Annotated in this window: 43 protein-coding genes, 1 other RNA gene and 1 pseudogene; 19 read left to right on the top strand and 26 right to left on the bottom strand. The window is 69.8% G+C overall.

Annotated elements, in window-relative coordinates; all coding sequences use genetic code 11:
- The 3 genes from ACOJVU_RS01570 to ACOJVU_RS01560 form a co-directional block, all read right to left on the bottom strand.
- Positions 1-835, bottom strand: an 835-nt coding sequence (locus ACOJVU_RS01570; protein ID WP_421528158.1) for an MmpS family transport accessory protein, incomplete at its 3' end; no start/stop codon positions are given.
- A gap of 181 nt (positions 836-1,016) precedes the next feature.
- The gene (locus ACOJVU_RS01565) at positions 1,017-1,436 is read right to left on the bottom strand and encodes a cytochrome c oxidase subunit 4 (protein WP_421528157.1); all 420 of its coding nucleotides are present in this window, start codon (positions 1,434-1,436) and stop codon (positions 1,017-1,019) included.
- Positions 1,437-1,449: 13 nt separating this feature from the next.
- Positions 1,450-2,430, bottom strand: coding sequence for a cytochrome c oxidase subunit II (locus ACOJVU_RS01560; protein ID WP_421528163.1), 981 nt, complete (start codon positions 2,428-2,430; stop codon positions 1,450-1,452).
- 292 nt (positions 2,431-2,722) lie between these two features.
- On the opposite strand from ACOJVU_RS01560, the gene asnB reads away from it, so the two are divergent.
- Positions 2,723-4,678, top strand: coding sequence for an asparagine synthase (glutamine-hydrolyzing) (gene asnB / locus ACOJVU_RS01555; RefSeq protein ID WP_421528156.1), 1,956 nt, complete (start codon positions 2,723-2,725; stop codon positions 4,676-4,678).
- Between the two features lie 90 nt (positions 4,679-4,768).
- Here the strand turns inward: asnB and ACOJVU_RS01550 are convergent, their stop codons facing one another.
- Complete coding sequence (locus tag ACOJVU_RS01550; protein WP_421528155.1) at positions 4,769-5,743, bottom strand: carbohydrate kinase family protein; 975 nt, start codon at positions 5,741-5,743, stop codon at positions 4,769-4,771.
- Between the two features lie 194 nt (positions 5,744-5,937).
- On the opposite strand from ACOJVU_RS01550, the gene ACOJVU_RS01545 reads away from it, so the two are divergent.
- On the top strand, positions 5,938-6,627 hold the full coding sequence (locus ACOJVU_RS01545) for a hypothetical protein (RefSeq protein ID WP_421528154.1): 690 nt from the start codon (positions 5,938-5,940) through the stop codon (positions 6,625-6,627).
- 47 nt (positions 6,628-6,674) lie between these two features.
- Here the strand turns inward: ACOJVU_RS01545 and ACOJVU_RS01540 are convergent, their stop codons facing one another.
- Positions 6,675-7,031: a HesB/IscA family protein gene (locus ACOJVU_RS01540; RefSeq protein ID WP_421528153.1), complete on the bottom strand. Its 357-nt coding sequence runs from the start codon at positions 7,029-7,031 to the stop codon at positions 6,675-6,677.
- 105 nt (positions 7,032-7,136) lie between these two features.
- Entirely contained in the window at positions 7,137-8,213 is a 1,077-nt protein-coding gene (locus tag ACOJVU_RS01535; RefSeq protein ID WP_421528152.1) for a glycerate kinase, read from the bottom strand.
- A gap of 246 nt (positions 8,214-8,459) precedes the next feature.
- On the opposite strand from ACOJVU_RS01535, the gene ACOJVU_RS01530 reads away from it, so the two are divergent.
- From ACOJVU_RS01530 to ACOJVU_RS01515, 4 genes are read left to right on the top strand one after another with little or no spacing between them, the layout of a single operon-like run.
- Entirely contained in the window at positions 8,460-9,089 is a 630-nt protein-coding gene (locus tag ACOJVU_RS01530; RefSeq protein ID WP_421528162.1) for a DUF3043 domain-containing protein, read from the top strand.
- Between the two features lie 27 nt (positions 9,090-9,116).
- Positions 9,117-9,665 (top strand): bifunctional adenosylcobinamide kinase/adenosylcobinamide-phosphate guanylyltransferase, encoded by a 549-nt coding sequence (locus tag ACOJVU_RS01525; RefSeq protein ID WP_421528151.1) that lies wholly within the window; start codon positions 9,117-9,119, stop codon positions 9,663-9,665.
- Positions 9,665-10,711 carry a nicotinate-nucleotide--dimethylbenzimidazole phosphoribosyltransferase gene (gene cobT / locus ACOJVU_RS01520; protein ID WP_421528150.1) on the top strand — a complete coding sequence of 349 codons (1,047 nt, stop codon included), beginning with the start codon at positions 9,665-9,667 and terminating at the stop codon, positions 10,709-10,711. Before ACOJVU_RS01525 ends, cobT begins: the two co-directional genes overlap by 1 nt.
- Positions 10,708-11,439, top strand: coding sequence for an adenosylcobinamide-GDP ribazoletransferase (locus tag ACOJVU_RS01515; protein WP_421528149.1), 732 nt, complete (start codon positions 10,708-10,710; stop codon positions 11,437-11,439). Before cobT ends, ACOJVU_RS01515 begins: the two co-directional genes overlap by 4 nt.
- Before the next feature lie 60 nt (positions 11,440-11,499).
- On the opposite strand, the gene ACOJVU_RS01510 is transcribed toward ACOJVU_RS01515, so the two are convergent.
- Together ACOJVU_RS01510 and gcvT are read right to left on the bottom strand one after the other, a co-directional pair.
- On the bottom strand, positions 11,500-12,606 hold the full coding sequence (locus tag ACOJVU_RS01510; protein WP_421528148.1) for a branched-chain amino acid aminotransferase: 1,107 nt from the start codon (positions 12,604-12,606) through the stop codon (positions 11,500-11,502).
- Between the two features lie 60 nt (positions 12,607-12,666).
- Entirely contained in the window at positions 12,667-13,782 is a 1,116-nt protein-coding gene (gcvT, locus tag ACOJVU_RS01505) for a glycine cleavage system aminomethyltransferase GcvT (RefSeq protein WP_421528147.1), read from the bottom strand.
- A 73-nt stretch (positions 13,783-13,855) separates the two neighbouring features.
- On the opposite strand from gcvT, the gene ACOJVU_RS01500 reads away from it, so the two are divergent.
- Entirely contained in the window at positions 13,856-15,403 is a 1,548-nt protein-coding gene (locus ACOJVU_RS01500) for a leucyl aminopeptidase (RefSeq protein ID WP_421528146.1), read from the top strand.
- 219 nt (positions 15,404-15,622) lie between these two features.
- Here the strand turns inward: ACOJVU_RS01500 and ACOJVU_RS01495 are convergent, their stop codons facing one another.
- The gene (locus ACOJVU_RS01495; protein ID WP_421528145.1) at positions 15,623-17,395 is read right to left on the bottom strand and encodes an SDR family oxidoreductase; all 1,773 of its coding nucleotides are present in this window, start codon (positions 17,393-17,395) and stop codon (positions 15,623-15,625) included.
- 258 nt (positions 17,396-17,653) lie between these two features.
- Here ACOJVU_RS01495 and sucB point away from each other — a divergent pair, with 258 nt between their 5' ends.
- The 5 genes from sucB to ACOJVU_RS01470 all read left to right on the top strand — a co-directional run bounded on the left by sucB (position 17,654) and on the right by ACOJVU_RS01470 (position 23,082).
- Positions 17,654-19,453: a 2-oxoglutarate dehydrogenase, E2 component, dihydrolipoamide succinyltransferase gene (gene sucB, locus ACOJVU_RS01490; RefSeq protein ID WP_421528144.1), complete on the top strand. Its 1,800-nt coding sequence runs from the start codon at positions 17,654-17,656 to the stop codon at positions 19,451-19,453.
- 4 nt (positions 19,454-19,457) lie between these two features.
- Positions 19,458-20,381 (top strand): TIGR01777 family oxidoreductase, encoded by a 924-nt coding sequence (locus ACOJVU_RS01485; RefSeq protein WP_421528143.1) that lies wholly within the window; start codon positions 19,458-19,460, stop codon positions 20,379-20,381.
- 262 nt (positions 20,382-20,643) lie between these two features.
- Positions 20,644-21,351 carry a lipoyl(octanoyl) transferase LipB gene (lipB, locus tag ACOJVU_RS01480; RefSeq protein ID WP_421528142.1) on the top strand — a complete coding sequence of 236 codons (708 nt, stop codon included), beginning with the start codon at positions 20,644-20,646 and terminating at the stop codon, positions 21,349-21,351.
- Positions 21,348-22,304: a lipoyl synthase gene (gene lipA / locus ACOJVU_RS01475; RefSeq protein WP_421528141.1), complete on the top strand. Its 957-nt coding sequence runs from the start codon at positions 21,348-21,350 to the stop codon at positions 22,302-22,304. The genes lipB and lipA overlap by 4 nt, the downstream gene beginning before the upstream one ends.
- Positions 22,305-22,329: 25 nt before the next feature.
- A complete protein-coding gene (locus ACOJVU_RS01470) occupies positions 22,330-23,082 on the top strand; it encodes a DUF4191 domain-containing protein (RefSeq protein WP_421528140.1) in 753 nt (250 codons plus the stop codon).
- 26 nt (positions 23,083-23,108) lie between these two features.
- Here the strand turns inward: ACOJVU_RS01470 and ACOJVU_RS01465 are convergent, their stop codons facing one another.
- Positions 23,109-23,531, bottom strand: coding sequence for an RDD family protein (locus tag ACOJVU_RS01465; RefSeq protein WP_421528139.1), 423 nt, complete (start codon positions 23,529-23,531; stop codon positions 23,109-23,111).
- A 210-nt stretch (positions 23,532-23,741) separates the two neighbouring features.
- On the opposite strand from ACOJVU_RS01465, the gene glnA (ACOJVU_RS01460) reads away from it, so the two are divergent.
- Together glnA (ACOJVU_RS01460) and ACOJVU_RS01455 are read left to right on the top strand one after the other, a co-directional pair.
- Positions 23,742-25,178, top strand: a complete 1,437-nt coding sequence (gene glnA / locus ACOJVU_RS01460; RefSeq protein ID WP_421528138.1) for a type I glutamate--ammonia ligase — start codon at positions 23,742-23,744, stop codon at positions 25,176-25,178.
- A 445-nt stretch (positions 25,179-25,623) separates the two neighbouring features.
- Positions 25,624-26,097, top strand: a complete 474-nt coding sequence (locus tag ACOJVU_RS01455; RefSeq protein WP_421528137.1) for a hypothetical protein — start codon at positions 25,624-25,626, stop codon at positions 26,095-26,097.
- A gap of 103 nt (positions 26,098-26,200) precedes the next feature.
- On the opposite strand, the pseudogene ACOJVU_RS01450 reads toward ACOJVU_RS01455, so the two are convergent.
- The 6 genes and pseudogenes from ACOJVU_RS01450 to ACOJVU_RS01425 form a co-directional block, all read right to left on the bottom strand.
- Positions 26,201-27,053: pseudogene (locus tag ACOJVU_RS01450) on the bottom strand (TIGR03619 family F420-dependent LLM class oxidoreductase).
- A complete protein-coding gene (locus ACOJVU_RS01445; RefSeq protein WP_421528136.1) occupies positions 27,050-27,694 on the bottom strand; it encodes a PaaI family thioesterase in 645 nt (214 codons plus the stop codon). The pseudogene ACOJVU_RS01450 and the gene ACOJVU_RS01445 overlap by 4 nt, the downstream one beginning before the upstream one ends.
- Positions 27,691-30,705, bottom strand: coding sequence for a bifunctional [glutamine synthetase] adenylyltransferase/[glutamine synthetase]-adenylyl-L-tyrosine phosphorylase (locus ACOJVU_RS01440; protein WP_421528135.1), 3,015 nt, complete (start codon positions 30,703-30,705; stop codon positions 27,691-27,693). Before ACOJVU_RS01440 ends, ACOJVU_RS01445 begins: the two co-directional genes overlap by 4 nt.
- 39 nt (positions 30,706-30,744) lie before the next feature.
- Positions 30,745-32,085 carry a type I glutamate--ammonia ligase gene (gene glnA / locus ACOJVU_RS01435; protein WP_421528134.1) on the bottom strand — a complete coding sequence of 447 codons (1,341 nt, stop codon included), beginning with the start codon at positions 32,083-32,085 and terminating at the stop codon, positions 30,745-30,747.
- Positions 32,086-32,186: 101 nt separating this feature from the next.
- A complete protein-coding gene (locus ACOJVU_RS01430) occupies positions 32,187-33,737 on the bottom strand; it encodes an alpha/beta hydrolase (protein ID WP_421528161.1) in 1,551 nt (516 codons plus the stop codon).
- 147 nt (positions 33,738-33,884) lie between these two features.
- Positions 33,885-35,447 (bottom strand): alpha/beta hydrolase, encoded by a 1,563-nt coding sequence (locus tag ACOJVU_RS01425; RefSeq protein WP_421528133.1) that lies wholly within the window; start codon positions 35,445-35,447, stop codon positions 33,885-33,887.
- A gap of 233 nt (positions 35,448-35,680) precedes the next feature.
- Here ACOJVU_RS01425 and panB point away from each other — a divergent pair, with 233 nt between their 5' ends.
- Together panB and ACOJVU_RS01415 are read left to right on the top strand one after the other, a co-directional pair.
- Positions 35,681-36,526, top strand: a complete 846-nt coding sequence (gene panB / locus ACOJVU_RS01420) for a 3-methyl-2-oxobutanoate hydroxymethyltransferase (protein ID WP_421528132.1) — start codon at positions 35,681-35,683, stop codon at positions 36,524-36,526.
- A gap of 345 nt (positions 36,527-36,871) precedes the next feature.
- Positions 36,872-38,389 carry a CHAD domain-containing protein gene (locus ACOJVU_RS01415; RefSeq protein WP_421528131.1) on the top strand — a complete coding sequence of 506 codons (1,518 nt, stop codon included), beginning with the start codon at positions 36,872-36,874 and terminating at the stop codon, positions 38,387-38,389.
- Positions 38,390-38,412: 23 nt separating this feature from the next.
- Here the strand turns inward: ACOJVU_RS01415 and rnpB are convergent.
- From rnpB to cobC, 6 genes are all read right to left on the bottom strand, one after another.
- Positions 38,413-38,816: RNase P RNA component class A (gene rnpB, locus ACOJVU_RS01410), an RNA gene on the bottom strand.
- 58 nt (positions 38,817-38,874) lie between these two features.
- Positions 38,875-39,516: a class I SAM-dependent methyltransferase gene (locus ACOJVU_RS01405; RefSeq protein ID WP_421528130.1), complete on the bottom strand. Its 642-nt coding sequence runs from the start codon at positions 39,514-39,516 to the stop codon at positions 38,875-38,877.
- Between the two features lie 281 nt (positions 39,517-39,797).
- A complete protein-coding gene (locus ACOJVU_RS01400; RefSeq protein ID WP_421528129.1) occupies positions 39,798-40,919 on the bottom strand; it encodes a bifunctional RNase H/acid phosphatase in 1,122 nt (373 codons plus the stop codon).
- Positions 40,916-41,653 carry a zinc ribbon domain-containing protein gene (locus ACOJVU_RS01395; protein WP_421528128.1) on the bottom strand — a complete coding sequence of 246 codons (738 nt, stop codon included), beginning with the start codon at positions 41,651-41,653 and terminating at the stop codon, positions 40,916-40,918. Before ACOJVU_RS01395 ends, ACOJVU_RS01400 begins: the two co-directional genes overlap by 4 nt.
- Positions 41,650-42,798, bottom strand: a complete 1,149-nt coding sequence (locus tag ACOJVU_RS01390) for a Nif3-like dinuclear metal center hexameric protein (RefSeq protein ID WP_421528127.1) — start codon at positions 42,796-42,798, stop codon at positions 41,650-41,652. The genes ACOJVU_RS01395 and ACOJVU_RS01390 overlap by 4 nt, the downstream gene beginning before the upstream one ends.
- Complete coding sequence (gene cobC / locus ACOJVU_RS01385) at positions 42,795-43,841, bottom strand: Rv2231c family pyridoxal phosphate-dependent protein CobC (RefSeq protein WP_421528126.1); 1,047 nt, start codon at positions 43,839-43,841, stop codon at positions 42,795-42,797. The genes ACOJVU_RS01390 and cobC overlap by 4 nt, the downstream gene beginning before the upstream one ends.
- An 87-nt stretch (positions 43,842-43,928) precedes the next feature.
- Here cobC and ACOJVU_RS01380 point away from each other — a divergent pair, with 87 nt between their 5' ends.
- Genes ACOJVU_RS01380 through ACOJVU_RS01370 form a run of 3 tightly spaced genes read left to right on the top strand, consistent with a single transcriptional unit; the run spans position 43,929 to position 45,908 of the window.
- Entirely contained in the window at positions 43,929-44,576 is a 648-nt protein-coding gene (locus tag ACOJVU_RS01380) for an HAD-IA family hydrolase (RefSeq protein WP_421528160.1), read from the top strand.
- Positions 44,569-45,066, top strand: coding sequence for a low molecular weight protein-tyrosine-phosphatase (locus ACOJVU_RS01375; RefSeq protein WP_421528125.1), 498 nt, complete (start codon positions 44,569-44,571; stop codon positions 45,064-45,066). Before ACOJVU_RS01380 ends, ACOJVU_RS01375 begins: the two co-directional genes overlap by 8 nt.
- The gene (locus tag ACOJVU_RS01370; protein ID WP_421528124.1) at positions 45,066-45,908 is read left to right on the top strand and encodes an SURF1 family protein; all 843 of its coding nucleotides are present in this window, start codon (positions 45,066-45,068) and stop codon (positions 45,906-45,908) included. The genes ACOJVU_RS01375 and ACOJVU_RS01370 overlap by 1 nt, the downstream gene beginning before the upstream one ends.
- Here ACOJVU_RS01370 and ACOJVU_RS01365 read toward each other — a convergent pair.
- The 4 genes from ACOJVU_RS01365 to ACOJVU_RS01350 are packed head-to-tail and all read right to left on the bottom strand — an operon-like array spanning position 45,890 to position 48,700.
- Positions 45,890-46,828, bottom strand: coding sequence for a cobalamin biosynthesis protein (locus tag ACOJVU_RS01365; protein WP_421528123.1), 939 nt, complete (start codon positions 46,826-46,828; stop codon positions 45,890-45,892). The two genes, ACOJVU_RS01370 and ACOJVU_RS01365, sit on opposite strands and share 19 nt — an antisense overlap.
- A 19-nt stretch (positions 46,829-46,847) precedes the next feature.
- Complete coding sequence (locus ACOJVU_RS01360; protein ID WP_421528122.1) at positions 46,848-47,285, bottom strand: type II toxin-antitoxin system VapC family toxin; 438 nt, start codon at positions 47,283-47,285, stop codon at positions 46,848-46,850.
- Positions 47,282-47,524, bottom strand: coding sequence for a type II toxin-antitoxin system VapB family antitoxin (locus ACOJVU_RS01355; protein ID WP_407689549.1), 243 nt, complete (start codon positions 47,522-47,524; stop codon positions 47,282-47,284). The genes ACOJVU_RS01360 and ACOJVU_RS01355 overlap by 4 nt, the downstream gene beginning before the upstream one ends.
- A gap of 57 nt (positions 47,525-47,581) precedes the next feature.
- Entirely contained in the window at positions 47,582-48,700 is a 1,119-nt protein-coding gene (locus tag ACOJVU_RS01350; protein WP_421528159.1) for an epoxide hydrolase family protein, read from the bottom strand.
- Positions 48,701-48,753: the final 53 nt, after the last annotated feature.

Here is a 48,753-nt window from a genome sequence, read left to right as displayed (position 1 = left end):
GGAACAGGCTGGACGCCTCGACCGAGCCTACGTCGGACTGGGCGATCGGCGTGACGGTCATCGACCAGGGAATGTACACGTTGTGCTGGGTGCGCCGGCGACCGGAGGCGTCGACGTAGGTCACCGAGATGATGTCGCCGGGCGCCTTGGTGCCGGTCACCGAATAGGTGACCTGCCGCGGACCGGTCGGGGTGGTGGTCGTCGGCGGGGGCGCCGCGGCCGTCGAGGTGGCCGACGGCTCCGCCGAGGTGGTCGCCGGCGGGGGCGGCGGCGGGGTCACCGTCACCGTCTGGGTTTCGGTGGCAGTCGGGGGCGGTGGCGGCGGAGGCGGCGGCGGGGGGGGCGGTTTCGTCGTGGTGATCTGGTCCTGCATCGGCGGGTTCGACGGTGTGGTGGTGGCCGGGTTGGCGAGCTTGCTGGTGTCGGTACGCGCGAAGAGCAGCGAAACCGACACCACGAGCGCGATCGCCGCCACGATCGCGGCGACACCGACCACCCACGGCCAGCGCGGAGCACGGTGTTCGTTTTCCGGTTCGGGCGCCTCGTCGTAGTCGTCGTACTCGTAAAGCCGAAGGTCGGCCGGCACGTAGGGGCCGCCGGTGACATGCTCGGACTCGGGCGCCGAATAGGCCCGGGAGTATGCGTCCGTCTGGACGCCCCGGTCAGCGGCCGGCACCTCGGCGTCGTCGACGTGTTGGAGTTCCTCCGCCGGACCGGCTTCGGCGCCGGGTTCAGGGTCGTCGCCGTGTCCGTCAGCGGAATCCGGTTCGGGGCTGAGCTTGCTCACGGAATCGGGGTGTTCAGGTTTCCATCCTGGGGGGTTCGGCCCGCTCATCTTCGCCTGCCCTGTCCAACTGCGTCACAAGCGCGCGGGGCTCCGCGGTCACATCGTTGCGCGCGCACTTCACAAGTTCTCATCCTGCCTGGACAAACCCTACCGAACCGAAAGCGCCAAAAGCGTCCTGGCGAACTGGCCACCGGTCACGTGATCCGATTGTGACCTTCGCGTTCCGAAATCAGTGTTTCTCGGGCCCGACGTAGTACTCGAAGACCAACCCGCCCACCGACGCGAGGATGAAAACCACCCCCGCGGCAAGCAGCCACGGCAGCCACAGCGCGACACCGACCGCCGTCACCGAGGCGGAGAGCGCGACCATGAGCGGCCACCAGCTGTGCGGGCTGAAGAACCCCAATTCGCCTGCGCCGTCGCTGATCTCAGCACCTTCATAGTCCTCGGGCCGGGTGTCGAGCCGGCGCGCCACGAACCGGAAGAAGGTGGCCACGATCAGGGCCATGCCGCCGGTCAACGCCAGCGCGGCCGTGCCCGCCCACTCCACACCACCGGTCGCGTACAACGAAGTCAACACCCCGTAAACCACCGCCACGATGACAAAGAACCCGGCGACGAACTCGAACAGCCTCGCTTCGATATGCATTGAGCGTCCTCACCTACTGGCTTGTGGTCAATTCACCGCGGCGGGTGTCGAACGGATGGGTGGTCACCGCCATGGGGGGCTGGTTTATCGCCTGCAGCGCCTGGGCGTTGGTCTTGCCTTCCATACGTTGGTGCAGGTAGGCCTTGAAGTCGTTCGCCGACACCACCCGGACCTCGAAATTCATCATCGAATGGTAGGTGCCGCACATCTCGGCGCAGTGACCGACGAATGCGCCGGTCTTGTCGATCTGCTCCACCTGGAACACGTTGACGGAGTTGTTCGCTTTCGGGTTGGGCATCACGTCACGCTTGAACAGGAATTCGGGCACCCAGAACGAATGCACCACGTCGGCGGACGCCAGCTGGAACTCGATGCGCTTGCCCTCGGGAAGCACGAGCACCGGGATTTCGGTGGTGGTCCCCAACGTTTCGATCTTGTCGAAGTTGAGGTAGCTGAGGTCCTCACCGTGGAGCCCGTGCGCCGGGCCGACGAGTTCATCGCCATGCTTGTCGACTCCCACCGGCCTGGAGACCATGGCCTTCTTGCGGGCGGGGTCGGCGCCGTCATAGGTGAAGGTGCCGTCCTTGAAGTCGACGCGCTGGTAACCGAACTTCCAGTTCCACTGGAAGGCGGTGACGTCGATCACCACGTCCGGGTCCTTGGCGATGTGCAACACCTTCTCTTGGACCACGACGGTGAAGTAGAACAGCACCGAGATGATCAGAAAGGGCATCACCGTGAGCACCAGCTCCAAGGGCATGTTGTAGCCGAACTGGCGGGGCAACTCGGTGTCGGTCGCCTTCTTGCGGTGGAAGGCCGAAGACCAGAAGATGAGCCCCCACACGATGCCGCCGACGGCCAGGGAGGCGATGACGGCGCCGATCCACAGCTCCCGGTTCAGGTGCGCTTCCGGGGTGATGCCTTCCGGCCAGCCCATCCCCAGCGCCTGCGACCAGCTGCAGCCACTCACGCTGACCGCAAGCGCTCCCAGCATGCCGGCCAGTGCCAGCGGCCGGCGACGCCGGAACAGCCCCCGCACGCTGACGGGAAGACCACCCGAAAGCCCTTGAAACCTGACCTGCGACAAACAGTGCGAACGGACCTGCTCGCGAGGTGTCACGTTGGCGCCTCCAGACTCGGATATCGAATACTACGCAGCGTAGACCACGGCTCTGACGCCGGCGACGAAACCCCGGCTGCACCATTCTCCAGGTCGCCGGATCCGCCGGTGACCTCTCGCGGGCGGGCACCACATCCAGCAGCCAGGTGCGGCATACTGGGGCGCCGTGTGCGGACTGTTGGCTTTTGTCGCGGCCCCGGCGGTTGCTGCGGCCCCCGATGGGGCAGCCCGGGCCGACGCGTCCGTCGCGCGTGCGTCGCACCTGATGCGCCACCGAGGGCCCGACGAGCCGGGCACCTGGACCGATCCGGACGCCGACGGCGCGGTCGTATTCGGTTTCAACCGACTGTCGATCATCGACATCGCCCACTCGCACCAACCGCTGCGCTGGGGGCCGCCCGAACATCCCGGCCGCTACGTGCTGGTGTTCAACGGCGAGATCTACAACTACCTTGAGCTGCGCGACGAACTTGCCGCCCGGCACGGCGCCGCGTTCGCCACCGACGGCGACGGCGAGGCCGTCGTCGCCGGATACCACCACTGGGGCACTGAGGTGCTGGGCCGCCTGCGCGGCATGTTCGCATTCGCCCTGTGGGACACCGAAACTCGTGAATTGTTCTGCGCGCGTGATCCTTTCGGTATCAAGCCGCTGTTCGTCGCCACCGGCGCCGGCGGCACCGCGGTGGCCAGTGAGAAGAAGTGCCTGCTGGATCTGGCCGATCTGCTGCGCTTCGACACCGGGATCGACGAGCGGGCGGTTCAGCATTACACGGTTCTGCAGTACGTGCCGGAGCCCGAGACGCTGCACCGCGGGGTACGCCGGCTGGAATCGGGCTGCTACAGCCGGATCCGTCCCGGCCGGCAGCCCGAGGTCACCCGGTACTTCGTGCCGCGCTTCGCGCCAGTGCCACTGACCCGTGACGCCGAACAAGCCCGCTACGACGAGATCACCGCGGTGCTCGAGGATTCGGTGGCAAAGCACATGCGCGCCGACGTCACCGTGGGTGCTTTTCTGTCCGGGGGCATCGACTCCACCGCCATCGCGGCGCTGGCCATCCGGCACAATCCGCGGCTGATCACGTTCACCACCGGCTTCGAGCGGGAGGGATTCTCCGAGATCGACGTCGCGGTGGCCTCCGCCGAGGCCATCGGCGCCCGCCACATCGCCAAGATCGTCACCCCGCAGGAGTTCGTGGCGGCCCTGCCCGAGATCGTCTGGTACCTCGATGAGCCGGTGGCCGACCCCGCGCTGGTACCGCTGTTCTTCGTCGCGCGCGAAGCCCGCAAACACGTCAAGGTGGTGCTCTCCGGTGAGGGCGCCGACGAGCTGTTCGGCGGGTACACGATCTACCGGGAGCCGCTTTCGTTGCGGCCCTTCGACTATCTGCCGCGGCCGCTGCGCAAGTCGATGGGCAGGGTGTCCAAACCGCTGCCCGAGGGCATGCGCGGCAAGAGCCTGCTGCACCGTGGTTCGTTGACGCTCGAGGAGCGCTACTACGGCAACGCCCGCAGCTTCTCCGACGCGCAGTTGCGCGACGTGCTGCCGGGATTCCGCGAAGACTGGACACACACCGACGTCACCGCCGCGGTGTACGCGGAATCGGCCGGCTTGGATCCGGTGGCCCGCATGCAGCACCTCGACCTGTTCACCTGGCTGCGCGGCGACATCCTGGTCAAGGCCGACAAGATGACGATGGCCAACTCGCTGGAGCTGCGGGTGCCGTTCCTGGACCCGGAGGTCTTCGCCGTGGCGTCGCGGCTGCCCGTGGAGGCGAAGATCACTCGCAAGACCACAAAGTACGCACTGCGTCGCGCGCTGGAGCCCGTCGTGCCGGCGCACGTGCTGCACCGGCCCAAGCTCGGCTTCCCGGTGCCGATCCGGCATTGGCTGCGCGCCGGTGAGCTGATGGAGTGGGCCTACGCGATGGTCGACTCGTCGCAGGCCGGTCACCTGCTCGACGTGCCCGCTGTCCGCCGGATGCTCGACGAGCACCGCAACGGCGTCGTCGATCACAGCCGCCGACTGTGGACTGTACTGATCTTCATGCTGTGGCACGCCATCTTCGTCGATCAGAGCGTGACACCGCAGATCAGCGAACCGGTCTACCCAGTCCAGCTTTGATGGCGAGCAGTCGCAAAAGCCCGCAATTTCAGGCCGAAATCGGGGCTTTTGCTGGGGCACCTCCCGCTTGCGAGGGACTGCTCGCGACCACTAAGCCAGCACCGCGGCGATCTCGGCGGCCGCCTCGTCGCCGTAGGCCCCGGCCAGCCGGGTCCTGGCGACCTCGTGATCCCACGTCCACTCCTGGGTCCCCGTGGACTCCAGCACCAGCACGGCCACCAGCGAGCCCAACTGCGCCGAGCGCTCCAGGCTCAGGTCGGCGCTGCGCCCGGTGAGGAAGCCGGCGCGGAACGCGTCGCCGACGCCGGTGGGGTCGACCTGACTGGTCTCGGGCACCACGTCGACGTGGATGCTGGTGCCGTCGGGCTGCACCACGTCCACCCCCTTGGGGCCCAGCGTGGTGACCCGCAGGCGGATCTGCGCCATGACGTCGGCTTCCGTCCAGCCGGTCTTGGACAGCATCAGGTCCCATTCGTAGTCGTTGGTGAACAGGTACTCGGCGCCGTCGACGAGCTTGCGGATCTCGTCTCCCGACAACCGGGCCAGCTGCTGGGACGGGTCCGCGGCGAACGGGAGCCCCAGTTTGCGGCATTCGTCGGTGTGCACGACCATCGCCTCGGGGTCGTTGGCGCCGATGATCACCAACTCCGGCTCGCCCAGGTCCGAGATCACGTCGACGAGCTTGATGTTGCGGGCCTCCGACATGGCGCCGGGGTAGAACGATGCGATCTGGGCCATGTCGACGTCGGTGGTGCAGGTAAAGCGCGCCGTGTGCGCACTATCTGAGATCAGGACGTGATCACAGTTGACGTTGTGGGCCAGCAGCCATTCGCGGTAGTCGGCGAAGTCGTCACCGGCGGCACCGACGAGGGCCACGTCACCGCCGAGCACCCCGATGGCGAAGGCGATGTTGCCGGCCACGCCGCCGCGGTGGATCACCAAGTCGTCCACCAGGAAGCTGAGCGAGACCTTCTGAAGATGATCGGCCAGCAGCTGTTCGGAGAAGCGGCCGGGGAACCGCATCAGATTGTCGGTCGCTATCGACCCAGTCACCGCGATCGTCACGAAATCTCCATCCTTCATTAATAAGACTGTCTACCTTACTCGCGTGCATTGACCGTCGTTGCGTCCGCGGTCCGGGCGAACCGGTGCGCTAGCCTGCCTACAAACCTCACCAGTCGCCGAGCCCCGACGAGCGGGCGGTCACCCGCCCCCGACCCTTTACCGGGCGCCCCAACTACCACCGTAGGAGATCCACGATGGCCGGTCCGCACCCCCCGAACCACACCGTCGGCCATGACCGTCCAGCGCCGTCCGCAGCGTCGCGGCCGTTCGAGTACCCCAACGATCACGCGGTCGGCGACTCGACGTTCGGTCCTGCGGCGGGGGGTCCTGCGGGACCCCCGCCGCTCAATTATGCAGGTCCGCCACCGGCGCCGGTCGGCTACCCGCAGCGACGGTCCAAGCGACGTTTGCTGGTCAGTGTCCTGGTGGCCGTCGCCCTGGCGGCCACGACGACTGTGGCGATCGTGTACGGGGTCCGTACCAACGGCGCCAACACCGGCGCGACGTTCTCGGAGGGTGCGGCCAAAACGGCCATTCAGGGCTACCTGAACGCGCTGGACCACCGCGATCTCGATGTCGTCGTCCACAACGCTCTGTGCGGCATGTACGACGGGGTGCGCGACAAGCGATCGGACCTGGCGCTGGCCAGGCTCGCCAGCGACGCCTTCCGCAAGCAGTTCTCCCAGGTCGAGGTGACCTCGATCGACAAGATCGTGTACTTATCGCAGTATCAGGCCCAGGTGTTGTTCACGATGCGCGTTTCGCCCACGTTCGGTGGCGCGATGCACGGGCACGGGCAGGTGCAGGGCATAGCGCAATTGCTGTTCCAGCGCGGCCAGATCATGGTGTGCTCGTACGTGTTGCGCACCGGCGGTTCGTACTAGAGCCCGAATGCCGCAGCTGCCGTCAACGTCAACGAGTCAGCTGAAGGTCAGTTGAAGGAGTCCCCGCAGGCGCAAGAACCGGTGGCGTTGGGGTTGTCGATGGTGAAGCCCTGCTTCTCGATCGTGTCGACGAAGTCGATCGAGGCGCCCTCGACGTAGGGCGCGCTCATCCGGTCCACCGTCAGCCTGACGCCGCCGAACTCCACGGTCAGATCGCCGTCCAGCGTCCGATCGTCGAAAAACAGGTTGTAGCGCAGGCCCGCGCAGCCGCCCGGCTGAACCGCGATGCGCAGCGCCAAGTCGTCACGGCCCTCCTGCTCGAGCAGGGACTGCGCCTTGGCGGCAGCGGCCTCGGTCAGGATCACGCCGTGGGTCTTGGCATCCGACTCGTTTTGCACCGTCATTGCTTCTCCTACATGCCTCATCGTTACTGCATGCCCATGCATGCCTCAGTGGGTGAGTGGGTCCGCGTCAGCAGGGCCCGATCGACTCCGAAAAAACCCTCTTGCTCAACGGTACCTCGCCGGACCGCTATTCCCGAGTCGAGCCGCCGCCTGGGAGGCCAGTCCCATCAGCTGGTTGGCGGCGTCGGCCTGCGCGAGTCGCGCCGAACCGGCGTAGTCGGCGATCGACAAGGCCGACATGATGCCCGCCGTGCGCACCGCCGAGTTGTCCAGCCCGACCTGTCCGGCCAGCACGATCACCGGGATGCCCCGCGGGCGGGCCTCGTCGGCGAGGAATCCCACCACCTTGCCGTGCAGTGACTGCTCGTCGAGCCGCCCCTCCCCGGTAAGGATCATCTCCGCGATGTCGAGGTCGTCAGCCAGGTGGGTGTGCTCGGCGATGATCTGGGCGCCCGATTCGCACCGAGCGCCGAGCGCCAGCAGCCCCGCGCCGATGCCGCCGGCGGCGCCCGCTCCGGGCTCGGAGCTCACGTCACGTCCGGCCGCGGCTTCCAGCTCCAGCGCCCACGTCTCGAGGCGCACCTCCAGGGCCGCGACGGCGGCGGTGTCGGCACCCTTCTGCGGCCCGAACACCCGGGCGGCCCCCCAGGGCCCGGTCAGCGGGTATTCGGTGTCCGAGGCGATGATCAGCTCGATGCCGGCCAGTTTCCGGCGGGCGGCGTCCAGCCCGCCGAGCTCGGCGATCATGCCCTGGCCGCCGTCGGTGCACGCGCTGCCACCCAGCCCGACCACGATCCGCCTTGCCCCGTAGCACAGCGCCTCGTCGATGAGCTGGCCCACTCCCCTGCTGTGGGCCGCGAGCGCCGTCTCCGGGGTCGGCGGGCCACCCAGCAGGGCCAGACCACAGGCCTGGGCGCACTCCAGATAGGCCGTCGACGAATAGGCATCCATCACCCAGTCGGCGCCGACAGTCGTGTCCAGCGGCCCGGACACCTTCAGGCACCGTTTCCGCCCCAGCCGGCTGGCCAGGACCTCGACAAAGCCCGGGCCGCCATCGGACTGCGGGGCCACGATGAACCGGTCACCCGGGCGTGACCGGTTCCAGCCGGTCGCGATGGAGGCGGCTGCCTCTACCGCCGACAGGCTGTCGCCGTAGCAGTCGGGTGCCACCAGCACCAGCATGGCCGGTAGCTGGAGACGACCTGGCCTGAGACCGACGGCAGCACCATCCGAGGCCATCGAGCCGTCGTCCATCACAGGCAGCCGTTCAGCACAGGGCTAAGCGTAGGGCCATCCTCGCCGTCGGCGCATCGCCAACCGGAATGCTTTCCGGGGCGATCCCACGCGCCGGCCGCGGCGCGAAGTAACCTGACGGCTGTGAAGCGACTGGGCCGCAGGAAGAACCACGAAGACGACCTCGGGGAAGACGTGCCGGAGCCGGTCTCGGGTGCCGGCGACGGGGCCCTCGGCGAGTCACGCCGGACCGCACCCAAAGGCCGTCCCACCCCCAAGCGCAACAACGCCCGGCGCAGCGCCAAGAAGGGGCCGGTCGCGCCGGCACCCATGACCGCCTCGGAGGCACGGGCCCGACGCAGGTCCCTGGCCAAGCCCAAGCTCAGCCGCGCGGAACGCAGGGCCGACAAGGCCGCCAGCCGCGCCAGGATGACGGACCGCCGCGAACGCATGATGGCCGGCGAAGAGGCCTACCTGCTGCCGCGCGATCAGGGGCCGGTGCGCCGGTATGTCCGCGACGTGGTGGACGCCCGGCGCAACCTGCTCGGATTGTTCATGCCGGCGACACTGTTCTTGCTGTTCGTGATGTTCGCGGTCCCGCAGGTGCAGCTCTACATGTCCCCGGCGATGCTGCTGGTGATGGCGGTGATGTCTGTCGATGCGCTCATCCTGGGCCGCAAGGTGACCAGAATGGTCGATGCGAAATTCCCGAACAATACCGAAAGCCGCTGGAAAATCGGTCTCTACGCCGCCAGTCGGGCGTCCCAGATGCGCAGGATGCGGGCGCCGAAGCCCCAGGTCGAACGCGGCAGCAGTGTCGGCTGAGCCTCGCCTGAAAGCCGCCTGACCCCGGTGCGCACGCTGGTGCTGGGCGGGATCAGGTCCGGCAAGTCACGCTGGGCCGAGAAAGCCATCGCCGGGGAGCTGCCACCTGGTCGGCCCGTCCGTTACCTGGCCCCGGGCAGGGTCGACGAGGCCGACCCGGCCTGGGCGGAGCGGGTGGCCCGGCACCGCGGCCGGCGGCCCACGCACTGGGCGACGGTGGAAACCGAGGAGATCGCGGCCCAGCTGCGGCAGTCGCCGGACACCCCGGCGCTCATCGACGATCTCGGCGCGTGGCTGACCGCCGCGCTGGATCGCAACAACGCGTGGGGAAACGGTTCGCCGGCGCTGCCCGTCCACGAGATGATCGACGACATACTGACCGCTATCGCGGCTTTCGCCGCCCCACTGGTGCTGGTCAGCCCTGAGGTCGGGCTGACCGTGGTGCCGCCCGCCGCGTCCGGCCGCCGGTTCGCCGACGAACTGGGCAGCCTCAACCAGCGCGTCGCCGAGGTGTGCGATCGAGTGGTCCTGGTGGTGGCCGGACAGGCGGTGTCCATCAAGCCCTCGGGAATCTGATGGAATTCCCGCCGATCCCGCCGCCGGATGCCGCTGCCACTGCCGCCGCCCGCGCTCGCCAGGACACCCTGACCAAGCCGCGGGGAGCGCTCGGCCGCCTCGAGGACCTGTCGGTCTGGGTCGCGTCATGTCAGGCGCGGTGCCCTCCGCGGCAGTTCGGACGCGCCCGGGTGGTGGTGTTCGCGGGCGACCACGGCGTCGCCCGCGCCGGAGTGTCGGCGTATCCACCGGAGGTGACCGCCCAGATGGTCGCGAATATCGCATCCGGCGGGGCGGCGATCAACGTGGTGGCCGAGATCGCCGGTGCGACGGTACGGGTCGCGGACCTTGCCGTCGACGCCGACGCCGCCTCCGAGGGGATCGCCGTCCACAAGGTGCGGCACGGCAGCGGCGACATCAGCGTGCAGGACGCGTTGACCCACCAGGAAACCGTCGCCGCGATCGCCGCGGGCCGGCGCATCGCTGACGAAGAAGTCGATGCCGGCGCCGACCTGCTCATCCCCGGCGACATGGGGATCGGCAACACCACCCCCGCGACGGTGTTGGTGGCGGCGTTGACCAACACCGAGCCCGTGGCTGCGATCGGGTTCGGCACCGGGATCGACGACGCCGCGTGGGCGCGCAAGACGGCCGCGGTGCGCGACGCTCTGTTCCGGTCGCGGCTGGTGTTGACCGACCCGGTGGGGCTGCTGCGCTGCTGCGGCGGTGCGGACCTGGCCGCCATGGCGGGTTTTTGCGCGCAAGCGGCCGTGCGGCGCACGCCGGTGCTGCTCGACGGCATGGCCGTGACGGCCGCGGCGCTGATCGCCGAGCACCTGGCCCCGGGCGCCCGGCAGTGGTGGCAGGCCGGTCACCGCTCCCGCGAGCCGGGCCACTCGCTGGCCCTGGGGGCCCTCGCGCTGGAGCCGATCCTGGACCTGGGGATGCGGCTGGGCGAGGGCAGCGGCGCGGCCACGGCGCTGCCGGTGCTGCGGGCCGCGGTGGCCACGCTGGCGTCCATGGCGACCTTCGGCGAGGCCGGCGTCTCCGACCGCGCACGCCCGTGATGCGTTCGCTGGCAACGGCTTTCGCTTTCGGAACCGTGCTGCCCGTGCCCCGCGCCGAGCCGATGGGCCGCGGCGCCATGACCGCGTTTCCGGTGGTCGGCGCCGCCCTGGGGCTTTTGGCCGCGGCTGTCGTGTGGGGCGGCGCGGCGGCGTTCGGAACGGCCAGCCCGTTGCCCGGACTGCTCGCCGTGGCAGCGCTGCTGCTCGCGACCCGCGGCCTGCACCTCGACGGTGTCGCCGACACGGCCGACGGGCTCGGCTGCTACGGGCCACCGGAGCGCGCGCTGGCGGTGATGCGGCAGGGATCCGCCGGGGCGTTCGGCGTGGCTGCCGTCGTGCTCATGATCACGCTGCAGGGGTTCGCGTTCTCAGCCCTGCGGCCGACGGGGATCGTCGTGGCGGTCGTCGCAGGCCGGGTCACCGCGGTCCTGGCCTGTCGCTGCTCGGTGCCGGCGGCCGACGGCAGCGCCCTGGGCGTGCGCGTCGCCGGCAGCCAGCCCGCGCCGGTGGCGGCGGCCTGGGTCGCGGTGTTGCTCGCCGCCTCCGTGCCAGCCGGGGCGCTGCCGTGGCAGGGCCCGGTGGCGGTGCTGGTGGCGCTGGGCTGCGGCGCCGCCCTGGCCGGGCACTGCGTGCGGCGGTTCGACGGCATCACCGGTGACGTGCTGGGCGCCGCGATCGAGTTGACGACGACGGTCGGCGCGCTGACACTGGCGGCCTTCCAGGGGTGAGCAGACCGAACAGCCCCCGAAACCGCCGGTTTCGGGGGCTGTTCGGTCTGCTCGCGTGGGTTACCCGAGCCGAGCCATCCAGCCGTGGGTGTCGGCGAAGGTGCCGCGCTGGATTCCGGTGAGCGTGTCGCGCAGCGCCATCGTCACCTCGCCGGGCTCGCCGTCGGCGATGGTGAACTCGCCATCGCCGTACTTGACCCGCGACACCGGGGTGATGACAGCGGCGGTGCCGCACGCGAACACCTCGGTGATCTCGCCGGCGGCCGCCTTCTTCTGCCACTCGTCGATATCGACCTTGCGTTCCTCAACACTGAATCCCGCATCGATCGCCAACTGCAGCAACGAATCCCGCGTGATACCCGGCAACAGCGAGCCAGACAGCTCCGGGGTGACCAGCCGCGCGGACCCGCCGCTGCCGAAAACGAAGAAGATGTTCATCCCGCCCATCTCCTCCACGAAGCGGCGCTCGACGGCGTCCAGCCACACCACCTGGTCGCAACCGTTGTCGGCGGCTTCGGCCTGTGCCAGCAGCGAGGCGGCATAATTGCCGCCGAACTTGGCCGCGCCGGTGCCCCCCGGGCACGCCCGGACGTACTCCGACGACACCCAGACGCTGACCGGGCTGACGCCTCCCTTGAAATAGGCACCGGCCGGGGAGGCGATCAACAGGTAACGGAACTGCTTTGCCGGCCGCACCCCCAGCCCTGGCTCGGTGGCGATGATGAACGGCCGCAGGTACAGCGCGTCTTCCCCGCCGGCGGCGGGCACCCAGGTCTTGTCGACGCCGATGAGCTGACACAACGAACCCATGAACAACTCGTCGGGCAGCTCCGGCATCGCCATCCGGCGGGCCGACGAGCGCAACCTGGCGGCATTGGCCTCGGCACGGAACGACACGATCGAGTCATCGGCCCACCGATACGCCTTGAGGCCTTCGAACACCTCCTGCGCGTAGTGCAGCACGATGGCCGACGGATCCAGTTCGATCGGCCCGTACGGGGTGACGCGCGCGTCATGCCAGCCCCGGCCGTCGGTGTAGTCGATCGACACCATGTGGTCGGTGTGATATTTCCCGAAACCCGGCTCGGCCAGGATGGATTCGCGTTCCTCGCCGGACGCCGGATGTGGCGAGCATGAAACCGTGAATACAGGGGAGCCGCTCGTCATGGCGCCGATTGTATCTCCGGCTGCGAAGCGGCCTTTCGCCACTGTGAACGCTACCGAGCGCTAATGGGTTTTCGCCGCGACGAAAGGCGGCCGCACGACCTCGCATTCGACGGAGCGGCCACGCACGTCGACGGTCACGCGCCGGCCGTCCTCGATGCCGGCGCCGGTGTCGATCAACGCCAGCCCGATGCCGGCCTGCAGCGTGGGCGAGAACGTTCCGGAGGTGGTGAAACCGACCGGGGTGTCCCCGGCCAGCACCGTGAGCCCCGGACGCAGCACCCCGCGGTTGATCATGCGCAGCCCGCGCAGCAGCCGCCGCGGCCCGGCCGCCTTCTCGGCCAGCAGCGCGTCGCGGCCGAAGAAGGCGGCCTTCTTCCAGCCGACCGCCCAGCCGCACCGGGCCTGCAGCGGCGAGATGTCGAGCGAAAGTTCGTGCCCGTGCAGCGGATAGCCCATCTCGGTGCGTAGGGTGTCGCGGGCGCCCAGGCCGGCGGGCTCCCCGCCGGCGGCACGCACGGAAGCGAGCAGCGCGTCGAACACCACCCCCGCCGAATCCCAGGGCGGCAGCAGTTCGTAGCCGTGCTCGCCGGTGTAGCCGCTGCGGCACACCCGCACCGGCACCCCGGAGTAGGAGCCGTCGGCGTAGGCCATGTACTCCATGTCGGTCGGCAGCCCCAGCTCCCCGAGCACGTCCACCGACTTCGGCCCCTGCACGGCCAGCACCGCGTAGGCGCGGTGCTGGTCGGTGATCGTCAGGCCGGATCCCGAACCGGCCTCGGCCGCCGCCCGCAGCGCCGCGACGACGGCGGCGGTGTTGGCGGCGTTGGGCACCAGGAAGATCTCGTCGTCGGTGACGTAGTAGGCGATCAGGTCGTCGATGACCCCACCGGATTCGGTGCAGCACAAGGTGTATTGGGCCTTCCCCGGGCCGATGCGGCCCAGGTCGTTGGTGAGTGCGGAGTTGACGAACGCCGCAGCGCCCGGCCCGCGAACCAGGGCCTTGCCGAGGTGGCTGACGTCGAACAGTCCCACCGCATCGCGGGTGGCGTTGTGCTCGCTGACAGTGCCGGCGTAGGACACCGGCATCAGCCAGCCGCCGAATTCGCCGAGGCTGGCACCCAGCTCTCGATGGCGGTCTTCCAGCGGTCCGTGCAGCAGCTCTGACCCGTCGCTCACGCCGTCCCACCCTAATCGGCGCCGGTGAGGCTGCCGGGGCGGGCCCCGCCTCACGTGACTAGGGTGATTTCCCGTGACCACCGAACCGGGCTATCAGTCCCCCACCGTCAACGTCGCCACCTCGCTGCCCAAACGCGCCACGGGCTCCACGGTGCTGCTCGTGCCGGTCGTCTCGAGCGGCGAGGACGACAAGCCGGGTGCGGTGCTGGCGTCTGCCGAGCCGTTCCTGCCTGCCGGCGCGGTCGCCGAGATCGAGGCCGGCCTGCGGGCCCTGGACGCCACCGGCGGCAGCGAACAGGTCCACCGGCTGGTGGCGGGTTCGCTGCCGGTGGCCAGCGTGCTGACGGTCGGCCTGGGCAAACCGCGAGCGGAGTGGCCGGCCGAGACCATCAGGCGCGCCGCCGGCGTGGCGGCGCGGTCCCTCGGCAGCGCCGACACCGTGCTCACCACCCTGGGCGAGCTGCCCGGCGAGGGCGTCTGCTCGGCCGCGGTCGAGGGGCTGATCCTGGGCGCCTACCGGTTCACCGAGTTCCGCAGCGCCAAGACGGCGCCCAAAGACAAAGGGCTGCGCAAGATCACCGTGCTCTCCGGTTCGAAGGACGCCAAGAAGCAGAGCGCGCACGGCGCGGCCGTCGCGACCGCGGTCGCCACCGCCCGCGACCTGGTCAACACCCCGCCGAGCCACCTGTTCCCCGCTGAATTCGCCAAGCGGGCCAAGGTTTTGGGCGAATCCGTTGGGCTGGACGTGGAGGTGCTCGACGAAAAAGCCCTCCAGAAAGCAGGTTACGGCGGCATCATCGGTGTCGGCCAGGGCTCGTCGCGCCCGCCGCGGCTGGTGCGGCTGGTCCACCGGGGGTCGCGGCTGGCGAAGAAGCCGCAGCAGGCCAAGCGGGTGGCGCTGGTGGGCAAGGGCGTCACCTTCGACACCGGCGGCATCTCGATCAAGCCGGCGGCGTCGATGCACTACATGACCTCCGACATGGCCGGCGCCGCGGCCGTCGTGGCGACCGTGACCCTGGCCGCGCACCTGCAATTGCCCATCGACGTCATCGCCACGGTGCCGATGGCCGAGAACATGCCCTCGGCCACCGCGCAGCGACCGGGCGACGTGCTGACGCAGTACGGCGGAACGACGGTCGAGGTGCTCAACACCGACGCGGAGGGCCGGCTGATCCTGGCCGACGCGATCGTGCGGGCCTGCGAGGACAAGCCCGACTACTTGATCGAGACGTCCACCCTGACCGGCGCGCAGACCGTGGCGCTGGGCTCGCGCATCCCCGGGGTGATGGGCAGCGACGAGTTCCGCGACCGCGTCGCGGGCATCTCGCAGCGGGTCGGCGAGAACGGCTGGCCGATGCCGCTGCCCGACGAACTCAAAGAAGACCTGAAGTCCGCGGTGGCCGACCTGGCCAACGTCAGCGGCCAGCGTTTCGCCGGCATGCTGGTGGCCGGGGCGTTCCTGCGCGAGTTCGTCGCCGACGGGCTGGCATGGGCGCATATCGACGTGGCCGGTCCGGCCTACAACACCGCCGGCCCGTGGGGGTACAGCTCCAAGGGCGCCACGGGCGTGCCGACCCGCACGCTGTGCGCGGTGCTCGAGGACATCTGCGACCAGGGTTAGCCCATGGGAACTGCCGACCGACCCTGCGTTGCGCCATCCCCGAGTGGTCTGACGGCGAAGGGCGGAATCGCGTCGGTGCGCGGATTCGACTCGGTCGCCGATCGGTGTCCGTGCCGGCTTCCCGGGCGGGATTGAGGCCTCGACATCGATGGCGGCCGGCGACTGTGGTGAGAGGCGCAGTCGGCGAACTGCGCCGACACGGCGAGGCGGCCGCTGGAGCTAGATGACCCGCAGCCGCGCGGTGTTGCGCAGCGCCTGCGGGGCCAACCGGGATATCCCGTACAACGCATAGGCTTCCGGCGCGACCGGGCGGATCGGCTTGTTCTTCCTGGTCGACGACAGGATCGCGGTGGCGACGTTCTCGGGTCCGTAGTGGCGCAGCGAGAACAGCAGGCCGAGCTGGCCGCGCCGGCCGTCGACCTGCTCCGCCTTGCCCTCGGGGGCATCGATGCGGGTCGTCTTGATGATGTTGGTGTTGATGACGCCCGGGCAGATCGTGGTCAGGCCGATGCCGGCGGTGTCGAGTTCGGCCCGCAGGCAATCGGAGAACATGAAGGACGCGGCCTTGGAGCTGCAGTAGGCGCTCAGTGACTGCAGCGGGGCGTAGGCGGCCATCGACGCCACGTTGACGATGTGCCCGCCGGTGCCTCGGTCGACCAACCGCCGCGCGAATGAGCGGCAGCCGTTCACCACGCCGCCGAAGTTGACCTTGAGCACGCGGTCGAATTCCTCGGCGGGGGTGTCCAGGAATCCGCCCGCATGCCCGATGCCCGCATTGTTGACGACGATGTCGGGGACGCCGTGCTCGGCGCAGACCCGCTCGGCGAATGCCTCGACCGCGTCGCCGTCGGACACGTCGAGCACATAGCTGTGCGCGGTCCCGCCACGCGCGGCGATCTGGGCCGCGGTCTCTTTGACGGAGGCCTCGTCGATGTCGCTCACGATCAGCTCGGCGCCGTGGTCGGCAAAGGCGAAAGCGGTCTCCCGGCCGATTCCGCTGCCGGCCCCGCTGACCGCCACCAGGGTGTCGCCGAAATCCCCACGGGAGCGGCCTACCTGGGCTCGCAACAGCCCGCGGCTGGGCTGCCGGCCTTCGGCCAGGTCGGCGAAGTCGTGCACCGCGGCCGCCATCACCTGCGGGTGCGACATCGGGGAGAAGTGGCCGGCTCTGATGTCGCGGCGCCACAACCGGGGCACCCAGCGCCCGGTGTCGTCGTAGCCGTAGGGCCGCACGTACGGGTCTTCGGTGTTGACGATCAGCTGCACCGGCGTGTCGACCACCGGGATCGGCCGCTTGCGGGTGAAGGACCGGAAATAGTTGGCACGGTAGGTCTTCACCGAGCGGGCGGCGTCGGCGGCCAGTTTCTCGGAGTGGTGGATCTTCTCGGCGGGGATCCCGTCGACGATGTGGCGCCGTACCGCCCTGCTCGTCAGCGCCAGCCGCAGCACCAGCGGTGCCAGCACCGGTACGGAGAAAAACGCCATGTAGGTCAGCCGCAGCGCCTGACTGAGCGCACGCGCGAAGGCCCGTGGGCGCCACGGCCGACGCAGGCCCCCGAGGATGTAGGCGACGAGCTGGTCCTGGCTGGGGCCCGAGACCGACGTGAACGAGGCCACCCGGTCGGCCGCACCCGGGCGGCTCAGGTACTCCCACACACCCACCGAGCCCCAGTCGTGCGCCAGGACGTGCACGGGCCGGCCGGGGCACAGCGCAGCGGTCACCGCGGCGAAGTCGTCGGCGAAACGTTCCATGGCGTATGCGGAGGCCGCCCCGGGCGCCGACGAGCCGCCCACCCCCCGGTTGTCGTACCGGATGACGCGAAACCGCTCGGCCAGCAACGGCACGACACCGTCCCACAACACGTGCGAGTCGGGAAAGCCGTGCACCAGGACGACGGTCGGGCCCTCGGGGTTGCCCTCTTCGCAGGCCGCGATGCGCACCCCGTCCGCGCTGTCGACGAAATTCCGGGAAACGCGCTGTGGTGACGCCATCTGACCTCCGCCGCCCCTGATGTGCTCCGACTGCCCCTGACTGGAACCGTGACCAGCAGTGGCCACACCGTAGCAAGCGGGTTGACGGTCACCCCGGCATCGGCGCGCGGCCGCCCTGGATGTGTGCCCGCCGCGGGGCGATGACAAGATGGTGGCCGGATAGTCCCGACGACCTTGTTGCCCCGGCGGTCCGCGACCGTGCGGTGATTCGGACGTCGTCCTGCGCCGACCCACGAGCGATTCGAGGAGTCAGAAGAGATGGCCTTCTCCGTCCAGATGCCGGCACTCGGCGAGAGCGTCACCGAGGGGACGGTCACCCGCTGGCTCAAACAGGAAGGCGACACGGTCCAAGTCGACGAACCCCTCGTCGAGGTGTCCACCGACAAGGTCGACACCGAAATCCCTTCCCCGGCGGCCGGGGTGCTCACGAGGATCGTCGCGCACGAAGACGACACCGTCGAGGTGGGCGGCGAGCTGGCCGTCATCGGCGACGCCTCCGACACCGGCAACTCCGAGTCGGGCGGATCGGGCGCGCCGGCACCCAGCCGGCCGGAGCCCGCAGCGCAACCCGAACCCGAGCCGGCGGCACCTGCGCAGTCACAGGCCCCACCGCGGGCCACACGACCCGTGCAGGCATCCGGCGACGCCACCCCGGTGCTGATGCCCGAGCTCGGCGAATCCGTTGCCGAAGGCATGATCACCCGCTGGCTGAAGAAGGTCGGCGATTCCGTGGAAGTCGACGAGCCGCTGGTGGAGGTGTCCACCGACAAAGTCGACACGGAGATCCCGTCGCCGGTCGCCGGCGTCCTGATCAGCATCACCGCCGAGGAGGACGCCACCGTTCCGGTCGGCGGCGAGCTGGCCCGGATCGGCTCGGAAGCTGGTGCCACTGCCGCCCCCACCACGCCGTCGCGGCCCGAGCCCGCACCCGAACCGGCGCCCCAGCCCAAGACCGAGCCCGCACCCGAACCGGCGCCCCAGCCCAAAGCCGAGCCCAAGCCGGAACCCAAAGCCGAACCCAGGCCGGCACCGGCGCCCACGGCCGAACCGGCACCAGCCCGGCCCACCGGTGAGTCGCAGGGCGAGACGACACCCTACGTCACTCCGCTGGTGCGCAAGCTGGCCCACGAAAACGACATCGACCTGACCGAGGTCACCGGGACCGGGGTGGGAGGCCGGATCCGCAAGCAGGACGTGCTGGCCGCCGCGGAGCGCAAGAAGCAGGCCGCCGAGCCGGCCACGCGAACGACTGCGGCCACCCCGCCCGCCGGCGCGCCCACGGTGGCCGGGGGCTCCGGACAGGCCGCGCCCACCCCGACACCGGCGCTGGCGCACCTACGCGGCACCACGCAGCAGGCCAGCCGCATCCGGCAGCTCACCGCCGCCAAGACGCGGCAATCCCTGCAGGCCACCGCACAGCTCACCCAGACCCACGAGGTCGACATGACCAGGATCGTCGGGCTGCGGGCACGGGCCAAGGCGGCGTTCGCCGAGCGCGAAGGGGTGAACCTGACCTATCTGCCGTTCATCGCCCGCGCGGCGATCGACGCACTGAAGATCCACCCCAACATCAACGCCAGCTACAACGAGGACACCAAGGAGATCACCTACTACGACGCCGAGCACCTCGGCTTCGCCGTCGACACCGAGCAGGGCCTGCTCTCTCCCGTGATCCACAACGCCGGCGACCTGTCCCTGGCCGGCCTGGCCCGGGGGATCGCCGACATCGCTGCGCGCGCCCGCTCGGGCGATCTCAAACCCGACGAGTTGTCCGGCGGCACCTTCACGATCACCAACATCGGCAGCCAGGGCGCGTTGTTCGACACCCCGATCCTGGTGCCGCCTCAGGCGGCGATGCTGGGCACCGGGGCCATCGTCAAGCGCCCCCGGGTGATCGTCGACGAGTTGGGCAACGAGTCGATCGGGGTGCGCTCGGTCTGCTATCTGCCACTGACCTACGACCATCGGCTCATCGACGGAGCCGACGCGGGACGTTTCCTCACCACGATCAAGAACCGGCTCCAAGAGGGAGCGTTCGAGGCCGATCTGGGGCTGTGAGAGCGTGGCCCGGGCTGGTGACAAGTTTGTTGTCGCGATCGCGGGTTCGTCCGGCCTGATCGGCTCCGCGCTGGTGAACGCGCTGCGCGCCGAGGACCATCGGGTGCTACGCATCGTGCGCCGTGCGCCGGCGAATTCCGAAGAGCTGCACTGGAATCCGGAGAGCGGGGAGTTCGATCCCGACGCGCTGAGCGAAGTCGATGCCCTGGTCAACCTCTGCGGGGTGAACATCGACCAGCGGCGCTGGTCGGGTGCGTTCAAGCAAAGCCTGCGGGACAGCCGGATCACTCCGACCGAGGTGCTGGCCAACGCCGCCGCCGACGCCGGCGTCGAAACGCTGATCAATGCCAGCGCGGTGGGCTATTACGGGCACACCGGAGACTGCGTGGTCGACGAGAGCGCCGGGGCAGGAAGCGGATTCCTGGCCCAGCTGTGCCAGGACTGGGAAGCCGCCACGCTGCCGGCCCAGTACGGTGGGGTCCGTGTCGTGCTGGCCCGCACCGGGGTGGTGCTGGGGGCGGCGAGCCGGTCGCTGCGCAGGATGCGTCCGCTGTTCTCGTTAGGCCTGGGCGCCAGGCTGGGCAACGGCCGTCAATACATGTCGTGGATCAGCCTCGAGGACGAGGTGCGCGCCCTGCTGTTCGCTATCACGCATCGCGCACTGTCCGGCCCGGTGAACATGACCGGGCCCGCGCCGGTGACCAACGCCGAGTTCACCACCGCCTTCGGCCGCGCGGTCAACCGTCCCACCCCGCTGGCGCTGCCCGGTGCGGTGGTACGCGCCGCGCTCGGAGAGTTCGCCGACGAGGCGCTGCTCATCGGTCAGCGGGCCATCCCGGACGCACTCGAGCGCGCCGGTTTCCAGTTCCACCACAACACCATTGGCGAGGCGCTGAGCTACGCCACCGCCCGGCCCCACGAGGCATAGCCGCTGACCGGCACTTGGGCATTCATCGACGAGACCGTGGACTGGTGACGAGTGTCGGTGACGAGTGGCTGGTGGCGCCACCCGTGGTGGGTTGTCCGCTGACTACGTGCCGGATCGCCGGTGCTGCGGCGGAACCGGGCGAAGCGGGTCGCCGCCATCAGGACCAGTGCCAACGTCACACCAGTGCGACCAACACCACCGAGCGTCATTCCCGCGTGACACCGCGTCGCCGGGGGCCGGTCGGCCGAGTAGCGTCGGCGAGGTGAGCAACTCCATCCGGTCGGCGCCGACCCCCATCGACGTCCGCAGGCTGGGCACGGTGGACTACCGCACCGCGTGGCAGCTGCAGCGCGACCTGGCCGCAGCCCGGATCGCCGGTGGCCGCGACGCTCTGCTGCTGCTGGAGCACCCGCCGGTGTACACCGCGGGGCGGCGCACCGAGCCGCACGAGCGGCCGGCCGGCGGCGCGGCCGTCGCAGATGTCATCGCCACCGACCGCGGCGGCAAGATCACCTGGCACGGGCCGGGCCAGCTGGTCGGCTACCCCATCGTCGGTCTGGCTGAACCGCTCGACGTCGTCGATTACGTCCGGCGACTCGAGGAATCGCTGATCACAGTATGCGCAGATGTCGGGCTGGAAACCGCCCGCATCCAGGGCCGCTCGGGCGTGTGGGTCCCGGGCGACGCCACACGTCCCGCGCGCAAGGTCGCCGCCATCGGGGTGCGGGTGTCGCGCGCGACCACCCTGCACGGGTTCGCGCTCAACTGCGACTGCGACTTGGGGGCGTTCGGCGCCATCGTGCCGTGCGGCATCAGCGACGCCGGAGTGACCTCATTGTCGGCCGAACTGGGACGCCCGGTGGGCGTCGACGACGTGAGCGCGGCGGTCGCCGCCGCCGTGCGCGACGCCCTGGACGGTGTCCTGCCGGTACGGGACCATCCGGCCGCCCGCGTAACATCGGTCGGGTGACTGTCGCACCCGAAGGCCGCAAACTACTGCGCCTCGAGGTACGCAACGCCGAGACCCCGATCGAGCGTAAGCCGCCGTGGATCAGGGTCCGCGCCCGGATGGGACCCGAGTACACCCAGCTCAAGGCTCTGGTCCGACGGGAGGGTCTGCACACGGTCTGCGAGGAGGCCGGCTGCCCCAACATCTTCGAATGCTGGGAGGATCGCGAAGCCACCTTTCTCATCGGGGGCGACCAGTGCACCCGTCGCTGTGACTTCTGCCAGATCGACACCGGCCGCCCGGCCGAGCTGGACCGCGACGAGCCCCGGCGGGTCGCCGACAGCGTGCAGACGATGGGCCTGCGCTACGCCACCGTCACCGGCGTAGCCCGTGACGACCTGCCCGACGGCGGGGCCTGGCTGTACGCCGCTACGGTGCGCGCCATCAAGGAGCTGAACCCGTCGACCGGCGTCGAGCTGTTGATCCCCGACTTCAACGGGGACCGCGCGCGGCTGGCGGAGGTCTTCGAGTCCCGCCCTGAGGTGCTGGCCCACAACGTCGAGACGGTGCCGCGGATCTTCAAGCGGGTCCGGCCGGCGTTCACCTACCGGCGCAGCCTCGACGTGCTCACCGCCGCGCGCGACTTCGGTCTTGTCACCAAGAGCAACCTCATCCTCGGCCTGGGCGAAACCCCCGACGAGGTGCGCACCGCCCTGGCCGACCTACGTGACGCCGGCTGCGACATCGTCACGATCACCCAGTACCTGCGGCCGTCGGCGCGCCACCACCCCATCGACCGCTGGGTGCTGCCCGAGGAGTTCGCCGAGTTCGCCCGGCACGCCGAGGAATTGGGCTTCTCCGGGGTACTGGCCGGGCCGCTGGTGCGCTCGTCCTACCGGGCCGGATGCCTCTACGAGCAGGCCGCCCGTGGCCGCGTCCCGGCTGCGCCGGACGGTGGGGCCTGCGCACCCTGACCGGCACCGCATATCCTTGGCGACTATGGCTAAATCCCGCACAGCCGCCGAGAACAAAGCCGCCAGAGCACAGGCTCAGGCCGCCCGAAAGGCCGCCGCCAAGGAACGCCGCGCCCAGCTGTGGCAGGCGTTCAGCATTCAGCGCCAGGAGGACAAGCGGCTGCTGCCGTACATGATCGGCACCTTCGTGCTGATCGTGGGCGCCTCGGTGGCGGTCGGCCTGTGGGCCGGCGGGCTCACCATGGTCACCCTGATCCCGCTCGGCGTGCTGCTGGGCGGATTGGTCACGTTCATCGTCTTCAGCCGCAGGGCGCAGAAATCGGTCTACAGCAAAGCCGAGGGCCAGGCCGGCGCCGCGGCATGGGTGCTGGACAACTTGCGCGGCAAGTGGCGAGTGACCCCCGGTGTCGCTGCGACCGGTCACTTCGACGCGGTTCACCGGGTGCTCGGCCGGCCCGGTGTCATCCTGGTCGGCGAGGGATCGGCGGCCCGGGTCAAACCACTTCTGGCCCAGGAGAAGAAGCGGCACGCGCGGCTGATCGGCGACGTACCCATCTACGACGTCGTCGTCGGCAACGGCGACGGTGAGGTGCCCCTGGGCAAACTGGAGCGCCACCTCACCCGCCTGCCGGCCAATATCAGTGTCAAGCAGATGGACACGCTGGAGTCGCGGATGGCCGCGCTCGGATCGCGCGCGGGCGCCGGGGTGATGCCCAAAGGGCCGCTGCCCAACTCCGGCAAGATGCGCGGTGTGCAGCGCACGGTGCGCCGCCGGTAGCTTCGAGGTCCCGAAAGCCCCGATAGTCAGCGCCGCACCACCGCCGTGCCGGTCACTCGGTCGTGGAGACCGCGGCCGTCGAAGTCGGTGAAGAGCGCCGGGATCACCAGGCCGACGAGCAGCCCCCGCACGGCCAGCCGGATGACGCCCACGGGCTGTCGTCCGTCCACCGCCGCCACCCCGAGTCCCAGAGTCAGCTGGCCGGGTGTGGAACCGAAGAGCCGCACCGCCACCACCCCGAGCACGAACCAGATGACCAGCACCGCCGTCGCCAGCCCCCGCTGGGACAGCAGACCGAACGTCCGCGCCAGCTCCGCCAGGCCGTAGGAGATCAGCCAGTCGATCAGCAGCGCGGCCAGGCGGCGTCCCATCGGCGCCAGCGAACCCGCACCGCTGCGGGGCAGGCCGATCGCCTGCCCAGGGTAGGCGGATCGCGCTCCCGGCGTCATCGGGCGCAACCCCGGCGGTGCTCTTCGGCACGCGAGTGCGACAGTACGGGGTGCATGGCCTCACAATAGGACCCTCGGCGCCAACCGCCGACCCGGCCACTCTCGGTGGCGCCACGGTCGCGTAACGTGCGCGCAACACGGGGTTGACCGACGGGCAACATCAGCTTCATAGCGTCAGGCCGCGGATCTCACCAAGTAAAGGAGCATGCTGTGACGGAAACGACGCCCGACGACGTCTTCAAGATCGTCAAAGACGAGGACGTCGAGTTTGTCGACGTCCAGTTCTGTGACCTGCCAGGCATCATGCAGCACTTCACGATTCCGGTGTCGTTCTTCGACCAGAGCGTTTTCGAGGACGGACTGGCCTTCGACGGCTCCTCGATTCGCGGATTCCAGTCGATCCACGAGTCCGATATGCTGCTGCTTCCCGACCCGGTCACCGCACGCATCGACCTGTTCCGCGAAGCCAAGACGCTGAACATGAACTTCTTCGTGCACGACCCGTTCACCCTGGAGCCCTACTCGCGCGACCCGCGCAACATCGCGCGCAAGGCCGAGAGCTATCTGATCAGCACCGGCGTCGCGGACACCGCGTACTTCGGCGCGGAGGCCGAGTTCTACATCTTTGACTCGATCAGCTTCGACTCGCGCACCAACGGCTCGTTCTACGAGATCGACGCGATCTCGGGATGGTGGAACACCGGTTCGCCCAACGAACTCGACGGCAGCCCCAACCGCGGCTACAAGGTGCGCCCCAAGGGCGGGTACTTCCCGGTCGCCCCCGTCGACCACTATGTCGACCTACGCGACAAGATGCTGTCCAACCTGATCAAGGCGGGCTTCAGCCTGGAGAAGGGCCACCACGAGGTGGGCACCGGCGGGCAGGCCGAGATCAACTACAAGTTCAACACGCTGCTGCACGCCGCCGACGACATGATGCTCTACAAGTACATCGTGAAGAACACCGCATGGGCGAACGGCAAGACCGTCACGTTCATGCCCAAGCCCCTGTTCGGTGACAACGGCTCCGGGATGCACACCCACCAGTCGCTGTGGAAGGACGGCGGCCCGCTGATGTACGACGAGACGGGCTACGCCGGCCTGTCGGACACCGCGCGGCACTACATCGGCGGCCTGCTGCACCACGCGCCGTCGCTGCTGGCGTTCACCAACCCCACGGTGAACTCCTACAAGCGCCTGGTTCCCGGGTTCGAGGCGCCGATCAACCTGGTGTACAGCCAGCGCAACCGCTCGGCGTGTGTGCGGATCCCGATCACCGGCACCAACCCCAAGGCCAAGCGCCTGGAATTCCGTTGCCCCGACGCGTCGGGCAACCCGTACCTGGCGTTCTCGGCCATGCTGATGGCGGGCCTGGACGGCATCAAGAACAAGATCGAGCCGCAGGCACCGGTCGACAAGGACCTCTACGAGTTGCCGCCCGAAGAGGCCGCCAACATTCCGCAGGCGCCCACCCAGCTGTCTGCGGTGATCGACCGACTGGAAGAGGACCACGAATACCTCACCGAGGGGGGCGTTTTCACGCCCGACCTGATCGAGACGTGGATCAGCTTCAAGCGCGAGAACGAGATCCTGCCGGTCCAGATACGACCGCACCCCTACGAGTTCGCGCTGTACTACGACGTGTAGGGGACGTGTAAGGGACGTGTAAACCAACGCGAGGACGCCGCCCGCGCCGCGATCACGCCACCGATTGCCGCGCGGGTGGTTTCGTCATTGACCGGCGAACCGCGGTTGGCAGCGTTATCGTCCCTGCATGCCGTCGCATCGCGTCGACCCCGACGCGCAACCCGGCTGGATGTGTTCCGAGGAAAGGGACCCGGCATGAAGACGAGAGTATTGCTGGCCACGGCCGGCGCTGCGGCAGCATTGACCGCCGGTGTCATGTGGACCGCGCCATCGGCGTCGGCCGGCACCCCCTATTGCGATGGGCTTGGCAGCCCCCAGGAAGTTCACGAATGCAACTGCGGATTCGACTTCGACCCGGGTAGTCAGGAACTGCACGATTGCCTGTACGGAGCTCCGGCCCCAACACCCAAACCCTGAGATGACCCCGAAGCGCGTGAGCGGTCTCGTGGGTTCATGCGCCACGTCGCTCGCGGCCGCCCTGTCGCTCTCCCCGGTCGCCGTCGCCGACTCCCCGTCGTGGAACGGCAAGTACGCGGTCACATTCATGGTTGGCCCGAAGTCCGGGACCAGCCTGGCGGCCGGCGATCCCGAGGAGCAGCACACCGACATCTATACGTTCCGCTCGGACTGCACGGGCGCAACATGCACCGCCACGATCGTCGGCGGCCCGCCGCCGAGCAACCCGACGGTTCCGCAGCCGATCCAGTTCACCTGGGATGGGGCATCCTGGACGCAGACCAGCGACTTCCAATGGGACTGCATGATGCCCGACACCACAATCGAATGGAGTCCGGCCCACGCCACGGTGCGCTATACGCCCCAGCCCGACGGGTCGCTGGCCGGCACCATGCACACCGAGATTCTCAGCGGCCCGTGCCAGGGCACCATCGAGATGAACATGACCGCCGAGCGCGTGTGAACCTGCGCTCGGTTGCGCTGTCCCTTCGCGAGACATAAACCCCTGCGAGCCCCACCGGCGTGTCTTCGCAACGGACTATGTGTCGCGAAGCCGGGCGACGCACCTATCCGTCGAGCCCCAGGTCCTCGCGGAAGCGCGCCATGCCGTCGATCTTGTCGGCCAGGCAGGCGTCGGGGCCCGCGTAGAACATCCACGGCATGGTGATGATGCCGGCGTCGGCGGCGCGCTGGTAGTCGGCGGGGGCGAACGCGTCGGTGAGCGGGGTCAGGATCGTGAAATCGTCCATCGTCGAGCCATTTTCGGCACGCATCTCCCGCAGCCGATCGACCGCTGCGATGGCGCGGTCGGTGGTGATCAGGTCGCCGATCCAGCCGTCGTTGCGCGCGGCGCGGCGCAGCGCGGCCTCGCTGAGCCCGCCGGCGTAGACCGGGATCGGCGGCGGCGTGGGCTGCATCTCCAGCCGCGGCGTCGGGTAGAACTCGCCGTCGAACTCCGTCCAGCCCGGCAGCCACAGCGCCCGCATCAGCGCGATCACCTCGTCGGTGCGCTTGCCGCGGGCCTCGAACCGCTCCCCCCATCAGGGCGAACTCCTCCCGGCACCAGCCGACACCGACGCCCAGCTCCACCCGCTTCGACGCCAGCACCGCCGCGGTGCCGATGGCTTTGGCCACCGAGTAGGGATTGCGCATCGCCGGGATGTAGACGGTCGTCACGAAGCGCAGCCGGGTGGTGACTTGGGCCAGAGCGCCGACGAGCACCCAGGGATCCGGCCAATCGGTGAACGGCTGCCAGCGCCGCTGCCCGTCCTTGGTGTAGGGGTAGGGCGGGTCCAGGGTTTCGAGGTTGACGACATGGTCCGGGATCCCCATCCCGTCGTAGCCGAGTTCGTCAGCAGCCCTGGCGATCTCGATGATCTCCCGGATGTTCAGGAAGGCGCTGCTGACATAGAACCTCACGGCGCGTCCCGCGCCCACGCCGGCTCGATGAATATACCCTCGGCCTCCACGGTGACACCTGACGCATCCGAAATCGTGCCGCGCGCAAACACTTTGACGCCCGCTCTGCCGTCGATCCAGGCCTCGCAACGCAGCGGCCCCAGCGGGGTGCCACGCAGGTACTTCACGGTGATCGTTCCGGTGAAGCGCGGCTTGGACAGCCCCTCGCTGGCCGCCTCGCCGAGCATGTGGTCGAGCACCAGGGCGCTCACGCCGCCGTGCACCAGATTCGGCGGGCCCTCGTACGCCGCTCCGAGGACGAACTCGCTCCAGCAGCGGCCGGCGCCCTCGTGGTGGACGACGACCGGCGGGGCGATCGGGTTGCACACACCCACCGCGGCGTTGCCCAGCGGCAGCGCCCGGCCATCGACCCGGTAGCTGACCCCGGCCGGCCGGGTCCGTTGCCGCAACGACTCGGTAATCGCCTCGATCGCGGCTCGCGCCTCGAGGACAACCGCCTCGTCGGCCTCCGTCCGGATGGTCGCGTCGACGAGTCCCCGGACGGCCTCGGCCAACGGCGCGTAGAGAGCTGTCACCCGGTCGGCCTCCGCCGCGTCGAGCACCTCGAATCTGGCGTCCAACGCGCCGGCCTCCTGACTCAACTCCCGAATACCTTGCGCACGACGGCCTTCGCCCGCCGCGTCACCCGAAGATAGTTGTCCAGGAACTCGCCGCCGTCGTCGGTCGGCCAGCCCGCGGCGACGGCGACCGCGTTGAGCTGACGACCGGGCCCCGGCAGCTGGTCGGTGGCCTTGCCACGCACCAGCACCAACGCGTTGCGCGCGCGGGTGGCGGTCAGCCACGCCTGGCGCAGCAGGTCCACGTCGTCGGCCGGTATCAGCCCAGCCGACGCGATCGCGTCCAGCGATTGCAGCGTCGAGGTGTTGTGCAGGGCTTCGATCTCGTGTGCGTGCCGCAGTTGCAGCAGCTGCACCGTCCATTCGACGTCGGCCAGTCCCCCGCGGCCCAGCTTGGTGTGCGTGTTGGGATCGGCGCCCCGCGGCAGCCGCTCGGACGCGACCCGGGCCTTCATGCGGCGGATCTCCTGAACCGCTTCGGTCGACACCCCGTCGGCCGGATAGCGGGTCCTGTCGGCCATCAGCAGGAATCGACGTCCCAGCTCGTCATCGCCGGCGACCGCGTGCGCGCGCAGCAGGGCCTGGATCTCCCAGGGCTGCGCCCACTGTCGGTAGTAAGCGGTGTAGGCGCCCAGGGTGCGCACCAGCGGACCGCTGCGGCCCTCGGGTCGCAGGTTGGCGTCGACTAACAGCGGCGGGTCGACGCTGGGGGTGCCCAGCAACGTCCGCACCTGTTCGGCCACCGACGTCGACCAGCGGATCGCCTGGGCGTCCTCGACGCCGCGGGCCGGCTCGCAGACGAACAACACGTCGGCGTCGGACCCGTAGCCCAGCTCGGCGCCGCCCAGCCTGCCCATCCCGATGACGGCGATCGCCGCCGGCGCTTGTCCTTTTCCGGGGCCGTCGGCGGGCAGGTTCGCCCGGATCATGGTGTCCAGGGCGGCCTGCAGCACGGCCACCCACACCGACGTCAGAGCGCGGCACACCTCGGTGACCTCCAGCATGCCCAGCAGGTCCGCCGAACCGATGCGGGCCAATTCCCTGCGGCGCAGCGTGCGCGCACCGGCGATCGCACGCACCGGGTCGACGTAGCGGCTGGCTGAGGCCACCAGCGAGCGGGCCACTGCGGCGGGGTCGGTGTCGAGCAGTTTGGGGCCGTTGGGTCCGTCGCCGTAGCTCTGGATGACCGTGGGGGCCCGCATCAGCAGATCCGGCACGTATGCGGAGGTCCCCAGCACGTGCATGAGCCGCTTGGCCACTGCCGGCTTGTCCCGCAGCGTCGCCAGGTACCAACTTTCGGTGGCCAGCGCCTCGGACAGGCGCCGGTAGGCCAGCAACCCGCCGTCGGGGTCGGGCGCGTACGACATCCAGTTCAACAATCGCGGCAACAGTACCGACTGCACCCGGCCGCGCCGGCCGCTCTGGTTGACCAGCGCCGACATGTGCTTCAACGCGGTCTGGGGCCCCTCGTAGCCGAGCGCGGCCAGCCGCCGCTCCGCGGACTCCGTGCTCATGCCGTGCGCGATCTCCAGCCCGGGAGGACCGATCGACTCCAGCAGCGGCTGGTAGAAGAGCTTGGCGTGCAGCTGCGACACCCGCAGGTTCTGGCGCTTGAGCTCGTCGCGCAGCACCCCGGCCGCGTCGCGCCGGCCGTCGGGCCGGATATGGGCGGCGCGCGCCAACCAGCGCAGCGCCTCCTCGTCATCGACATCGGGCAGCAGGTGGGTGCGCTTGAGCCGCTGCAGCTGCAACCGGTGCTCGAGCAATCGCAGGAATTCGTAGGAGGCGGTCAGGTTCGCGGTGTCCTCGCGGCCGACGTACCCGCCCGCACCCAGCGCGGCGAGCGCGTCGACGGTGGACGCCACCCGCAGCGACTCGTCGCTGCGACCGTGCACCAGTTGCAGCAGCTGCACGGCGAACTCGACGTCGCGTATCCCGCCGCTGCCGAGTTTGATCTCGCGGGCGCGGACGTCGGCGGGCACCAGCTGCTCCACCCGGCGGCGCATGGCCTGGACTTCGACGACGAAATCGGCGCGCTCGCAGGCGACCCACACCATCGGCATCAGCGCGGTCAGATAGCGCTCGCCGAGTTCGGCATCGCCGACCGCGGCCCGGGCCTTCAGCAACGCCTGGAACTCCCAGGTTTTCGCCCAGCGCTGGTAATAGGCGACGTGCGACTCGACGGTGCGGACCAGCTCGCCGGCGCGGCCCTCGGGCCGCAGTGCGGCGTCCACCTGGAAGAAAGCCGCCGACGCCACCCGCATCATCTCCCCGGCGACGCGGGCACTGACCGGGTCGGCGCACTCGGCGACGAAGATGACGTCGACGTCGCTGACGTAGTTCAGCTCGCGCGCACCGCATTTGCCCATGGCGATGACCGCCAGTCGCGGCGGCGTGCCGTCAGCGCACACGGTCAGCTCGGCCATGCGCAGCGCGGCCGCCAGCGCGGCGTCCGCCAGGTCCGACAGCTGGGCGCCCACCACGGTGAACGGCACCACCGGCTCGTCCTCGACGGTCGCGGCCAGGTCGAGCGCGGCCAGGACGAGCACGTGGTCGCGGTACAGGTTCTGCAGCCGCAGCACGGCCGCGCCCGCAGCCGGACCCGTCGCCGAGTCGTCGGAGAACTTCTCGACGCATCTGACGAACGTCGCGCAGAGCTCCTCGCGGGAGGGCAGTGTGACCTTGCCGCGCAGCAGCTTCCAGGACTGCGGGTTCGCCGCCAGATGATCGCCCAGCGTCAGCGACGAGCCGAGTGCGGCAAACAGCCGCGCGCGTAGCGGGCGTTCCCTCAGCAGCGCGACGCTCAGCTCCTCCCACCCGGTGTCGGGGTTCTCCGCCAGGCGCGCCAGGGCGCGCAGCGCGGCATCGGGGTCCGGCGAGCGCGACAACGCCCAGAGCAGGTCGACCGAGGCCTGGTCGTCACGGTCGCACCAACCCAGCTGCGCCAGCCGCTCACCCGCGCGCGGATCGACCAGCCCGAGCCGGCCCACGCTGGGCAGCTTGGGGCGATGCGTCGCGGGTTTGGTCACGACCACGACCGTAGCGCAACCCGCGCGCTGCTCAGGCGCACTGCGCTACAGAGACAAGTACGTGCTCAGCTCGTAGGGCGTGACCCGGCTGCGGTAGTTGGCCCACTCGGTGCGCTTGTTGCGCAGGAAGAAATCGAAGACATGCTCCCCGAGGGTCTCCGCGACGAGCTCGGAGGACTCCATGCACCGCAGCGCGCTGTCGAGGCTGGTGGGCAGCTCGCGGTAGCCCATCGTGCGGCGTTCCTCGGGCGTCAGGTCCCACACGTTGTCCTCGGCCTGCGGCCCCAGCACGTAACCCTTCTCCACCCCGCGCAACCCGGCGGCCAGCAGCACCGCAAAAGCCAGATACGGGTTGCACGCCGAGTCCGGGCTGCGCACCTCGATCCGCCGCGAGGACGTCTTGTGCGGCGTGTACATCGGCACCCGCACCAGGGCGGACCGGTTGGCCGCCCCCCACGACGCGGTGGTCGGCGCCTCGCCGCCCACCACCAGCCGCTTGTAGGAGTTGACCCACTGATTGGTGACCGCGCTGAACTCCGATGCGTGCTCGAGGATGCCGGCGATGAACGACTTGCCGACATCCGAGAGCTGCAGGGGATCTTCGGTGCTGTGGAAGGCGTTGACGTCGCCCTCGAACAGGCTCATGTGGGTATGCATGGCCGAGCCGGGGTGCTCCTCGAAAGGCTTGGGCATGAACGTCGCCCGCGCGCCGTTCTCGATCGCCACCTCCTTGATGACATAGCGGAACGTCATCACGTTGTCGGCCATCGACAGCGCGTCGGCGAAGCGCAGGTCGATCTCCTGCTGGCCCGGCGCGCCTTCGTGGTGACTGAACTCCACCGAGATGCCCATGAATTCCAGCGCCTCGATCGCGTGCCGACGGAAGTTCGAGGCCGAGTCGTGGACCGCCTGGTCGAAATAGCCGGCGCTGTCGACGGGAACGGGCACCGACCCGTCATTGGATCCGGGCTTGAGCAAGAAGAACTCGATCTCTGGATGCACATAGCAGGAGAAGCCGAGGTCGTTGGCCTTCTGCAGCTGACGGCGCAGCACGTGCCGCGGGTCCGCCCATGACTGCGACCCGTCCGGCATGGTGATGTCGCAGAACATCCGCGCCGAGTGGTGGTGGCCGGCCGGGGTGGCCCAGGGCAGCACCTGGAACGTCGAGGGGTCCGGGATTGCCACGGTGTCGGATTCCGACACCCGCGCGAACCCCTCGATCGAGGATCCGTCGAAGCCGATGCCCTCCTCGAAGGCGCCTTCCAGTTCCGCCGGGGCGATGGCGACCGATTTGAGGAAACCGAGCACGTCGGTGAACCAGAGCCGCACGAAACGGATGTCGCGCTCCTCGAGCGTGCGCAGGACGAATTCCTTCTGCCGATCCATATCTGGCACAGTATGCAACCCCTGTTAATTCTGTGTTACCGCTGTTGATCCATGCCCGCTCAGAAACGTTGCGAAGTGCAGACATGCCGGCCGGGACGGGCCTACGGGCGACACTCCAGCGAGGCCGGCGGCAGAGCCACCCCGAGCAGATAACGCACCACCGCGGTGTCCACACACTGGTCCCCATTGAAGACCGCGGTGTGCTGGGTGCCGTCGTAGGTGATCAGCGGTGCCCCCAGCTGATGGGCAAGGCTGACCCCGGCCTGGTAGGGAGTTGCCGGGTCGTGCGTCGTTGACACCACGACGGCCTTGCCCGGCGCGACGGCCGCCACGGTGTGCGGGGCCGATGTTGCCGGCACCGGCCACAGCGCGCACAGATCGCGGGGGGCGGTCCCGGTGAAGGGCCCGTAACTCAGGAAAGGGGCCGCACGTCGGATCTGCTGATCGGCGGCAACCCAGCTCGCCGAGTCCGCCGACGTGGGCGAATCCACACAGCGAATCCCGTTGAACGCGTCTTGGTCGTTACCGTAATGCCCGCTGCGGTCGCGGCCCTCGTAGTCGTCGGCCAGCAACAGCAGATCACCGGCGTCGCCGCCGTTCTGCAACCCGCGCAGGCCGCTGGTCAGATACTTCCAGTGGGCCGGGGTGTACAGCGCGTTGATGGTTCCCGTGGTCGCGTCGGCGTAGCTGAGACCGCGCGGGTCCGCGGTGCGGCCCGGCTTGAACACCAGCGGGTCGACCAGCGCGTGGTAGCGATTCACGAACTGGGTTGGGTCGGTCCCCAGCGGACAGGACGGCGAGCGGGCGCAGTTCAGGGCATAGTCGTTGAAAGCGGTTTGGAATCCGGCCATTTGGCTGATGTTTTCCTGGATCGGCCCGACGGTCGGGTCGATGGCCCCGTCGAGCACCATCGCGCGCACACGATCCGGGAATGCTTCGAGGTAGGTGGTGCCCAATTCGGTGCCGTAGCTGTAGCCGAGGTAGTTGATCTGGTTGTCGCCCAGCGCCTGACGGACCATGTCCATGTCACGCGCAGCCGAGACCGTGCCGACGTTGGCCAGGAACGCCGTGCCCATGCGGTTCGCGCACTGCTGGGCCAGCTGCTGTTCGATCTGCTCGATGTGGACGACACCGGCCGGGCTGTAATCGACCATCGGTTCGCGCCGGAACGCGTCGAACTCGGCGTCGGTCCGACATCGCAGCGCCGGAGTCGAATGGCCCACGCCCCGCGGGTCGAAGCCCACCAGGTCGAAGTGGCGCGCGATGTCGGTGTCTTCCAGGTCCGAGGCCATCGCGGCCACCATGTCCACCGCCGAAGCCCCGGGCCCGCCGGGATTGACCAGTAGCGATCCGATCCGCTGGCCGCTGGCGGGCACGCGGATCACCGCCAGCTTGGCTTGCGCACCCCCGGGGTCGCGGTAGTCGACGGGGACCGCGACGGTAGCGCATCGCGCTCCGGCCGGAACGTCGCTGGTGCCGTTGAGAAACAGGTTGCAGCTGCCCCAGTTCTGCGGCGCGGGACTCGGGTTCTGGCCGGCGCCGGGCTCCGGCGCAGCACCGGCGAGCGGCAGGACCGAGGACTGCGACCCGAGCAGGAGTCCGAACGAGAGCAGCGCCGAGCTCCATGATCTCAGGCGCGACATGGCAGCTATCGTCGCAGCCGCGGATACCCGTGGCGGCTCGAAAGGATTACGCCTTGGTCTCGCTATCCCTTGGTCTCGCCATCCCCCGCGCCGAGTGTGAACTCAGGTCGAAAAATCAGTCAAAACATCGCCGCCAGTTCACATTCGGCGCGGGATTCAGCACTTCGCGCCGCGCGGGGGCGTGTCCCCGCCGATGAGGTATGCCGTCACGTAATTGTCGATGCAGCTGTCGCCCTGGAAGACGACGGTGTGCTGGGTCCCGTCGAAGGTGAGCAGCGAGCTGCGCAACTCCTTCGCCAGATCGACGCCGGCCTTGTAGGGCGTCGCCGGGTCGTGGGTGGTCGACACCACCACGGTGGGAGCCAGGTTGGGCACCGAGATGGTGTGGGGTGTGCTGGTGGGGGGTACCGGCCAGAACGCGCACGTGCCCAGCGGGGCGTCTCCCGTGAACTTTCCGTAGCTCATGAAGGGGGCGATCTCGCGAGCGCGACGGTCCTCCTCGATGACCTCGGCCCGGTTCTTGATCGGCGGCTGGTCGACGCAGTTGATCGCCACTCGCGCATCGGTGGCATTGGTGTAGTGACCGCGCGAGTCGCGCCGCATGTACATGTCTGCCAGAGCGAGCAGGGTGTCGCCGCGGTCGCTCTTGAGCTCGGTCAGGCCTTCGGTCAGGTGATGCCACAGCGTCGGCGAGTACAGCGCCATGATCGTTCCCACGATGGCGTCGCTGTAACTCAACCCCCGCGGATCCTTGGTGTGCGCAGGCCTGCCGATCATCGGGTCGTTCGGGTCGACCAGCGGGTCGACCAGGCTGTGGTAGACCTCGACGGCCTTGGCGGGGTCCGTGCCCAGCGGGCAGGTCGGCTTCTTCGCGCAGTCGGCGGCGTAGTCGTTGAACGCGTCCTGAAACCCCTTGGCCTGGCGCAGATCCGCCTCGATGGGGTCGGCGTTGGGGTCGACGGCGCCGTCGAGGATCATCGCCCGCACGTTCTCCGGATAAGCCTCGGCGTACGCCGAGCCGATCCGGGTGCCGTAGGAGTAACCGAGGTAGGTCAGCTTGTCGTCGCCCAGCGCCGCGCGGATGGCGTCCAGGTCCCTGGCGACGTTGACGGTCCCGACGTTCGCCAGGAAATTCAGGCCCATCTTGTCGACGCAGCGACCGACGAATTGTTTGGTCTCGTCCTGGATACGGGCCACGCCGGCCGGTGTGTAGTCGACATCCGGCTCGATGCGCAGTCGGTCGTTGTCGGCGTCGGAGTTGCACCAGACGGCCGGCCGCGAGGATCCCACCCCGCGCGGGTCGAACCCGACCAGGTCGAACCGCTGGCGTACCCGTTTGGGCAGCGACTGGACCACGCCCAGCGCGGCTTCGATGCCGGACTCGCCGGGGCCGCCGGGGTTGATCACCAGCGAACCGATCTTGTCCCCCGTCGCGGGGAAGCGAATCATGGCCAGCGTCGCGACGTCGCCGCCGAGATGGTCGTAGTCGACCGGCACCGCCAGCCTGCCGCACAGCGCGCCGCCGGGGAGTTTGACCGGCCCGCCCACCGTGCGGCACGGTGTCCACTCCACCGCCTGGCCCAGCTTCGGTCCCGCCAATACGGCGCGTCCGCCCACGACGCGCAGGCAGCCGGCGAGAAGAAGCGCCACGGCGGCGATCGTCGTCCAGATCAGCAACGTGCGCGCGATCTTTTCGCGGCGAGGCATGCTCATGCCCACCCATGCTGCCAGAGACAGGACACGGTGCCGGTCAGCGACGCCAGCCGGTGGGCGATCCCGCGGGGACGCAACATGGTGAGCCTCACACCGGCACGGCGGTGCGACTGCGCGCAAGAAGTGGCAGAATGTGCGAGGTCAGACGAACCCGGGGATCGCAGTTGCCACGAGGCACCATCCAGTGCCACGAACGACTGAGGCCACGAGGATCGACCCGACCACCACTGGGGACAGCGATGTCTGAACAGAACGTCTATGGCGCAACCCCTTCCGGGCCGGCGCGGCCGCTGGCCAAGATCCGCACCCACCACCTGCAGAAGATGAAGGCCGAAGGCCACAAGTGGGCCATGCTCACGGTCTACGACTACTCGACCGCCCGGGTTTTCGACGAGGCCGGCATCCCGGTGTTGCTGGTCGGCGACTCGGCCGCGAACGTGGTGTACGGATACGACACCACCGTGCCTGTCTCGATCGACGAGCTGATCCCGCTGGTGCGGGGCGTGGCCCGGGGAGCCCAGCACGCCCTGGTGGTCGCCGACCTGCCGTTCGGGAGCTACGAGGCGGGGCCGGCCGCGGCGCTGGCCGCGGCCACCCGCTTCATGAAGGAGGGCGGTGCGCACGCCGTCAAACTGGAGGGCGGCGAGCGGGTCGCCGAACAGATCGCGTGCCTGACCGCGGCGGGCATCCCGGTGATGGCGCACATCGGCTTCACGCCGCAAAGCGTCAACAGCCTCGGCGGGTTCCGGGTGCAGGGCCGCGGGGATGCCGCCGAACAGACCGTCGCTGACGCCATCGCCGTCGCCGAGGCGGGCGCGTTCTCGGTGGTGATGGAGATGGTGCCCGCGGAACTGGCCACCCAGATCACCGGCAAGCTGACCATCCCGACGATCGGGATCGGGGCCGGCCCCAACTGCGACGGCCAAGTCCTGGTCTGGCAGGACATGGCCGGGCTGAGCAGCGGCAGGACCGCGCGGTTCGTCAAACGCTTCGGCGACGTCGGGGCCGAGTTGCGACGCGCAGCAATGCAGTACGCGCACGAGGTGGCCGAGGGGACCTTCCCCGGCGATCAACACAGCTTCTGAGCAACCTTCGCGGGCGTCGCACCGCGGCAGGGGCGCCTGGAAGAACGTCTGCGGACTGGTCGCCTACCCGGCCGATGTCCCCGACCGTGGCTGCGGCGGGCCCGTGCCGAGCGATCCCCAGAGTATGGTTCCACCACCTGCCGGGCCCGGACGGCAGGCCCTTCCAGGACAACGAGATCCAGACGATCCACCGGTTGTACGGTCTGGCGTCGCACCTGCGCCCGTAGCCGCGCGCGCGGGAGGCCCACGGCCAGGATTCGCGGCTGCCACCCCGTCGGCTGCGTGTAAATTCAGCACCGTCCACGCCATACCCGATGGCGCCGCCACGCCCGCCACGGAGCCGAGATGCCTGCACAAGCGCCCAAAGCCTCGCGTTACCTGGAGGTGGAGCGCAAGTTCGACGTCGCCGACTCGGCGGTGTCGCCCTCCTTCGACGGGATCACCGCCGTGGCGCGCGTCGAGAAATCGCCGACTCAGTCGCTGGACGCCACCTACTTCGACACCCCTGCCCAGGGCCTGGCGCGCAACAAGATCACCCTGCGGCGCCGCACCGGGGGTTCCGACGCGGGCTGGCACCTGAAGTTGCCGACCGGGCCCGACGCCCGCACCGAGGTCCGCGTGCCACTGGAGTCCCCGAACGGCGAGGCCGGAAGGGAAGCCGTGCCGGGTGAGTTGCTCGACATCGTGCTGGCCATCGTGCGCGACCACCCCCTCGAACCGGTCGCGCGCATCTCCACCGAACGCGAGACCCAGGTGCTCTACGGCGCCGACGGCGCCCCCCTCGCGGAGTTCAGCAACGATCACGTCACCGCGTGGTCGATCGGCGCCGCACCTGCCGCGCAGCCTTCCGAACAAGAGTGGCGCGAATGGGAACTCGAACTCGTCACGACGAGCCGGGCCCCCGACGCCGAGCTGCTGACCCGGCTGGGCAATCGACTGCTCGACGCCGGCGCCGCACCCGCCGGCCACGCCTCCAAGCTGGCCCGGGTGCTCGGCCCGAGCGTGCAGCCCAACGACACCCGGCTGCCCGCCGACCCCGTCCACCGCGCGGTGGCCGAGCAGGTCGGCGCGCTGCTGGTGTGGGATCGGGCCGTCCGGGCCGACGGCGACGACGCCGTGCACCAGATGCGGGTGACCATCCGCAAGATCCGCAGCCTCCTCGGTGAGTCGGCGGAGTTCGCGTCGTCCGCCGACGCGTGGGTGCTCGGCGAGCTGCAGGAGCTCGGCAACGTGCTGGGCGGCGCCCGCGACGCCGAGGTGCTCGGTGCGCGGTACCGCCTGGCGCTGGACGCGCTGACGCCCGAACTGGTGCGCGGCGGGATCCGCACACGTCTGATCGACGGCGCCCACCGCCGCTATCAGGCCGGGTTGCGGCGATCCCTGGCCGCGATGCGATCGCCGCGCTACTTCCGCCTGCTCGACGCCCTGGACGCGGTGGTGGCCCATCCCCCTGCCCCCGCGGCCGGCCGGGCAGCCGCGGCGGTGACCATCGACGCGGCCTACCAGAAGGTGCGCAGGGCCGCCAAGACGGCCGCCCGGGCTCCCGAGGAGCATCGCGACGAAGCACTGCACCGGATCCGCAAGCGCGCCAAGCGGCTCCGCTACACCGGGGCCGCGACCGGCGCGGCGGAGGTGTCCGAGCGGGCGAAGGCGATCCAGACGCTGCTGGGCGAGCACCAGGACAGCGTGGTCAGCCGCGAACACCTGCTGGCGCAGGCCGACGCCGCGCATGCCGCCGGGGAGGACACCTTCACCTACGGCCTGCTCTACCAGCAGGAGACCGACCTGGCCAAGATGTGCGAGCGGCAGCTCGACGACGCGCTGCGTCAACTCGACAAGTCGGTGCGCAAAGCGCAACGCTGAGCCGCGCCGGCCGCGAAGGCGGGCGGACGAGTTGGCCTGTAAGCCGGATTCTGTTCCCTGCCGCCGCGGCGTGAGCCGCGGCGGCAGGGCGGCGACCATCCATCTGGACACACCGTCGCCGGGTGCCTCGAGCGGTCTACCCGCAGGCTCGGGCGAGCAACCCTCGAACGCCTGCGCGGCCGCACCTTACGGTGCGGCCTTCTTGACCTTGCTTCGGGTGGGGTTTGCCTAGCCACCCCGGTCACCCGGGATGCTGGTGCGCTCTTACCGCACCGTTTCACCCTTACCACCGCGAGGGTGGCGGTTTGTTTTCTGTGGCACTGTCCCGCGAGTCACCTCGGATTGCCGTTGGCAATCACCCTGCTCTGTGAAGTCCGGACTTTCCTCGAACCGCCTCGCGGCGATCCGCGGCCGCCCGGCCAACTCGTCCGCGACCAGTCACGGTACCCGCTGAGCCACGCCGGTGCCAGCAACCGCCGCCCGGCCTATGCGGCTTTCCGCAGAACCATCACGTTGTCGACCAGGGTCGCGGGCTGACCGTCGGGGCCGAGCGTTTCCCGCTCGACCTGCTCGGCCCGCAGCCGCGTCCAGGTAGCGTCCAGACCCAACGACGCCAGCACCTCCTCGATTCCGGGAAACCGGTGCAGGTGCTCTTTGGCCCAGGGTGGGGCTTCGCCGTGGTCCACGATCAGCAGCACCCCGCCGGGTGCGACGTGATCGGCCGCCCGCCGCAGCACCGCCTCGCGGTCCAGTCGCGCAGGCGAGTGCAGATATTGGGCCGACACCAGGTCAAACGTCCCGTCCGGGAAACTCTCGTTGAGGTCGTGGCATTCAACGTCAATGTATTCCTGCAGGTTTCGCTTGGCCGCCGCATCGGCGGCGCGCCGCAGCGCGGTCTCCGAGACGTCGACGGCCAGCACCCGCCAGCCGCGTTCGGCAAGCCACAGCGCGTCGGCGCCCTCGCCGCTGCCGAGATCCAGGGCCCGGCCCGGCGGCAGGTCGGCCGCCGCCGCGGCGAGTTGGGCATTGACGCGCCCGCTCCACGTCCTCCCGGACGAGCTGTAGCGCTCTTCCCAGAACTGGCGTGCGTCTTGGGCTCTGTCGTCGTTGTCGTGTGAGTGGGCCATACCGCGAGCATGCCATTGCCCACGGGGCCGCGTGGTGCCACGCTGACCGGATGACAGAAGCCAACGGATTCGTCGACCAGACGGCGAAGGGTCTGGCGGAGCCGCAGCCGACGTACAAGGCGCTGCGCGAGTTATTAGCAGGCGGCCGACACCGCACGCAACTGCCCCGAGGGCGCGATCACGATAAGTCAGCCGCTGCCCCCGGTTTCGGTGTGAACCCAGGGCGGTGATCTTCGGCGTGTCGCCGCCCCGGTTTCACTTTCAACGCCTCGCGCGACCGGCTACAGGTAGGCCGTCTGGTTGACCAGACGCACCGTAGATCCTCCGTCGGAGTAGAACTCGGCGATGCTCAACGACGCGAGATCAAGGTGCAGTCGGTACAGGATTCCGGGCCCCGCATCCAGCGCGAGCCGCAGCAGCATCTTGATCGGCGTCACGTGCGAGACGACCAGCACGGTGTCCCCTTCGTGCGCGGCGACAAGGCGTTCGCGCACCCGTGCCGCCCGCTCGAGCACGGCCTCGAAATTCTCACCGCCGGGCGGACAGGCACCGGCGTCTTGCAGCCACCGGCGATGCAGAGCCGAATCACGCTGCGCCGCTTCAGAGAACGTCAATCCCTCCCAGTCCCCGAAATCGGTTTCGACGAGGTCGTCGTCGACGGTCACATCCAGGGCCAGCTCCTTGGCCGCCGCCGACGCGGTGTCGTACGCGCGCTGCAGCGGCGAGGAAAACACCGCCGCGATCCCGCCGCGTTGCGCCAGGTACCGTGCGGCGGCGCCGGCCTGCCGCCGGCCCACCTCGGTCAACGCGGGGTTACCGCGGCCCGAATAGCGGCGCTGCGCCGAGAGTTCGGTCTGACCGTGCCTCAGCAGCAGTAACCTGGTCGGCACGCCGCGCGTGCCGGTCCATCGCGGTGCGCTCGCGGCCTGGGCCGCAGCGGTTTTCGCCGGATCGGCGGTTCTCGCCGGATCGGCGCACGGCAGGTCGGCGACCGGCGGGTCCGACGCCCCGTCCATCGCCTCGTTGGCCAATCGGTCGGCGTGCGCGTTGCGCTCCCGCGGGATCCAGCTGTAACGGACCCGGTCGAACCGCGACGCCAGCGCGCGCGCCTCCGCGTGCAGTTCCTTGAGGTCGGGGTGCTTGACCTTCCACCGCCCCGACATCTGCTCCACCAGCAGTTTGGAGTCCAGGAAGACCGCGGCCTCGGTGGCACCCAGTTCCAGGGCGCCCGCCAAACCCGCAATCAGGCCCCGGTACTCGGCGACGTTGTTGGTCGCCCGGCCGATCGCGCGTTTGGCCTCGGCCAGCACGGTGGAACGGTCCGCGCTGTACACCACCGCGCCGTATCCGGCCGGACCGGGGTTGCCGCGCGACCCGCCGTCGGCTTCGATGACGACCTTCACTGCTCGACGCCCTTGACCCGCAGCAGGATCGCACCGCACTCCGGGCAGCGCATCAACTCGTCCTCGGGAGCGGCGGTGATGCGCGACATCTCCCCGCGGTCGATCTCGAGGCGGCAGGCGCCGCAGCGGCGGCCGAGCAGCGGCCCGGCGCCCGGCCCGCCCCCGGCGCGCTGCCGCTCGTAGAGGTCGGACAGCGCGGGGTCCAGCGCCGCGGTCAGCTGCTCGCGCCGCGACACATGAACCCGGCGGGCCTCGGCGATCTCAGTGCGAGCGGTGGCGAGGGCCTGCTCGGCGCCCGCCAACTCGGCGTGCAGCGCATCCGCCGCGGTCGTCTCGGTGTCCAGCTGAGCCTGCAACTCCTCGCGTTGCTCCATCGCCTCCAGCAGCGAATCTTCCAGGCTCGCCTGCCGGCGTTCCAGCATCTCGAGTTCATGCTGGATGTCGGACAGCTGCTTGGCGTCCGTGGCACCCGAGGCCAGCAGCGAGCGGTCGCGGTTCTCGCGCTGTCGCACCGATTCGACCTCCGCTTCGAGCCGGGTCACCCGCGCGTCCACGTCGTGCAGCGCGATCGCGACGGCGGCGGCCCGGTCCCGCGCGGCGTCGCGTTCGCTTCGCATCCGGTCGCATTCCGCCTGCTGGGGCAGGTGGCCGGACCGGTGCGCGAGCCGGGACAGTTCGGCGTCCAGCTGCGACAATTCGAGCAGCGAGAGCTGCTGCGTCACTTCGGCTTTCATGGCTGATCCCTCCCGGCCTCGTCGCCAAGATGCCCCATGTTCCAGGGGTCGGTGCGAATGCCGCACACCCGCACCTGCAACGCGGCCCCGAACCGGGTTCGCAACAGGCCGGCGGCCTGGTCACACCAGGGGAATTCGCTGGCCCAGTGCGACACGTCGATCAGGGCCACGTCCGAGGCCCGGCGGTGCTCGTCGGACGGATGGTGCCGCAGGTCGGCCGTGACGTAGGCCTGAACTCCGGCGGCCGCCACGGCGGCCAGGAGCGAGTCCCCGGCGCCGCCGCAGACGGCCACGCGCGACACGGCCATGTCGGGGTCACCCGCGGCGCGTACGCCCCAGGTGGTCTGCGGCAACGCGTCGCCGACCCGAGATACAAAGTGACGCAGCGACTCCGGCTCCGGTAGCGTGCCCACACGGCCCAGCCCGGCGTCGCCCGGCGCGGGCTGCAGGGCGAAGATGTCGAAGGCCGGCTCCTCGTAGGGGTGGGCGGCGCGCATCGCCGCGCCCACCCCGGCCCGCAGCCGCGCGGGGGCGATGAACTCGATCCGGTCTTCGGCGACCCGCTCGACGGCGCCGATGCTGCCGATCGCGGGCGAGGCGCCCTCGTGCGGCAGGAACTGCCCGATGCCGCCGACGCTCCAGCTGCAGTGCGAATAGTCGCCGATGTGACCCGCGCCGGCATCGAACACGGCGGCCTGCACCGCCTCGGCGTTCTCCCGCGGCACGTAGACGATCCACTTGTCCAGATCGGCGTGAACCGCCACCGGCTCGAGCACGGCTTCGACGGTCATGCCCAGGGCGCAGGCCAGCGCGTCGGACACCCCCGGCGACGCCGAGTCGGCGTTGGTGTGGGCGGTGAACAGGGAACGCCCGGTCCGGATCAGGCGGTGCACCAGCGCACCCTTGGGCGTACTGGCCGCCACCGTGTCGACCCCGCGCAGCAGCAGCGGGTGATGCGCCAGCAGCAGCCCGCCGGCGGGTACCTCGTCGACGACAGCGGGCGTGGCATCCACCGCGACGGTCACCGATGTCAGCGTGTCGTCGGGGTCACCGCACACCAGCCCCACCGAATCCCACGATTGGGCCAGGCGTGGCGGGTAGGCCTCGTCGAGCACGTCGATGACGTGGGACAGTCGTACGCTCACCGATAATCCCCGTTCGTCGTCGCCTCCGAGATGGCCTGGACCAGCAGCGGCCACTCGCGGCGCACCGCCGCCCGCAGGTAGCGCTCGTCCAAGCCGACGAATGTATCACAGCGGCGGATGGCAATCCCCTTGCCTCTCAACGCTTCTCGTATCCAGACACCATCCGGGTGCCGGAACAGGACGAACGGCCCCCGGCCGGGGAGCACCTGGGCACCCACCGCTTTCAGACCGGCGGCCATGTCGGCGCGGCACCCCGCCAGCCGCACCGCCTGCGCCTCCGCGTCGGCGACCGCCGTCGGATCACAGCAGGCCGCGATCGCGGTCAGCTGCAAAGTTCCCACCGGCCAGTGTGCCCGCTGCGCGCTCAGCCGCGCCAACAGCCCCGGCGCGCCGAGCGCGTAGCCCACCCGCAACCCGGCCAGCGCCCACGTCTTGGTCAGGCTGCGCAGCACCAGCACGTCGGGCAGCGATTCGCCGGCCAGCGACTCCGGCTCACCGGGCACCGCGTCGGCGAACGCCTCGTCGACCACCAGGATCCGCCCGGGCCGGCGCCAGGCCAGCAGCTGCTCGCGGGTGTGCAGCACCGAGGTCGGGTTGGTGGGATTGCCCACCACGACCAGGTCGGCGTCCTCCGGTGGCCGCACGCCGACCAGGGTGAACGGCGGCTCGAGCACGACGTGGTGCACCGGCACCCCGGCCGCGGTCAAGGCCGCCGCCGGCTCGGTGAACGAGGGCGCCACGACCACCGCGCAGGCCGGACGCAGGTTGCTCAACAGCGCGAAGGCCTCCGCCGCACCGGCCAGCGGCAGGACCTCGTCGCGGGCGCGGCCGTGCCGGCGGGCCACCGCGTCCTGCGCGCGGTGCACGTCGTCGGAGCCGGGGTACCGGGCCAGGTCGTCCAGCCGCTGAGCCAGCCGCCGCACCAGCCACTGCGGCGGCCGCGCGCCGCGGACGTTCACGGCGAAATCGAGCATCCCGGGAGCGACGGCCTCATCACCGTGGTAGCGCGCCGCCGCAGGCGTGCTCGGCTGCAGACTCGCCATCCGTGAAACACTAGTGGTCCGTCGTGGCAGGCCGCAGCAACGTCGGGGACAACCGGAATCAGGGACAATGGTCGGGTGACTCGCAGCATGGTGATGGCGCAGCTGGTGATCTTCGACCTCGACGGCACGCTGACCGATTCCGCGGAGGGGATCGCGGCCAGCTTCCGGCACGCCCTGGAACGGGTCGGCGCCGCAGTGCCCGACGGTGACCTGGCCGCCCGGCTCGTCGGCCCGCCGATGCACGCCACGCTGCGCACGCTGGGCCTCGGCGAGGACACCGAGGAGGCGATCGCTGCCTACTACAGCGACTACGCCGCGCGGGGCTGGGCGATGAACAGCCTGTTCGACGGCATCGAACCGCTGCTGGCCGATCTGCGCGCGGCCGGCGTCCGGCTGGCCGTGGCCACTTCCAAGGCCGAGCCGACGGCCCGGCGCATCCTCGCCCACTTCGGGCTCGACGAGTACTTCGAGGTGATCGCGGGAGCCAGCACGGACGGTTCGCGCAGCACCAAGGCCGACGTCCTGGCCCACGCGCTGGCGCAGCTGGCGCCGCTGCCCGAGCGCGTGCTGATGGTGGGCGACCGTAGCCACGACGTCGCCGGCGCCGCCGACCACGGCATCGACACCGTGGTGGTGGGCTGGGGCTACGGGCAGTCCGACTTCCCTGGCGGGTTGGGCGAGGGTGCCACGCACGCGGCGACGGTGGCCGAGCTGCGGAGGGTGCTGGGTGTCTGACCGCGAGCCGCTGCACGTCACGTTCGTCTGTACCGGCAACATCTGCCGCTCGGTGATGGCCGACAAGATGTTCGCCGACCAGCTGCGGCGCCGCGGCCTGGGCGAGGAGGTGCGGGTGAGCAGCGCGGGCACCGGCGACTGGCACGTCGGCAGCAGTGCCGACCCGCGGGCGGCCCGCGTCCTGCGCGATCACGGCATCCCCACCGACCACCGCGCCGCCCAGGTCGGCCCCGAACACTTGGCGGCCGATCTGGTGGTGGCCATGAGCCGCAACCATCTGCGGATGCTCCAACACCTGGGCGTGGAGCCGCAGCGGCTGCGGATGCTGCGATCATTCGACCCGCGATCGGGCGCTCACACGCCCGACGTCGAGGACCCTTACTACGGCGATCACGAGGACTTCGAGGCCGTCTACACCGTCATCGAGGCCGCCCTGCCCGGCCTGCACGCCTGGGTCGACGACCGGCTCGCGCGGAACGGACCGGGCTGATGCCTCGTGTGGCGCGGGGCCTGGCGTTCCTGCTGCGGCCGGGCTGGATAGCGCTGGCCCTGGTGGTCATCGCCTTCACCTACCTGTGCTTCACCGTGCTCGCGCCGTGGCAGCTGGGAAAGAACAGCAGGACCACGCGGGAGAACCACCAGATCGAGCAGTCCCTCAACACCGCCCCGGTGCCTGTGACAACACTGCTGCCGCATCAGGATTCGTCGGCACCCGACGCGCAGTGGCGCGGGGTGACGGCGACCGGGCACTATCTGGCCGACGTTCGGGTGCTGGCCCGGCTGCGCGTCGTCGAGGGCGATCCGGCGTTCGAGGTGCTCGCACCGTTCGCCGTCGACGACGGGCCCACCGTCCTGGTCGACCGCGGCTACGTGCGACCCGAGCAGGGCTCGCACGTGCCCCCGATCCCCCCGGCACCGCAGCAGACCGTGACCATCACGGCACGCCTTCGCGACTCCGAACCGGTCGCCCGGGACAAGGCGCCGTTCGTCAAAGACGGCTTCGAGCAAGTGTATTCGATCAACACCGAGCAGGTCGCCACACTGACCGGGGTCACGCTGGCCGGGTCGTACCTGCAGCTGGTCGAGGACCAGCCCGGCGGGCTCGGCGTCGTCGGCATTCCACATCTGGATGCCGGGCCGTTCCTGTCCTACGGCATCCAGTGGATCTCGTTCGGCATCCTCGCGCCGATCGGTCTGGGCTACTTCGTCTACGCCGAGCTGCGGGCCCGCCGCCGGGAAAGGCAGCAACAGACGCCGCCGGCCGGCGCGGCACCACCGCCCCCGCAGACCGTCGAGGAGAAACTCGCCGACCGCTACGGCCGTCGGCGGTAGGCCAACGCCGCGGCGAGGGCTGCCGCGGCCGCCTGCAGCACCGACGACAGCGCCACCGCGCGGCGCAGGTCGGCCACGCCGGGCTCCCGGCCGTCTCCGAGAGAGGGCCGCACCTCCAGCTCGTGCCGATACCGGGTGGGCCCGCCGAGCCGCACGCCCAGCGCCCCGGCGAAGGCCGCCTCGACCACGCCGGCGTTGGGGCTGGGGTGGGCGGCGGCGTCGCGGCGCCATGCCCGCGCCGCACCCGACGGCGATCCGCCCACCAGCGGCGCGCACGCCACCACCAGAGCGGCGGTCACCCGCGCCGCGCCATAGTTCGCCGCATCGTCCAATCGCGCTGCGGCCCAACCGAACCGGGAGTAACGCGACGAGCGGTAGCCGATCATCGAATCCAGGGTGTTGACGGCCCGGTAGGCCAGCACCGCGGGCGCGCCGCCCGCCGCCGCCCACAGCAGCGGGGCGACCGCGGCGTCGGAAGTGTTCTCGGCGACCGACTCGAGCGCCGCGCGCGTCAGGCCCGCCACATCCAACGCGGCCGGGTCGCGCCCGCAGAGCGCCGGCAACAGCGCCCGCGCGGCGTCGACGTCGCCGCGATCCAGCAGCCCCGACATGTGCAGGCCGGTGCGCGTCAGCGATGTTCCCCCCAGGGCCACCCAGGTGGCCGCCGCGGTGGTCGCGATCGCCCCGGCCCGGCCGCCGCGGTCGCCGGCCCGGCCCGCGGCCGCGCCCAGCGCGCTCACCGCGGCGAGCAGCACGCCCACGTGAGCTGCCCCCGCAACCCTGCTGTCGCGGTAGCTCACCCGCTCCAACCGGGCCGCGGCTCCGCCGAACAGGGCAACGGGATGACCGCGCTTCGGGTCGCCCAGGACGACGTCGGCCAGATAGCCGGCCAGCACGCCGGAACTGCGGGTAATCCGCATGTGGCGAGGGTTTCTGCCGTTAGCCAACCAACGGGTTCCTCACCACGACTGCGGAGCCGAACCTGCCGAAATCACGGTCAGCGGACCATAATTCGCGCACGCCGTGCCCCGCGCACAATGCCGCTATGTGCGCGTCGTGCACCATCGAGCCGATGACCTTCCCGGCAGCGAGCATCGTCTTGAGCCGTTGCCAGTAGCCCGCGGGCTCGCCGAGCACGGACAGGGAAGGCGATTCCAGCCACGCATCGACTTGTGCGATGGCTTGACTCTGCGAACTCGGCGGGCTGTAGATCTTCGGGTGTGTGCTTATCGCGAAGAATTCGTGCAGGCATGGCCAGGGAACCGCCCATGCGGATTTGCCTTCGGCAAGGGTCTTGATACGTGCGGACGCGGCCGAGTGAAACTCGGAGTCCCTCCGATGGGCATAGACCAAGATATTGGTGTCGACGGCGATCATGCCGGGTTGGCGTAGATCTCGTCGCGGATTTTCTCCCACGAGGCGCCGCGGAACGCCGGCTGCAAGCCCTGCCCGTCGACGCTGGCGTCGGTGAGTACGAAAGACTCGGCACCGGAGCGCTGCTTGATCACCGCGCGCAGGCCGCTCTCGATCAACTCCCGCAACGTCGTCTGCTCCCGGCGGGCGAGTTGTTGCGCCTCGCGTAACAGCTCGTCCGGGAGATTCACGGTGGTCTTCATATGGCTGACCTTATCAGTTCAGCCATACAGCCATATCCCGTCGGGCACCGGGGCCGCTCAGCGAACGGTGGCGAAGAACGCGCGGACGTCGTCGACGAACAGCTCCGGCTGTTCGAACGCGGCGAAATGCCCGCCGCGCGGCATGGCCGTCCAGTGCGTGATGTTGTAGACGGGTTCGCACCAGGACCGCGGCGGCTTCAACAGCTCACCAGGGAAAGCCGCGACGCCCGTGGGCAATTCGACACGATCCAGGTTGCCCCAGGACCGGAAACTCTCCCAGTACAGACGGGCCGAGGAGGCGGCCGTGCCGGTCACCCAGTACACCATGACGTTGTCCAGCAGCTCGTCTCGCGTCAGCACGTTCTCCGGGTTGCCGTCGCAATCCATCCAGGCCCAGAACTTCTCCACGATCCACGCCAGCTGGCCTACCGGCGAATCGAGGAGCCCATAGCCCAGCGTCTGCGGCCGGGTGGACTGCTGCGTGGAGTAGCCGGTGCCCCACTTGCGGTGCTCGGCCAGCGCGGCCAGGGCCCGCCGCTCCTCTTCGGTGGGGTTCTCCAGCGCCGCGGCGGTCGGCCGCCCGATCGGCATGTTGAGGTGGATGGCGGCGCAGCGGCCGCGATTCCGGCCGATCTGGGTGGTGACGGCCGCGCCCCAGTCGCCCCCCTGCGCGCCGTACCGCTGGTAGCCGAGGCGGCCCATCAGCGTCTCCCACGCCTGCGCGATCCGCTCGACGCCCCACCCGGTGCTGCTGGGTTTCCCGGAGAATCCGTAACCCGGAAGCGACGGGCACACCACGTGAAACGCGTCCTCGGCGCGCCCGGACGCCGGGTTGGTCAACGGCCCGATCACCTTCTGGAACTCCACGACCGAGCCGGGCCAGCCGTGGGTGATCAGCAGCGGGAACGCGTCCTCGTGCAACGAGCGCTGATGGATGAAATGGATGCCCAGGCCGTCGATCTCGGTGGTGAACTGCTCGAAGCGGTTCAGCGCGGCCTCGCGGGAGCGCCAGTCGTATCCGTCGGCCCAGTAACCGGCCAGCGCCCGGGTGTAATCCAACGGGATGCCCTGGCTCCAGTCGTGCACACATTCGCCCTCGGGCCAGCGGGTGCGCGCCAGGCGCGTGCGCAGGTCCTGCAGGACATCGTCGGAAATGTCGATGCGGAACGGTTGCACGGCCTCACCGCCCCTCGTCATCGTCGCATCGCGCTGGTGGGCGCGGACGGTAT

Source organism: Mycobacterium sp. THU-M104, from assembly GCF_049197365.1.
In the GTDB taxonomy this organism is placed as follows: domain Bacteria; phylum Actinomycetota; class Actinomycetes; order Mycobacteriales; family Mycobacteriaceae; genus Mycobacterium.
This window is presented reverse-complemented; position numbering and strand designations above follow the sequence as displayed.

Excerpts from the sequence above, each read along its gene's own strand:
- ACOJVU_RS01565 (WP_421528157.1), bottom strand. The coding sequence starts at position 1,436 with ATGCATATCGAAGCGAGGCTGTTCGAGTTCGTCGCCGGGTTCTTTGTC.
- ACOJVU_RS01560 (WP_421528163.1), bottom strand. The coding sequence starts at position 2,430 with ATGCTGGGAGCGCTTGCGGTCAGCGTGAGTGGCTGCAGCTGGTCGCAG.
- ACOJVU_RS01545 (WP_421528154.1), top strand. The coding sequence starts at position 5,938 with ATGGCCGGTCCGCACCCCCCGAACCACACCGTCGGCCATGACCGTCCA.
- ACOJVU_RS01540 (WP_421528153.1), bottom strand. The coding sequence starts at position 7,031 with ATGACGGTGCAAAACGAGTCGGATGCCAAGACCCACGGCGTGATCCTG.
- ACOJVU_RS01535 (WP_421528152.1), bottom strand. The coding sequence starts at position 8,213 with ATGCTGGTGCTGGTGGCACCCGACTGCTACGGCGACAGCCTGTCGGCG.
- cobT (WP_421528150.1), top strand. The coding sequence starts at position 9,665 with ATGGAATTCCCGCCGATCCCGCCGCCGGATGCCGCTGCCACTGCCGCC.
- ACOJVU_RS01510 (WP_421528148.1), bottom strand. The coding sequence starts at position 12,606 with ATGACGAGCGGCTCCCCTGTATTCACGGTTTCATGCTCGCCACATCCG.
- ACOJVU_RS01495 (WP_421528145.1), bottom strand. The coding sequence starts at position 17,395 with ATGGCGTCACCACAGCGCGTTTCCCGGAATTTCGTCGACAGCGCGGAC.
- sucB (WP_421528144.1), top strand. The coding sequence starts at position 17,654 with ATGGCCTTCTCCGTCCAGATGCCGGCACTCGGCGAGAGCGTCACCGAG.
- ACOJVU_RS01470 (WP_421528140.1), top strand. The coding sequence starts at position 22,330 with ATGGCTAAATCCCGCACAGCCGCCGAGAACAAAGCCGCCAGAGCACAG.
- ACOJVU_RS01465 (WP_421528139.1), bottom strand. The coding sequence starts at position 23,531 with ATGACGCCGGGAGCGCGATCCGCCTACCCTGGGCAGGCGATCGGCCTG.
- glnA (WP_421528134.1), bottom strand. The coding sequence starts at position 32,085 with ATGGATCGGCAGAAGGAATTCGTCCTGCGCACGCTCGAGGAGCGCGAC.
- panB (WP_421528132.1), top strand. The coding sequence starts at position 35,681 with ATGTCTGAACAGAACGTCTATGGCGCAACCCCTTCCGGGCCGGCGCGG.
- ACOJVU_RS01415 (WP_421528131.1), top strand. The coding sequence starts at position 36,872 with ATGCCTGCACAAGCGCCCAAAGCCTCGCGTTACCTGGAGGTGGAGCGC.
- ACOJVU_RS01405 (WP_421528130.1), bottom strand. The coding sequence starts at position 39,516 with ATGGCCCACTCACACGACAACGACGACAGAGCCCAAGACGCACGCCAG.
- ACOJVU_RS01395 (WP_421528128.1), bottom strand. The coding sequence starts at position 41,653 with ATGAAAGCCGAAGTGACGCAGCAGCTCTCGCTGCTCGAATTGTCGCAG.
- cobC (WP_421528126.1), bottom strand. The coding sequence starts at position 43,841 with ATGGCGAGTCTGCAGCCGAGCACGCCTGCGGCGGCGCGCTACCACGGT.
- ACOJVU_RS01380 (WP_421528160.1), top strand. The coding sequence starts at position 43,929 with ATGGTGATGGCGCAGCTGGTGATCTTCGACCTCGACGGCACGCTGACC.
- ACOJVU_RS01370 (WP_421528124.1), top strand. The coding sequence starts at position 45,066 with ATGCCTCGTGTGGCGCGGGGCCTGGCGTTCCTGCTGCGGCCGGGCTGG.
- ACOJVU_RS01365 (WP_421528123.1), bottom strand. The coding sequence starts at position 46,828 with ATGCGGATTACCCGCAGTTCCGGCGTGCTGGCCGGCTATCTGGCCGAC.
- ACOJVU_RS01360 (WP_421528122.1), bottom strand. The coding sequence starts at position 47,285 with ATGATCGCCGTCGACACCAATATCTTGGTCTATGCCCATCGGAGGGAC.
- ACOJVU_RS01355 (WP_407689549.1), bottom strand. The coding sequence starts at position 47,524 with ATGAAGACCACCGTGAATCTCCCGGACGAGCTGTTACGCGAGGCGCAA.